This is a genomic window from Aeribacillus sp. FSL K6-1305, from assembly GCF_038050115.1.
Classification (GTDB): domain Bacteria; phylum Bacillota; class Bacilli; order Bacillales; family Aeribacillaceae; genus Aeribacillus; species Aeribacillus composti.
Genome location: NZ_JBBOQV010000002.1, coordinates 890172 through 947842 on the forward strand (window position 1 = coordinate 890172; position 57671 = coordinate 947842).

Here is a 57671-nt window from a genome sequence, read left to right on the forward strand (position 1 = left end):
GGGGTGGCCCAGGAGTTATTAAAAGCCAGTATTGCATATGCGAAAGAACTGGGAGCAAAAAGCTTGTACCTCCATTCAAGCGATAAAATGCATAAAGCGATCAGACTGTATGAATGGCTGGGTTTTAAACGTGATCAGACGAAGGAATTCCAAAAATCAGATTATTTAGTAAAGTGCTTCCGCTTAGATTTATAAGGGGTGTGATCGCATGAATGAGAAAGAATTAGAAACGCGCTTAATCGAGATTAGGCGCCATTTGCATCAGTATCCGGAATTATCAAAAGAAGAGTTCGAAACAACTAAAGCGATTCAAAATTGGCTTCTTGAAGAAGGCATTGAAATTCGCAAGACCAAACTCCCAACAGGTGTTTTTGCAGAAATTAAGGGGAAGAAAAGCGGACCGGTTGTAGCTATCCGGGCGGACATTGATGCTTTGCCGATTGAAGAACAAACAGGGCTTCCTTATGCATCCAAAATCAAAGGAGTAATGCATGCATGCGGCCATGATTTTCACACGGCAGCTGCGATTGGGGCAGCCTATTTGTTAAAGGAATCGGAATCAGAGCTTCATGGCGCAATAAGGTTGATTTTTCAGCCTGCAGAGGAAACAGGAGGCGGAGCTGTCAAGGTGATTAGGGACGGTCAGTTGGATGGGGTTGATGCGATTATAGGACTGCACAACAAGCCGGATCTTCCAGTAGGAACGGTCGGATTGAAAGAAGGGCCATTAATGGCAGCTGTAGATCGCCTGTATGTCACCATTCGCGGCAAAGGAGGCCACGGGGCTCTTCCTCATACAGGAAAGGATCCTGTCGTTGCTTCTGCACACCTAATCACTGCACTGCAGAGTATAGTTAGCCGGAATGTTTCACCATTGGAAAGTGCCGTTATAAGTGTGACAAAAATAGAAGCCGGTAAAACATGGAATGTGATTCCAGAAGAGGTCAAACTGGAGGGGACAGTGAGAACTTTCGATCCAATTATCCGCGAAGAGGTTAAACAAAGGATCGAAACTATAGTAAAGCATGTTGCAGCAGCCTTTTCCCAAGAATCAATTATTTCCTGGTATACAGGACCTCCCCCCCTTGCTAATGATAAAAGGATAACGGAGATCGTAAAACAAACGGCTGAACAGCTTCCGTTAAAGGTAATCGATCCTGAACCATCGATGGCTGGAGAGGATTTTTCAAGTTATTTGCAGCTTGTTCCTGGTACTTTTGCCTTTTTTGGAACAAGCGGTACTGAAGATTGGCATCATCCTGCCTTCACAGTCGATGAGAAAGCCCTTATAAAGGCGGCTTATTTTTTATCTGAAAGTGCGAGAAATTTATTGAATCATATCACTTTAGAAAAATTGCAAACAAGAACCTATTAATCATTCTTTTCTATTAATAGAATATTTTTTTGAATCAGTTAAAGTATTGCTATTTTACGGTTTAACATGATACTTTATTTTCAAACCTCATTATTCAAATCGGATAAATATAAATTTGTGAACAAAGATGGGAGGAAAAGAGCATGAGTAAGGTTGCAACAAACAAAATTAAGAAATCAATTATTGAGTTAGTGGGCAGAACGCCGCTATTGGAACTCGTGAATTATGAAAAGGAACATCAACTGAAGGCTGAAATTGTTGCAAAACTCGAGTACTTCAATCCGGCAAATAGTGTCAAAGATAGAATTGCAAAGGCAATGATTGAAGACGCTGAAAACCGGGGAGTACTAAAAGAAGGAGCTACGATTTTAGAGACGACTAGCGGGAATACAGGAATTGGATTGGCAGCGATTGCAGCTTCAAAGGGATACAAATTGAGAGTTTATATACAGGATGGGGTGAGTGAAGAAAGAACAAAAGTAATTAGGGCATTTGGAACGGAAGTCATACCATTTTCCGATGTTCCACAAATTGCAGAAACAATTGAAGAAACAGATGGGGACTTTGTAAAAGCGATTAATGTTTTCAGGAAGGAAGTCGTTGAAAAAGAAGAAAATGTTGTTTTTTTAGACCAGCTTTCTAACAAAGCAAACCCTAACATTCATAAAGAAACCACAGGTCCGGAAATTTGGGAAGATACAGATGGCAATATAGATATCTTTGTAGCTACTGTAGGTACAGGCGGAACTATCAGCGGTGCAGGAGCGTACTTAAAGTCGAAAAATCCAAATATAAAAGTGGTTGGAGTAGAACCAGGATGGGCATCTATTGCAACTCTAGAAAATCCTGATATTATCGAAATAACAGGTGTACACAGATTTTCAGATGTAGAAGAGGACAGAATTCCGGATAATGTGCATACGGATGTGATTGATGAAGTTATAGAAGTGGAAACAAGCCAAGCTTATGAAGCAGCAAGAGCCGTGGCCAAATCCGATGGTATTCTAGTCGGAACTTCCTCAGGTGCAGCCATATGGGCAGCAACGCAGTTAGCTAAACGTCAAGAAAACAAAGGGAAAAGAATTGTTACAATCCTGCCGGATACTGGATTGAGATATTTATCAACTGACCTTTTTGAATAAGGGAAGTAGGGGCAGTTGCTTACAAGAGGGGACTGTCCCCGCTTGCTTTAAAGGTTTTTGAACAACCCATTGTACAATTGGAGGAAGTTTTCTAATTCAATTCAGCCAGACAGTGATTATGTCCAAGCTGATTTCACTTAACTTACAAAGTTCTGATTCTTGCTCAATTTAACGAAGTGCAAGTGTCTCATGTTGACTTTTAACAATTGCATCTATTTTTTCGTATAACCATTAGCTACACTGTTTATTTTAATGAACTTTTATTGAAAAGCTTCCAGCTTGCACTGTATTTCTTTGCGGTTACGAATCGCGCCGACTATTTCTCCTAATCATTACCGTTTTTATATCATTTACCAGTTTGTTTAAACTTTGTAGTTCTTTAAGAATGAAATTTAGTTTTCTTCCTTATGTTTTCCTTTCTTTGCACCTCCTATCGTCTTTCCAAGATTTTTTTTCATTATATATTTATTAAATTGTTTCACCTTTCCTTTCGGGATCAGAATATTTAATTTGGATTTTTTATAAGGCCGGAATTTTACTCAACTTTCGCATCTTAAATTTGATAAGTATGTCTTGATATAGTTGGGTAAAGCCGCAGAGGAAAGGAGTCACTTATCAAAAGAAAAGAAAGCTATTTTATGAATTCAATCATTCATGATTTTCTTGAAAAAACTTGTTGCTTCATTTTTATAGAGTTAAAAGTTCAACAAATTTGTTAAAAGCTAATGTTTTGGCAAGTGACTTACGAGTGATAAACACAGTATCTACGTTTACGTAGTCCTTATCAATGGGATATGTGTATAGACTTTTTGTTAATTTTGACATAGACTCGGGAATCAAAGAAATTCCAACTCCTGCACGAACACAATTTAAAATAGCTTGTGCGGCGTCTACCTCTATGACATTTTGAATCGTTATATGATAGTCGTTCATGATTCTGGTAAACACTTCTCGATAGTAACACCCTTCTTTAAATACAACTAAAGTGCATTCCTTGTTTTTAAGAGGATTGTCAGGAGTATTGGTGATAAGTACCAGTCTTTCTTTAAAAATAACGTTTTCGATAAGATCCGGATGATTAACAGGTCCAGCAACAAATGCACCCTCTATATCATGATGTAAGACCTTATCTATTAATTCTTTTGTGGTACCGGTTTGCAATTTAATTTTTACATTAGGATAATTAGCTGAATATTGTTTTAATATGTGGGGAAGACGTACATAGGAGGTTGTTTCCATGGAGCCTATGTTTAATTCTCCATCGGGGATTGCCAGTTTATTCATTGCTTTTTCAGCTTCGCGACACAAATTTAAAATCAAATTAGCATAGTTAAGAAAGACTTTGCCGTTCGGTGTGAGAATAACCTCTTTTTTGGTTCTTATAAATAATGGAAAACCTAAACAGCTTTCTAATTTATTTAGTCTAGCCGTAACATTGGGCTGTACATATCCAAGCTCTTTTGCAGCCTTCGTAATCCCCTTATTTTTTGCTATTGTTGCAATGATTCTTAAATCTTGTAGCTCAAACATTATTTCTCCCCCATCACTCAAATTGATTCATAACAACAATTATCATTTTTTTCTATTTTACACCATCAAAATGGGGTCATAAACTATTTATAGAAGACAATTTGCGAAATATTAAAAAAATAAATTTTCATCTTTATACAAGTCAATTTCAGATGAATGTAGAAGCAGCTTGAATGAACAACATGATTTCAGTCCAATAATGTGAATTTTAGGATGGAAGGATGGGAACAAGAGAAATAAAAAAGCCGGACAACTGATGTTTCACTAAGTTTTGGGTGATCGTTTTTTCTGCTGCTGACCAAATCGTATGAATGGCATTATTAATTGAATGCCAACAGCTATGATGATTGTATTGTTAACCTATAGATTTGACGTATATAAGGCAAGGAGGAACATGGCATGTGGAATCATACAAAAATAACAGACAAACTATCAATTAAAATTCCGATTATACAAGCGGGAATGGCGGGAGGGATCACGACTCCCGAGCTTGTTGCTGCTGTATCCAATGCAGGTGGTCTAGGGATGATAGGGGCGGGTTATATGACGCCGGAAAAATTGGAGTCGGATATTCAAAAAATAAAGGAATTGACTTCAAAACCATTTGGTGTCAATCTGTTTGTTCCTGAACATCCGGCAGTCATTCAAGAAGAAATTGAAAGAGCGAATCAACTGCTGGAACCTATCCGCCAAATGTTAGGGATCGAAAAAAAGAATGATGTTCCGCAAATCAACACTTCTGTTTTTGATGAACAAATTCAAATCGTTTTAAAATATGAAGTACCCGTTTGCAGCTTCACATTTGGCATTCCTCAGAGAGAAATTATTCATCAATTAAAGAATAATGGTATTGTCACAATTGGAACAGCCACAACAGTAAAAGAAGCCATATTGAATGAAGAGGCTGGGATGGATATGATTGTCGTTCAAGGCAGTGACGCTGGGGGGCATAGGGGCAGTTTTGCAGGATCCTTTGATGATTCAATGATCGGAACAATGGCCCTTATTCCGCAAGTAGCGGATCATGTTTCAATTCCTATTATTGCAGCTGGCGGTATCATGGACGGCAGAGGAGTTTTAGCTTCTCTTGTATTGGGAGCGCAAGCGGTTCAAATGGGAACAGCCTTTCTTACCTGTATAGAAAGCGGAGCAAATGAACTCCATAAAGAAGCAATATTAAACGGTACCGAAGAACAGGCAGTAATCACTTCAGCATTCAGCGGCAAGCCAGCAAGGGGATTAAAAAATGAATTTATCATCAAAATGAAAGAGCATGAAGATGCTTTGCCAGCTTATCCGATTCAAAATATGCTCACCCAAGATATCCGGTCAGAAGCTGCAAAACAGAAAAATAAAGAGTGGATGTCGCTTTGGTGCGGGCAAAATCCTCGACTAAGCAAAAATTTGCATGCCGCCGAACTGATCGAAACAATCATCAATCAAATAGAAGAAATTATAAGTAACTTCCCATTAATAAAAGGATGACTATGAAACCGCGGCTTACTTTATGCGGCGGTATTATTGCATTGATTATTGTAATGGGGATCAGAAGATTTGCTTATACCCCTATCCTCCCCTACTTGAATATAACTAAATCGATGGCTGGAAATTTGGCTGGAACTTTATTTGTTAGCTTTTTTAATTTGAGAAGATATGAATCAATTTATTTAAAGATATTTTTAGCTTTGAACATTTTTACGACTCTGCTCATGGGAATGGTCAGTAAATAATATATTTTGGTACCTGTTCAGGTTTTTTTCAGGCCTTAGCAGCGGTGTAGTCTTTGTCTTAGTTTCTAGTATAGTGCTTCAAGTATTGAAAAAGCATAATATGCAAATATTTAACGGTTTGTTTTATAGTGGTGTAGGGATTGGGATTTTCTTGTGTAGTATTCTAGTTCCTTTCTTCATTAGTATAAACGGGTGGAAACCATAAACAGCTGTTAAATATCCAATTAATTTGCTGCTGTTGTTCGTTGACATATATTGTACTTTTGAAACAGCTAACGTTTGAACTTCCAGGCATGCGTGTTTAAGTGTTGTTTTAAGCGCTATTCTACCAAGAACTGGATTTCTTTTCCGAGGGCTATCATTTCGGACTATTCTGAATAATAAGATTTTCCGCTGCCGCTTGTACCATATTTCTTCCAGATACAAAATAATTTTTGTTCAAAAGAGGCTGTTTGGAAAGGACCATAAAAAAATTCTTTTTCAATTCAGTCTCTTTTTTCGTTGATAGGATATTGGCAGGGAGAAAAAAGATAGGGGGCTATACATCAGATCATCTTGCCGTACGGCAAGTTTAATAGAATTTCATTTTTCTTATTTTTTTGTAAATTCAAAAAATTCGTTGAAAAATCTTCATAAGAGTGTTTTAATAATTGTAAACATATAACATATCAAATATGTGTAATAAGAGAAGTGTTGCAGTCGATTGAAAGAAAATGATTTAAAACGCTTGTTCTTTTGCGCATTTATAGAAACGGTGTTTCTTATTACAAAACATAGGAGGTGCTTGATTTGCTCCAAGGAGAGTTGTACACAGAATTAAAAGATGTTTTCCCCGAAAGTCAAATGGAAGTAAAGGAAAATGAAGGTCATCCACTTGGAAATGGCGGAAAAGTCGCAGTCTATCCAAAAACTGAAAACGAAATTTCACACATCTTGCAATATGCAAACAAAAATGGGAAAACCGTTTCCATTGTGGGCGGAGGAACAAAGCGGGGGTTTGGCGGTCTAATTGATTCGGCTGATATTTTGCTTTCCTTAGCAAATCTAAAAGGAATCGTCGAGCATACAGTGGGAGATATGACATTAACAGTGAAAGCAGGTACACCATTTCAAGAATTGCAACAGTACTTAGAAGAACATAACCAAAAAATATCTCTAGATCCTGCTTGGCCGGATTATGCGACCATCGGAGGTATTATCGCTGCGAATGAAAGCGGTCCCAAACGTTTGGCATATGGATCCGCCAGAGATGCAGTCATCGGGCTTCGAGTTGTTTATCCAAATGGCAAGGTCATCCGAACAGGCGGAAAGGTCGTGAAAAATGTCGCCGGATATGATATGAACAAACTTTTTGTCGGTTCCATGGGCACTTTGGGGGTTTTGACGGAAATCACTTTAAAACTCCGTCCTTTGCCAAAATATGAAAGCAATGTTCTTTTATCATTTACAGAAGGAGATTTTGCTGAAATGCGATCATTTGCCGCGGCGTTTTTAGATTCGCAGATGGAACCTGTCTCACTGGAACTGATAAGTCCGTCTTTGGCTGAAAAGCTAACGGGTGAAAAATTTTATACATTGGCCATTAGTTTTGAAGATAATGAAAGTTCGGTTCATTACCAAGAATCTTTTCTAAAAAGCATTCAGCCTCCTAAAACGAAAATGACCATTCTTGCTCAAGAGAAAGCGCGCAAGTTTTGGCAATCTTTTTATACAATCAGCCCGAATGGCAGGGTGTCTAATCAGACAGGGGAGACTGAAGCAGTATTGAAAATCGGAGTTGTCAATTTAGATGTCCTAAAAGTTATTAGGGAAAGCCATTTATTACAGGATACGCACAATTTGCTTATCGAAGCCCACGGTGGATTAGGCCACGGATTGTGTCAAATCATTTTAAGAGGCGGCAGCGAAAACGTCATTTCAGCAATTCAGCATTTAAGGAATTTTGTCAAAGAGCTCAATGGGTATGCAGTCATTAAACATTTGCCGTTTATTTTACGCCAGAAAATAGAGGTTTGGGGGGAAAATCCGCCATATTTCTTTCTTTTCAAAGGAATCAAAACAAAGATTGATCCGAACAACATTCTCAATCCGAAGCGATTTGTGGGAGGGATTTAAATATGGGATTAAATGAAAGTGATCTTATCAAAGAACCAGCCTGTCAAACCAACAGCTTCAGCAATTACCTTTGGAGTGATCCGCCTGATGAAAACAAATGGGCGGATTGTGTCCATTGCGGTATGTGTTTAGAATCGTGCCCAACTTATGAGATCACGGGTCAGGAACAGCATTCTCCCCGCGGACGCGTCCATTTGATTAAATCAGTTGCAGAAGGAAAGCTTGAAGTGAACGAACATTTTATGGATCCTGTCTTTGCTTGTCTTGATTGCCGCGCTTGTACTACCGCTTGTCCTGCGGACGTCGATGTAGGGGGATTGATAGAAGAAGCGCGCGGTCAAATTCGCCAAGCCATGCCGTTAAAAGGCTGGAAAAAGGCGGTCAGCCATCTGTTTTTGCATAGTTTGTTTCCGCACCACAATCGCTTGTACACGTTAGGAAATGTGTTGAAATTGTATCAAAAAAGCGGCATGCAAACGTTTGTCCGTAAAACAGGGCTGATCAATATCATACCGCAGCACTTAGCCGAAATGGAAGCGATCATGCCGGAAGTGAAAAAGCCTGTGCGGAAAAAGTACAAACATGAAAAAGTCATTAAAGCAAAAGGAGAAACGAAGAGTACGGTTGCGTTTTTAACTGGCTGCGTAATGGATGTCATGTTCAGCGAAATTAATGAAGCAACAATTAACGTGTTAACTCGAAATGGAAATGACGTTATGATTCCGCAAAATCAAACTTGCTGCGGGGCTCTTCATGTTCATGCAGGCGACCGGGAAATGGGGAGAAAATTAGCGAAACAAAATATTGAAGCATTCCAACAAGCTGAAAAAGTAATTGTAAATTCTGCCGGTTGCGGATGTATGTTAAAAGAATATCCGGAGCTGTTCCGTGAAGACCCCGTTTGGCGCCAAAAAGCTGAAATATTTTCAAAAAAGGTGGAAGACATTTCAAAATACCTTTATGACACTGGTTATAAAAGGCCCATCGCCGAAATCAAGGCTCGTGTTGTCTATCATGATGCATGCCATTTAGCTCATGGACAGGGCATTCGTGACGAACCTCGCAGCCTTCTTCTTGATATACCTGGGGTCGAAATGGTTGAAATGGCGAATGCCGACCGATGCTGCGGCAGTGCTGGCATTTACAATATAACAAATCCGGAGATGGCTAAAGAAGTGCTTGATAGCAAAATGAAGAATGTTCCTAAAGAAGCAGAAATGATTGTAATGGGAAACCCCGGCTGTATGCTGCAGATGGCGATGGGTGTTCAAAGAAACGGAAGAAATCAAAAAATTGTTCATATCGTACAGCTGCTGGATTGGGCGTACCAAAAAGAAGATCGGCTAAAGGAGGGAGAGGAATGTCTCTAAAAGGGATAAGAACAAATGACAAACATATAAAAAACCTTGCAAACATTGTTGAAGGAAACCGTTCCATCTTGTATAAAAAAGAAGATTTATTAGCTTATGATTGCGATGGCTTTACCATTCATCGTCGTTTGCCGAGGGCAGTCGTTTTCCCGAATAATACAGAAGAAGTCGCAAAAATTGTGAAATATTGCCACGAACATGATTTGCCGTTCCTCGCCCGCGGCGCTGGAACTGGTCTCAGCGGCGGGGCGATCCCGTTGAATGGGGAAGTAATCATTAGTCTTGTAAAAATGAAACGCCTTATAAGTGTTGATTTTGAAAACAGGCGTGCAGTAGTGGAACCTGGATTTGTCAACTTAAAACTGACGAACTCCATTTCGGACAAAGGATATTATTATGCGCCTGATCCATCAAGCCAATATTGCTGCACCATCGGCGGAAATGTCGGTGAAAATGCGGGCGGTGCACACTGTCTAAAATATGGTGTGACGACAAATCACATTTTAGGGCTTGAAGTGGTATTGCCAAATGGCGAAGTCATTGAAATAGGCAAGGATGGAATACCTGATGCACCGGGCTATGATTTATTAGGACTTTTAACAGGATCAGAAGGAACTTTAGGAATTGTGACGAAAATAACGGTTCGTATTTTAAAAAACCCGGAAGCAAAGCAAACGGTGCTCGCTTATTTTGACAGCGTTGCGGATGGCAGTCAAGCCGTATCGGACATTATTTCTGCCGGAATTGTACCAGCAGCCCTTGAAATGATGGATCAAATAGCAATAGAAGCGGTTGAAGCGGCAGCGTTTCCTGTCGGCCATCCAAAAGACATTGAAGCGCTTTTGCTCATTGAAGTGGATGGAATATCCGCAGGTATAGACGAGCAAATCCATCAAATTTTAGAAGTTTGCAAGAGAAATCATGTTCGAGAAGTAAAAGTGGCACAAAGTGAAGAGGAAAGAGCTAGATGGTGGGCAAACCGCAAAACTGGATTTGGCGCAATGGGGGCGATCTCTCCTGATTATTTAGTTCAGGATGGTGTGATTCCCCGCAGCAAATTACCCGAAGTGTTAAACAGAATTCACGAAATCAGTCGAGAGTATGGTCTGCGCATCGCAAATATCTTTCATGCTGGCGATGGCAATCTGCACCCGCTTGTACTTTTTGATGCCAGAAAACCGGGCGAAACAGAAAAGGCTTTAAAAGCTGGCAGCGCCTGTTTGCAAGCATGTGCAGATGCCGGCGGATCGATTACAGGTGAACATGGAGTAGGGATCGAGAAAAGAGAAGAGATGCGCTTCATTTTTAGCGACGAAGAAATAGCGGCGCAAACGGATATTCGGGAAGTATTTAATCCGAAAAATTTATTAAATGCCGGGAAGCTCTTCCCAACTCCGGGACGTTGTTTGGAAGTGAAAAAAGAGGGGAAATCTGTTACAGCATCATAAAAAAGAATTTTAAGAAAATTATTGAAATGATTCCATCATCATGTTATCCTTTTTTAAACAATTACGAAACAGTGTTTCGTAATAACAAACAAAAATTATAACATTTAAAGGAGGAATTGTGCCCATGAAAACAAACTATGTAAAAGTCGGCAATTTGCAAGTAGCTGAAAATTTGTATGATTTTATCAACAATGAAGCATTGCCGGGAAGTGGTGTGGAAAAAGATGAATTCTGGCTTCAGTTTGAGAACCTTGTTTATGAACTGACACCTATTAATAAAAATTTGCTTAAGCGTCGTGATGAAATCCAGCAAAAAATCAACGAATGGCACAAAAAACATCGCAACAAATTCAACTTTGAAGCCTATAAATCATTTTTGCAGGAAATCGGCTATTTAGAACAAGAAGTGGAAGACTTTAAGATTACAACAGAAAATGTCGATGACGAAATTGCTCTACAAGCCGGGCCGCAGTTAGTAGTGCCGATTAATAACGCACGGTACGCTCTTAACGCCGCCAATGCCCGATGGGGAAGCCTTTATGACGCTCTTTATGGAACGGATGTCATCAGCGAAGAAGATAGGGCTGAACGAAAAGGAGAGTATAATCCGATTCGCGGGGAAAAAGTCATTGCTTTTTCGAAAAACTTCCTTGATGAAGTAGTGCCGTTGCAAGAACATTTCCACCGAGACGCTGTTCAATACGCAGTTGAAGACGGGAATTTGCTTGTCACTTTAATGAATGGCAAGACAACCGCTCTTAAAGAAAGAGAAAAGTTCGTAGGATACAGAGGAGAGTCGGATAAACCTTCTGCCATTTTATTGAAGAACAACGGTCTTCATATTGAAATCCAGATCGATCGAAGCCATCCAATTGGAAAACATGACGATGCGGGAATTAAAGATATTCTATTGGAAGCGGCTGTTACAACGATTATGGATTGCGAAGATTCTGTGGCGGCAGTGGATGCGGAAGACAAAGTGCTTGTTTATCGCAATTGGCTTGGCCTCATAAAAGGAGATTTGACAGCTACTTTTACAAAAAACGATAAAACGATTACACGTACGCTTAATGCTGACAGAACATACACATCCAAATCAGGAGAAAAGTTTACTCTCCCAGGTCGTTCACTTATGCTCATTCGTAACGTTGGGCATTTGATGACAAATAGTGCAGTGCTCATTGGAGAGGGAGAAGAGATCCCAGAAGGAATATTGGATACGGTTGTAACAAGTTTGATTGCTAAACATTCCCTTTTAGGAAATGGCAAATTTGAAAACTCCAGGAAAGGTTCGATCTACATTGTAAAACCTAAAATGCACGGGTCTGAGGAAGTGGCGTTTGCCAACCTGCTATTTAACTGCGTCGAAGATTTGCTGGGATTAAAACGGAATACGCTGAAAATTGGTGTGATGGATGAGGAACGGCGCACAACTTTGAATTTGAAAGCTTGTATTCGGGAAGTAAAAGATCGTGTTGTATTTATTAACACAGGGTTTTTGGACCGAACTGGCGATGAAATCCATACATCAATGGAAGCAGGTCCGATGATTCGGAAAAATGATATGAAAACATCTCAATGGCTGCAAGCCTATGAACGCTCAAACGTCTATATCGGTTTACAAAGCGGCTTCCAAGGCCGTGCGCAAATTGGAAAAGGCATGTGGGCAATGCCGGACATGATGGCGGAAATGCTCAAGCAAAAGATTGGCCATCTAAAAGCAGGCGGCAATACTGCGTGGGTGCCATCACCAACAGCGGCTACATTGCATGCTCTCCATTATCACCAAGTAAATGTAACAGATGTCCAAAACAAATTGGCTGAAACGATTGAAGATCTCCGTGATGAAATTTTACAAATTCCGGTTGCAGAAAACCCGAATTGGACCCCTGAAGAAATACAAGAAGAGTTAGATAATAATGCACAAGGAATTTTAGGATATGTTGTTCGTTGGGTGGAGTTAGGAATCGGCTGTTCAAAAGTTCCGGATATTAATAATATTGCTTTGATGGAAGACCGGGCAACGTTGCGGATTTCAAGCCAGCATATCGCAAACTGGCTGCATCACGGCATTGTTACGAAAGAACAAGTTCTTGAAACACTTAAGCGGATGGCGAAAATAGTCGACAAGCAAAATGAAAATGAACCTGGCTACCGCCCGATGTCAAAAGATTATGACCGCTCCGTTGCATTTCAAGCTGCGTGTGACCTCGTATTTAAAGGTTATGATCAACCTAACGGCTACACAGAACCGATTTTGCATCGCCGCCGTCTTGAAGCAAAAGCAAAATATGCTGTAAAACAATAACTTCTCATCATGAAGGCATCCTACCAAAGGGTGCCTTCTATTTAAAAGCTACATCTTCCATGCACAAAAACCGATCAAAATCTTTAGTTGCGCGGCTTTGGTTATGAATGAAAAGTTTTATTATGAAGGAGTTGAATGTATGAAAAACCTTCGGGAAAAGGCGCTGGAAGTTCATAAAAATCCGTTATTGGTCCTGAAGAACAGATTGTTATTCCAGAGGGAATAGATAGGGTAAAGTTTGAATCTGAGCTGGCAATGTAATCGGTAAACAAACGAAATTGGTGCCGGAATCAGAAGCATTGAATTATGTATTTGGGTACACGGTGGGCAACGACGTAACGGCGCCGCAGTTTTTCCATGAAGATGGCCATTGGACAATCGGTAAATCGTTTGACACATTTACCCCCCTTGGCCCTGTCATTGAAACAGAACTTGATACATTTCGCATTCATGTTGAAGCAAAGTTGAACGGTGTTAAAAAACAAGATAGTTCAACGGAATTGATGATTATTTCCATTCGGAAAATGATTTCCTATTTATCATCTGTCATGACACTTAAACCCGGTGATGTCCTTTTAACAGGAAGTCCGGTTGGAGCCGATTTTGTTCAAGCAGGAGATGTAATTGAATGCGAAATGAAAGGAATCGGCACATTAAAAAATACCGTTGTTGCTGCAAAAAAACGTGTTAACACGTTATGAAGGAAACAATCTTAGTATTCAAATGATAAAGTGAATAATGGAACAGAAAGAACTTGGCAGTTTTTGTTCTTCCTGTCATAATATAAGGGAATCAAGAAAATTTATATGGCGGAATTTGCACTCTAGCAAATTCCGCCAAGATTTTAGAAGGTGAACGGCTGTGGAAAGAGACAATATGGTCAAGTCTGTAAGCAGGGCGTTGGACATTATTCAACTTGTCAGCTTAAAAAAAGAAGGTTTAGGCGTCACAGAGATTGCCAATCAGATAGATATCAACAAAAGCTCCGTGTATCGAATCTTATCTACACTTGCCCGGTACGGCTATATTGAACAAGATTCCGAAACAGGACGATATAAACTGGGGTATAAATTTTTGGAAATCAGTTCGAAGCTATTAGAATCGATTGATCTTCGCAAAGAAGCAAAACCTTTCCTGCAAAAATTAGAAAATGAGACGAACGAAGTCATCCATCTGGTTGTTTATGACCAAGGGGAAGTCGTTTATATTGAAAAATTGGAAGGAAATGAAACGCTGCGCATGCATTCAAAAGTCGGAAAGCGTGCCCCAATGCATTGCACCTCTGTAGGAAAGGCCATTCTCGCCAATTTGCCGTCAAGTGTCGTTTTAGACATCCTTGACAGAAAAGGGTTGCCGATGCATACGAAAAATACGATTACGAATAAGGATGCATTTTTGAAAGAGCTCATTCGAGTAAAACAACAAGGATATGCACTAGATTTAGAAGAAAACGAATATGGGATTCGTTGTATTGCTGCCCCAATTTTTGATCATTTGGGGAAGGTCATTGCTGCCGTGAGCGTATCAGGACCAACCATTCGAATGACAGATGAGAGGCTCAAACAACTTCAGCCGCGGATGATTGAAATAGGAAAGCAAATTTCTGCTCGGCTTGGTTTTGTTGAATATGCTTGAGTAATACCTTCGCCTTATTTGAATTGGATTTCGCTCCAACTTTTCAAATAGGGCAAGGGTTTGATTATTACATAACAAAGGAATTAGTTAATGATAAAAAATTCAGAAAATATTGATAATTAAAAAAATAAAAGGTATAATGAGTGTACAATGATTTTCCATTCATGTGGGTGAATTACATTTTGAATAAGGGAGGGGAAAATCTCTTGTGAGTACTGGATTGTTGGCTTTTTTATCGCTTCTTCCAATTTTAATCGTCGGAATTTTCTTGGTTGGTTTTCGGTGGTCAGCTAGCAAAGCGATGCCGATTTCATATGTTGTGGCCGTCATACTTGCGCTCTTTGTTTGGAAAGTATCAGCAGCCAATGTAATAGCTGCCTCCATAAATGGTTTGGTTGTAGCTGCTACACTATTGTACATCATTTTTGGCGCCATTTTGCTTTTAAATACTTTGCAAGAAAGTGGGGGAATTAAAACAATCCGGCAAGGGTTCACCGATATTTCTCCAGACCGGCGCATTCAAGTAATTATTGTCGCATGGTTATTTGGTTCGTTTATTGAAGGATCCGCAGGCTTTGGTACGCCAGCTGCAGTTGCTGTTCCATTATTAGTAGGATTAGGATTCCCAGCGATGGCAGCCGTTGTGGCGGGCATGGTCATTCAAAGCACACCCGTTTCATTCGGTGCTGTCGGCACACCGATTCTTGTCGGCGTACAATCAGGATTATCCGCTGATGCAACGATTACTGATAACTTGCTGTCGTTGGTCACTTCGATTGGAGCGAAAGTTGCTATTCTTCATATGATAACGGGCACTCTTGTTCCATTATTTGTTGTAGCCCTAATGACCAAATTTTTTGGAAAAAACAAGTCGTTTTCTGAAGGAATTAAAGTTTGGAAATTTGCCTTGTTTGCGGCTTTTACAATGACGATACCATATCTCATCGTTGCCAATGTCCTTGGCCCTGAATTTCCTTCCATGGTTGGCGGCTTGGTCGGATTAGCAATCGTTATTGCCACTGCGAAAAAAGGTTTTTTAATGCCATCTCAAGAAGAAGTATGGGACTTTGAAGAAAAGTCTAAATGGGATCCGGATTGGATAGGAAAAATTGAGATTAAAGATATCGCACACAAGAACGGCAAGATGAGCATGATTCGCGCTTGGACTCCGTATATTTTAGTTGGCTTGTTTTTAGTGGCGACCAGGTTGAAATCGCTTCCAATCGGCGGGTGGCTGCAAGCGTGGACGATTGAGATTCGGAATATGTTTGGAACAAATATTACGGCTAGCTTTCAACCGCTTTATTCACCAGGAACAATTTTTATTGTTGTGTCACTGATTACCTTTTTTATTCACGGAATGAATGGAAGCGCATACAAACGTGCTTGGATGCATTCAGGGAAAACGATGATCTCAGCTTCAACCGCGCTAATTTTTACCGTTCCAATGGTTCAAGTGTTTTTAAATTCAGGCGGCGGTGCTGCAGGTTATGATCAAATGCCAATTGAATTGGCGAACGGAGTAGCAGCGCTGGCGGGCAATTATTGGCCCTTTTTCTCCACATTTATTGGTGGACTGGGCGCTTTTATAGCTGGCAGCAACACGGTCAGTAATATGATGTTTTCTTTATTTCAATATAATGTAGGTTCCCAAATTGGTGTTGATCCCACTTGGATTGTTGCCCTTCAGGCGGTAGGTGGTGCGGCTGGGAATATGATTTGTGTACACAATGTCGTCGCTGCTTCGGCAGTAGTCGGGTTGGTAGGAAAAGAAGGAGCAGTTATTAGAAAAACATTGCTCCCATTTACGTATTATGCTTTAATGGCCGGTTCGATTGGATACTCGATTGCATGGTACTCCGAAAAGGGAATATTTAATCTCGGTTCCTTGATTGCAGTCTTGATCGCAGTTGCCGCCGTTTACATCATTGCAACAAATAAAAAACGGGCAACATGGCCCGCTCATAATAAGTCATCATTTGGCGCAAAACAATAATCCTAACAAAAAGAATGGATATAATAATTTTTTAAGAAAAAGTAAAGGCTGTCTTAAAATATTTGCTCCCCTTCACTAGGGGAGTTTTTCTATGACAAAAAAACATACTAATCTTAGTATGTTTTGTGAAGAGTGATAATAGGACTTGTATACTTTACAAAGTTGCTCTCACAATATCGCCATATATTAAAATCCAGCTTTTTCTATGCAGATATAAGATGTGCTTGGTTGCACGTAAATATCAACGAAGTTTACATCAATAAGAAACCACTTGTAGCCTAAAGGGGTTTTTGTGACTATTATGTTAACTATGATTGAACAGCATATTTATATTTTGAAAAGGTGAAAAAATTTAAAGTGACATATCCCCCCTAGGGGGATATTATTATAATAAGGAGGAATGAAATATGTGTCAAAACCACCATCATCAAAATCATGAACATAAATATCGCAAGCAGGTCATTAATCGATTAGCACGAATTGAGGGACATGTTCGTTCCATTAAAGAAATGGCGATAGAAGGAAGAGACTGTCCTGAAATTCTTCTGCAAATTGCGGCTGTAAGGAAAGCGTTAGATAATGCAGCAAAAGTAATTTTTGTTGATCATATGGAGAATTGTCTAGTAAATGCTGTTCATCAAGGAAATGAGGAACAAGTATTAAACGATTTAAAAAAAGCATTAGAGAATTTCATTCGATAAGGGGATTAAATTTTTTGATGATTCCAGAGGGTATCAGTCAGGAGCGATCAACAAAACAAAAAATAAAGATCATCCTAGCATTAGCTGTTCCTGCCATGATCGAAAATATTTTGCAAACAGTGGTAGGATTTGTAGACACACTTTTTGTATCAAAATTAGGATTAAACGAAGTCACAGCAGTAGGCGTGGCAAATGCTGTTCTAGCCGTATATATCGCCATTTTCATGGCAGTTGGAGTAGGGGCTTCTTCTTTGATCGCACGTCATGTCGGTGCTGGTAATATTGGCCAAGCAAAAGCCGTTGCTAAGCAGTCAACCATTCTTTCTTTTTTTATAGGTTTATTTTTTGGTTTTATCACCTTATTTTTCACAGAACCTTTACTTCGTCTTATGGGAGCAGAACCAAGCGTTTTAGTAGACGCCTCTGTTTATTTTCGGATTGTAGCTGTCCCGTCTGTCTTTATTTCTTTAATGTTTATCTTTGGAAGTATTTTACGAGCTGCTGGCGATACAAAAACACCGATGAAAGTAAGCTGGTGGATTAATATCATCCATATCGGTTTGGACTACTTTTTCATTTTTGGTTTATTGGGATTTCACGGGTTGGGCTTAGCAGGAGCAGCCTGGGCGACAGTCATTGTAAGAGTGCTGGGAGCCATCGCTCTTTATTATTACATTCAAAAATCGTCTATATCATTTTCTTTATTTCAGAAATCTTCTTTGGATATAAAGAAATTCACATTGCCTATTTTGAGGCTGTCTGCTCCTGCAGCAATTGAACGCTTAATTATGCGTTTAGGGCAAGTGCTTTACTTTGGATTAATTGTTCGAATTGGAACGGAAACGTATGCAGCTCATACAATTGCCGGGAATATCGAAACATTTTCCTATATGCTAGGATATGGCTTAGCTGCGGCAGCATCAACACTTGTAGGGCAGCATATTGGGGCAAAGCTTGAAAAAGAGGCTTATACATATGGAATGCTGACGACTTATATCGCCATGTTATTTATGTCTATTATAGGTGTTCTGTTGTTTTTTCTTTCTCCTTGGCTTGCTACTTGGTTTACAACAGATAAACAGGCTATTGAGATGGTTACTACGGCATTAAGAATTGATGCTTTTGCCCAACCAGCATTAGCTATGGGATTGGTGTTGACTGGAGCTTTACAAGGAGCAGGAGATACAAAAAGCCCCATGTACAGTACAGCGGTCGGCATGTGGGTCATTCGTATTGTAGGTGTATATGTATTGGGCATCCAATTAAATTTAGGAATAGCAGGAGTATGGCTATCCATTGTAATCGATCAAGTCATTCGAGCCCTGTTTTTATGGTGGAGATTTAAAAAGCAAATCAAACATTGAACATACAATTATATGTATAGAAAACTATAATTCTCAAATACTTTAGTATGCTAATGAACTAAAAATATCCATTGACATTCATTTTTATGTTGTGTTATTTTTATTTTATGTTAATTTATTACTCTAATATATTATCGAATTAAAGTACACTCGCAGATATCTTCATAGATGCGTTTTTATAGCAATTATCGTTATGCTTTTTTGAGCTTATTTGATGCAAATGTTGTCCGAACTATTGCAGATGCATTTACGGATGGTTTAATTGTGAGTAGTAGCGGGGGACATTTAAATTTTTTGGACATGCAATAGGTTAAAAACAAAATGAAAATAAATTAAAGGTGGTTATCTACAGTATGAAACGATTAGCAATGTTTATTCTAACTATGGCAGCGTTATTCTCGCTCCTGATAGGATGCTCCAAATCGGAGGAAAAAGACAAAACGCTAGTAATTGGAATAGATGATAAATTTGCACCTATGGGGTTCCGGGATGAGAATAATGAAATTGTAGGGTTTGACATTGACTACGCCAAGGCAGCTGCCGAAAAAATGGGAACAAAGGTAAAATTTCAGCCGATCGATTGGAAAACAAAAGAATCTGAATTAAGCAGCGGACGGATCGATCTCATTTGGAACGGGTATACCATTACGGAGGAGCGCAAAAAGAAGGTTCTTTTTACAAAGCCTTATATGAAAAATGCACAAGTTGTGGTCACACTTGCTGATTCAAACATTTCTAAACTTGATGATCTAGAAGGCAAAGTGGTTGGTCTTCAATCTCTATCTTCTGCAGCCGATGCGTTGGATAAAAATCCGATTAAATCGAAAATCAAGACGGTTACGGAGTATGCCGACAATGTTCTGGCATTGAAGGATCTAAAGCTAAAACGTGTTGATGCAGTAGTGATTGATGAAGTTGTCATTAAATATTACATGTCGAAAGAAAAAGATACTTATAAACTGCTCGATGAATCCCTTGCACAAGAAGAATATGGAATTGGTGTTAAAAAGGGTAATGAGGAACTGCTGAATAAACTGCAAAAAGCTCTCGATGAGCTGAATGAGGACGGCACTGCCGCCGAAATCTCGCAAAAGTGGTTTGGCGAAAATAAGGTATTAAAGTAAAATAGACCGAACTTGGATTTCCTTGAGAAACCCTGTTTTGCTTTTGGAGGAATTCTTTCATGTCCGTAGATTATTTCAACTCAATCATTAAGCCGATGCTGCTAGGGGCACAGATGACGGTTCTCTTGTTTTTGATCGTCATTGTGTTGTCAATTCCGCTCGGCTTCATACTAACACTTGCTGTAAGAAGCAGGTTCAAGCCTTTATCGTGGCTTACACAGATTTATATATATGTGATGCGGGGCACTCCATTGCTGCTTCAGCTGCTTTTTATATGTTTTGGACTGCCGATGATCCCTGTGATCGGAGATTATTTGGTATTAGACCGCTTTGTCGCAGCTTGTTTGGGTTTTATATTGAACTATGCTGCATATTTTGCCGAGATTTTCCGCGGCGGTTTGCTGGCTATTGATAAAGGTCAGTATGAGGCATCACAAGTCCTAGGCTTGAATAAATGGCAGACGATGACGAGAATCATACTTCCACAAATGTTCCGCATCGCACTTCCTGCCGTCGCTAACGAATCGGTTACACTAGTTAAGGATACCGCACTGCTCTATGCTGTTGCCGTACCAGAATTATTACACTATGCACAGACTGCTGTGAACCGTGATTTTACAATCGTGCCTTTCTTCATCGCAGGCATTATTTATCTGATCATGACGCTCTTATTAACTGTTCTCTTTAAGTGGCTCGAACGACGGTTCAAATTTGATTAAAAAGGAGTAGTGAGTGTGGTTCTCATTGAAGTATCCAACCTCAAAAAATCATATGGCAAGTTGGATGTATTAAAACAGATAACATTTGATGTTAACAAGAACGACGTAATTGCTGTGATCGGACCATCTGGCTCTGGTAAAAGTACAATGCTCCGTAGCCTGGTCCATCTTGAGGAAATTGACGGAGGCAGCATTTGTATATCCGGGGATTATTTGGTGAAGGACGGGATTTACTCAAAACCGCAGGAGATTAAGCGGATCACCTCTAAGATGGGAATGGTTTTCCAACATTTCAATCTCTTTCCTCACCTCACGGTTAAAGAAAATTTGGAACTTGCTCCTAAGCTAGTAAAGAAGGAGTTAAATGCGGAAATTGAACGACGCAGCACAGAACTTCTGAAGAAAATCGGGCTCTCCGATCGGGCATCAGCTTATCCTGCAAAACTTTCGGGCGGTCAAAAACAAAGAGTCGCCATTGCTCGTGCGCTTATGATGAACCCTGAAATTCTGCTGTTTGATGAACCTACTTCCGCCTTGGATCCGGAGTTAACCGGCGAAGTACTGCAAGTAATGAAGCAGCTGGCTGAAGAGCACATGACGATGATTGTGGTGACACATGAGATGGGGTTCGCCAAGGAGGTTGCAAACCGAGTCATTTTCATGGACAACGGGGAAATCATCGAATCCGGTCTTCCGACTGAGATTTTTACAAACCCGAAGTTTGAACGAACGAAAGCTTTCTTGAACCGCAGTTTGAAATAATCCGGGACGCTGTCTATTAGTAGATTACTTGACACTTGCTACTTAAAATAAATAGTAACTGATCAACAAATAAAACGTACTTTTAGCACATCCCAAATCCGTTTTAAATAAAACATATTAAGATTAGCAGCATAGACTACGGCCAAGTCTGTGCTGCTATTTTTGTACGCCCGTCAGAGTGTAATAATCTCTAGGGTGAAAGCCCCGAGCCGTGAAGGCAGAAGTAACGGTACGTACGGTGGTGTGAGAGGGCGGGGGTTAGTCACCCCCTCCTACTCGATTAGTAGAAGCGGTGAAAAGGTCATGAGCCCCGGAACCATAAGTTTGTTGTACAAATTCATTCGATGGGGTATGGAGCAGGATCATTTAGAAAGAGCCTTGCCTTTTTAGCATCGTTCCTAAGTGCTTTTTCTCAGTTTATTGATGAATTGCTCAGACAAAATGTTGAAGGAAAGAATATGGTCCATATACACTTCACCGATTTGTTGTATCTCTTCATTTTCATGCTGTAAAGAATATGGGAGAGTTTTTTCTATTAATGGTATATGTTTTTCTGGTTCTTGAACAATGGTGTTCCATGCACGTATGATCAGCTCTAAGTCTTCACTGAACAGTGCGCTTTCCAATTCTTCCGTCGGTAACGGCTCTGATAATAGGGGCATTTCATCCACGAACTGTTTTGAATAAAGTCCTTCTAAAAATTTTTCAAAGTTTTCAGCTAGCTCCTCTGTATTTGCACCAAGATAAAATATTTTCTGAGTTTCAAGGTGAAGGACAATATTTCCATTGGTACAAACTGCAATCGGGATGACGCTGCCTTCTAATTTCAATTCCTCAAGAGATAAAAAGCGGTCGATTTCTATAGCTTCCTTTTCCGTTAAAAAATACATTTTCTCCGCTTCTCCTTCGTGTAAAGCAGTCACGAAAGATGCATACTGATCCGGCAGTTTGTAAGGAAGACTATGTCTCTCTTTTTTTGCTTTATGGCGGCTATGATTTTCCTTCTCAAATTCCTGATCGTGGTGAAAAATTTGTGTTTTATAAAAATGGGTAATGGAAAATTGTTTTGCAGCTACCTTCCATTCCGTCATCGGATTGTCAAATAAAACACTTAAGATGAAGCTTTTGTTATTAAGATCCCCTTCTTCATAAAGCCAAAACATACCTGGTGTTAAAGGTATTTCGGATTGTTCCTCCTTGATTCCAGTAATCTCAATAACGATGGCATCCCCCTTGCTGAAACTGCCTTCCCCATTTAACGTTAATCTGAGTGCATCGTAATCGCGATGGATATATTGTAATTCTGCGTCATGTAATCCATCTTCCAAAATGCTGATCAGCTCTTCCGGCAGATTTTCGCGAATATGTTCAAAATGATTATTCGCTTCATCTAACACTTTTTCGCATTCCTCAATTTTAGCCTTCAACCAAATGATGAGTTCGTCCCGCACTTCCTTTGGCAGTGTCGGCTGATTAATGGTGCCGTCCAGAATATAGGGATGAAATGTTTCCGGCAATGTTTGCAATAATTCGTCTTTAATAGATTCAAGATCTTGCCGCAAATAGTCGTAAACATCCTCGCCGTCTTCTTCAAAACTTTTGATAAAATCCATCCATTCTTCATCAGACTCGGGAATTGTAAGCAGGTGCGCCTTCTGCATTTTGTCATACCATTCTTTTGTAAAAAATTTCATTATATCTCTCCTTATATGCTATCTGCCATTTTTTCTCATATAATGAATTCACTTCTTATAAGCGTTTCACCTGCTAAAAAGGAGAAATTTAACAAAATAGGTGATGGGGGTGTCTAATAATTCGTTTTTACGGCTTATTGACGCCCCCATTAATGTTTTAGAAACGTTGATATATCGGTGTTTATGATTTTTTGTTTTCAATGGGGATCTGACTTTCTGGACAGCCCCATGATTGTACAGAAAAATATCCGGTTTTAACGGGCAGGATATAAAAAAGAATTACTATCATGCATCTGAACTTAAAAGTAATTACTGTACAGAAATAGTTAAACTAATAGTTGAATAAATTCAAGTTCTATACTTACTAGACAACATCTTTCAAGCCTAACTGATCTGACGCGAAGAGAAATAGTTCGTCTACTGCCTCTCATGACCGAACAGTATGGGAATTGGCGGAACCTTTTTGATATGTCTTTAGCAGCTTTGCTAAGCATATCAAAACATTAGAACGGTCAGCCCTGCTTGAAAGGACTGTGCAAGGACGAACGCATATTTGTCGTCTTACCTCCAAATCGTTTTCTACTGCTACAGATGGCTTCGATTTTATGAACGTTTTTGGAACAGACAGTTTGACGTTCTTGAACATGAGCTGAATAAAGCAAAAAAGGAGAAAAAAATAAAGTATTTGCAACAAATTCATTATTTTGTAAAGGGTGATGAGAATGGTTAGTACATCTACAATAACCTTAACGATGAAACGTTCTTTTGATGCCTCTGCAGATAGAGTATTTGACGCTCCACTTTGCATTACCCCTGTTAATCCGAAATAAGAACGGGCTGGTCGTTGAGATAACGGATGGCACGGCAGAATACAACGAGAAAAACTACCGTTTATCACTGTTCTACGATCTTGCCAAGATGTCTGTCATTCGTATGGCAAAGTCTTTAGTCCATAAGCTTTTACCATATCAATGCACCGCCGTAGCAGACTCCGGGTTGGATGCGTTCTGAAATTATGCTTGATCACTATGGTATGACAGAAGAAAACTGGCGTGATGCCTTGTAAAGGAACCCCAATTCATCATCTCGGAAACGCCGCGTTTTGTCGGCCGCTTTAGCCGGTGATCCGAAGGTTGCTCGCTGGAACGGTCAATCTGTGTCAAGCGGTCAGCTCGCGCAAGTGTATGGTTTTTATGATCTTGATGGCTCACAGCCAGATGCCTGGCGATATATCGGAGAAGTGCAGGATGCTGGAAAGCCAGCGAATGCTTCCGAGTACCGCTAACGGGAAGCGATAGCTCGATATGCACCGCAGTGCGGATCTTTATTTTCATGTTTAAAAAAGTGTCCAAGAAGTCGAACTTGATCACCAGGCGCATGTTCGGCTTCTTCTTTTGTGGAAAATTGATGATATCTTCTATTCTCTCGAAGCCTTGTAGCTGTATGGGAGTCGAAGGGTGAGGGGGGAGAAGGTGGATAGATAAGAGGAAGAAAGAATGATGAAAACCTGTGATAAAATATGCGTAGAAGGAAATTCTTTTTCATTTAATGGGAAGCAGTATAAAGGATTTGACAAAGATGGAGAGAAAAAATGACTTATTCGTTTATTTTTAAAGATTCATTTATGGATTTAACGAAAACTCGTATCCGTGAAATACAGACTGATGAAGAAGTGTTGCTTCATCCTAAATGGAGTTTTCCAATTGGAAAGTATTCGTTTTTTTCTGGAAAAGAAGAATATAAGGCAATATCTACAAAAGAACATTTCATACATAACGCCTTTGTTGTGCTTCAACCAGACGGAAAAGAAATTGTACGAATTAAAAATTTGTCACTTCATAAGAAAAAATCTATTTTTAAAGAGCTTCGAATGGTTTATAGCCAGAACAGCTTTCATATAAACTCTACTCTTGCATTTAAAACGATAACGATTAGTAATGGAAAAGAGGTCATTCTGACAGCGAACAAAATTTCTTCGATATTTAAAAATCTTTTAGAAATGTATGATTACGAAGTTCAAGTTCATCAAACGATGGACTTACCATTTATAGTGTGGGTGGCCATTTTCAAGGGGATCCATTTATTGATTAGACGTTAGATCCATTGTAAAAATCTCCTTGGACCTTTCTGGAATTCCTTTTTTTCTAACTCTTCTCCACGTAATGTTGCGGACATGATTTTTCCTAGTATTTTGTACTAGTTGCTGGTGAAAAGACGAGAGTCTGCGTGCATGACTGTGAGTAAGCGATGGATTGGATTTTATCAGGTCAGTCAAAACGTATTTTTCAAAGACTATCAAATTGTTATATCAAAAAGGACAAAAGTGCGAAGGACCGTTAAGTTTTAGGAGGATTCACATGAAGGAATATGTAATTTTGGCAGTAGCCATCATAAGTGAAGTATTTGCAAGTTCAATGCTGAAAGTATCAAATGGATTTAAAAAGTTGTTTCCTTCCATCGGAGTCGTAATGGGGTATGGCGCAGCTTTTTATCTCTTATCTTTATCTCTAAAAGCAATACCGCTTGGTACGGCTTATGCGATATGGTCAGGCTTCGGTACGGCTTTAACTGCATTAGTCGGTGTTATCTTTTATAAAGAAAGTATTGATCTTAAAAAATGTTTAGGCTTAGTTCTAATCATTTGTGGAGTGGTTGTTTTGAAACTCAGCAGTTCTCATTAACGATGAGAGAGGAGGCAATTGTATGAAAGGTTTTATCGCATTAGGAATTTCTATTATCAGCGAAGTACTTGGTACGACAATGCTTAAATTGTCAGATGGATTTACAAGTTTTTTCCCTTCCATTGGTGTTATAGTTGGTTATGGATTATCTTTTTATTGTTTGTCGTTATGTCTTAAGACAGTTCCGTTAAGCTTGGCCTACGCGATTTGGTCGGGGCTGGGGACAGCTTTTACAGCGTTAATTGGTGTTCTAGTATGGCGGGACCCATTTAATATTATTACATTAGTTGGTCTAGTATTGATCATTGGCGGGGTGATTTTATTAAATGCTCCAAAAAGTCCAGATAAAGTTTTATAAAACTGACCCCCTGTCTGAAGGGCGCAAGGAGTCAGCTATAGGTCTAAACGTTTGTATTTCGTTTATAGGCTGACTGCCGGTTCGAATTCTTTAATTCGCTGACGGACGAAATCAGGAATCGCTCTCGATTTTCCAGCGGCGGCATCATAATTGACATAGATCACTTCAGCCTGAACCAGCGGGTCTTTTTCTCCCGCTTTTGTGATGATAAACTCCATTGTCAGGCTAGAGCCGCCAATTCGTGATGTTCGGCACCAGATCTCAAGCATATCTTTAAAACGGGCTGGCTTTTTATATTCCAGCGTTGATTTGACCATTGCAATATCAAATATATTTTCTTGGGCAAGCTCCTCGAGATCCCGCCCAAACACTTCCTCAAAATAGTCAATAACCGCAACGTCAATATATGTCAAGTAATGGGCGTTAAAGACAATTTTTTGTCCGTCAATTTCTGAGTAGCGCACCCGCAGGCGGTGTGAAAAACGGAATCCTTCCATTATGTACCCTCCTGAAAAAATGTTATTTTCATTATATAATGAAAATTCTATCAATTAAAGCGGGAAATAAGACTTTGTAAAGAAGTTCGAAATAAGCTGAGCGTCTGTCAAAAATTCAAACATTGATGCTAAAGTTGCGTTCACCTCTTTGATTAGGACAGATGTAGGAAATAACATAAAGAACAAAAATAAAAAAATATATTCAATAATAAACAAAAGTATTATATAACTGTAGATGAGCAATTTTCATAACAATAATTACCATACCAAAAGAGACAAACAGGGTACCCCTTATGCCACATGGAGCTGTTTTTTGACAACATCAATGGGAATATCTTGCTTCGCTGCATGGTAAATGAACTCGACGAGACTATGCCCTTTCTTCGTTCGGAGAAGATCAAGCCCAGTAGAGAAATCCCGGTTGGACTCGACCATACTGTACACATAAGCGAGTTGCACCAAGATCCAATACCGTTTCACCGCCCGACGTTGACGAACGCGGTACCCATCGAGCTTCAGCTGGTCTTTCGCTTGTCGAAAAAAGCATTCGATCGACCAACGCTGGGCATAGTAGCGCAAGATCTCTTCATCGCTTAGCTCCCGGTCGGTGCTCAAGACGCAGTGAAGATGTTCGGGTGTCATCGGCTGATCGGCTTTCCAAGCCAACAACACAACGGCATCATCGAGACCTTTCAGCGATCCCTCGTAGCGATACACGCGATAACGCTCTTCTCCCACCGTGACGAGATGGGTGTCGTTCGGTTCGATATAGCGGGCAAACTGTTTGGCTTGGATGGCGATGCCTTTCGGATAGAGAATCCGGTTCGTTTTGAGCATCGCGATGACGTGAAATCCTTTTTTCAGACAGGCTTCCACGAGCGCTTGCGATGGATACCACGAATCCATCAGCACATAAACGGGACGGCGTACATCCAAAGAAGAAAGCATCTCGATCGCGAGTTCCCCCTTGCTTTTCCCAGCCGCCTTGTCGTAGAGGCGGAACGCAAAGGGAAAAGCCTGGGTCATCGTATGAACCATGAGCCAAACAAGAGAATGTCCCCAGATCGACTTTTTCTCTGTGTGAGAATAGTGCCAATCACACCCTTGAATGGCGTGCGTTGCCCGTGACGAAGGCTTGATTTTTTGGCAAATCGTATCATCGATCGAAACAAAAAGGGGTTGATTTTTCTGTTTGGCGATCCGTTCGACACGATGAAGCATCCATTGCTGGAGTTTGCCAAGCAGCGTCTCTTCATCCCAAGGGCTTTTCGTGAAAAAATGGCTGAGTGTCGTTCGATGATTGGGGTGAAAGCTCCAATGATGAAGATCGGTCAACGTTCCAGAAAAGCCTTTCGTGATCATCGCATCCACGATATGAACGAGATGCTTCATGACAGGTTTTGAAAAATAAAGTGCCAACCCCAACATCGTGAAAAACTTGTGGATTCCTTGATGATGTGCTAATCTATTCATGAGACATGAACCTCCTTGTGTGAATGGTTTGTTGGCACATCTATTCTAACCAAGGAATCGGGTTCATGTCTCCTTTTTTGTTTCGATGTAAATTTATGTTAGTGATTTTGCTCATCTACTGTATATAATTGAAATTACAGTAAAAACCAACTAGTATGTTTGGAATATTTTTATATTTATGCAAAAAGCGAAAATAAAAGATGTCATGAACTCTTCCCCCTTTCCTTGGCGCCGACGCTGGCATTTATCAAGCTAAAGAATTTAATTTGTCCAAAGGTGAAGGAATGTACGACAGTTAGTGAAGAAAATTGAAACCGTTTACTTTAAAATTTCTAAATTTTCATAACAGTTCATAAAAACATCATAAGGTACATTCATAATGTATTAGAAAAAAGTACTAGTTTACTAAAGGAGATGGATAATTTATGGTTATAAAAGAATCTTTTGAGCTAGCAAGGCAAGTCTATGAAAAATGGGGAATAAATATTGAAGAAGTATTAGAAAACTTGCAGCAAGCGTCAATCTCTATCCATTGCTGGCAAGGTGATGACGTAAAAGGATTTGAAGCAGATGCAAGCGAGCTTTCAGGGGGGATTGATGTAACAGGAAATTATCCGGGAAAGGCAAGAAATGCTGAAGAATTAAGGCAGGATTTAGAGAAAGCGCTGTCATTAATTCCAGGAAAACATCGTGTCAACCTACACGCCATTTATGCAGAAACAAATGGTGAAAAAGTGGAAAGAGATCAGTTAGAACCGAAACATTTTGAAAACTGGGTTAATTGGGCGAAAAAAATTGGTATAGGGCTGGATTTTAATCCTACCTTATTTTCGCATGAAAAAGCAGCAGATGGACTGACGTTGTCTCATCCTGATCCGGGAATTAGAGAATTTTGGATCAACCACTGTATTAGGAGCCGAAAAATCGGTGAGTACTTTGGCAAGGAGCTTGGAACACCATGCTTAACAAATATATGGATTCCGGACGGCTATAAGGACATTCCAAGCGACCGATTGACTCCAAGGAAGCGATTAAAAGAATCATTGGATAAAATTTTTAGTGTAGAGATCAATGAGAAATATAATTTGGATGCAGTCGAAAGCAAATTGTTTGGAATAGGATCTGAGTCTTTTGTTGTCGGCTCGCATGAATTTTATCTAGGGTACGCCTTACAAAATAATAAAATATATTTATTAGATACAGGTCATTTTCATCCTACTGAAACAGTCTCAAATAAAATTTCATCGATTTTGCTTTATAGCGACAGGCTTGCTTTACACGTATCGAGACCGGTTCGGTGGGACAGCGACCATGTCGTGATTTTGGATGATGAATTGCGTGAAATAGCGCTTGAAATCGTGCGCAATGATGCGCTGCATAAGGTTTTAATCGGACTTGATTTCTTTGATGCCAGCATCAATCGTCTTGCTGCATGGGTCATTGGAACGCGTAATATGATTAAAGCTTTATTATATGCAATGCTTATGCCGCATGAGTATTTAAAGCAATTGCAAGAAAAGGGAAACTTTACGGAAAGATTGGCGGTTATGGAGGAATTTAAAACTTATCCTTTCGGTGCAATTTGGGATTATTATTGTGAGAAAATGAATGTTCCTGTAAGAGAAGAATGGTTAAAAGAAATTCAAAAATATGAGGAGAAAGTATTAACTAAGAGACAGTAGTCGTAAATATGGCAAGAGTATGAATTCTCTTGCTGCTCAAATTAGCCGATCAGTGAATTAAAAGAGCTGAAAAATTATAAAGACTTCGTGGATTAAGGAAAGCTTCACTCCTAATGGAGAAAATAAAGTAAATATAGGAAGTGCTCGATTCGGCAATTTCACTTAATAGCTTTAGCATCCGAAGCATCAGTAGATAATAGAAAGAGAAAAAAATGTGTGGCAGAGGTTGATGAAATGAACAAATCACAGCCAATTTTTATAGGAATTGATATTGGAACACAGGGCATTCGCACAATTGCAATCGGTTATAACGGAACTATTTATGCAGCCAGTACTGTAACTTTTAACTTGGCGAAAGGAAACGAGTTAAGAATGGAGCAATCGCCGTTTATGTGGTGGCAGCATACCGCTGAATCTATTCGACAAGTAGCAAATAGTTTGAAGGAGCAAAAAATTCTTAATCAAGTTGTTTCCTTGTCTGTCACTTCCACATCAGGTACTGTAATTCCCCTTGATAAACAATATGAACCGCTATACAATGCCTTAATGTACAGCGACAGCAGGTCAGCATCTGAGGCAGCGCTTTGCAGAGAGGCTGCCTTTGCAGCAGGGCATTATACGGCATTTTCCAGCTCGTATGGTTTGCCGAAAATTGTTTGGTTCCATAAACATTTTCCGCAAATAGCAAAGGATGTATGTTTATGGGCGCATCCTACTGACTATATTATCGGGAAATTAACGGGAAAATGGGGAATAACCGATTATACGAGTGCATTTAAAAGCGGCTATGATTTAAATAATGAAAAATGGCCGGAATATATTGAAAAAACTTTAAAAATACCTGTTAAATCACTTCCAATCGTATTGCCTTCAGGGACTTTTGCCGGGAATGTGTCAAAGGAATGTATGGAGGAAACAGGGTTGCCGGAAAATGTAAGCGTTACACTCGGACTGACTGACGGTTGTGCGTCGCAGTTCGCATCCGGTTCATTATCACCTGGAAACTGGAACACGACAATTGGCACAACTTTAGTAATAAAAGGGATTACATACGAGCCAATAATAGATGAGAAGGGAATACTTTATAACCATCGCCATCCAGATGGATATTGGATGCCGGGCGGTGCGAGCAACACAGGGGGAGATTGGATTTCAATTGATTATTCAAAAGATGAATTAGCTTATTTAAATAGTAAAGCATATGAATATTTCCCAAGCCGGTGGATTTCGTATCCGCTCCGGCAAAAGGGAGAGCGTTTTCCTTTTGCATTTCCTGACATACAAGGCTTTGACGAACCAGGTTTGACAAAAGAACAGCTCTTTATTTCCCGTTTAGAAGGTGTTGCCTATCTTGAAAGAATGGCTTACGAGATGATTGAAAAGCTGTCAAGCGAGAAAGTGAGGGCTGTCTTTACAGCAGGCGGAGGAAGCAGCAGTGATGTATGGCTGACTATACGGAGCAATGTCTTAAAGAAGCCTATTATTAAAATGAAGCATAGCGACGGTGCTATTGGGGCTGCGATTGTTGCGGCAGCTTCATATTTTGGAAGTATTCAAGAAGCCGGGGAGAACATGCTGAAAAGAGAAAAAGAGGTGATGTTTGAAGAACATATAAGTGAACAATATGAAGAAGGATATGAACGCTTTATTCAAGCACTTAAAAAGAGAGGAGTTGTGCTGTGACAAGATTTTTCCTTTTACGCCATGGAGAAACGGAATGGAATCGGGATGGCAACAAATATTGCGGAAGGACGGATGTTTCACTGTCAGAGCAAGGGATTAAGCAGGCGGAAGCAGCAGCTAAAGCGCTGAAGCACGTAAAGTTTCACGCGGTCTTTTCTTCAACTCTAGTAAGAGCATCGGCAACAGCTGCAATTATAAGCAAAGAGTTTGGTTTGCCAGTTATTGAAGATCAGCGTCTTGTAGAAATTGACTTCGGGAAATGGGAAGGAAAAACGGTACAAATGATTGAGAGAGAACATAAGGATTCATGGACAGATTGGTTAACGAATCCAGCAGAGTGTTTTGCCGGGGAAACGGGAGAATCTGCAAGTCAAGTTTATAATCGGATCCAATCTTTTTTTGAAGAGGTATCGAAAACATATCCAGATAAAAATGCGCTTGTTGTAGCTCATAACACAGTAAACCGTATTGCTGCAACGCAATGGTTTGGATTACCTTTTTCGCATTACCGCAAAATAAAAATGGACAATACAGGGGTTTCTATTATTGAATATCACGGTAAAGGAAAGGCATCCATTATTCAATGGAACAGTATTTTGCATCTTCTTTGAAGCAGGAAGTTTCCGATAAGCATCAAATCGATCTTAAAAAATTTCCTTTTCGGAAAGGTATGGAGAAAATTGAACAAAACGTTTAAGTTTTTCGCCCTTGCTTTTTTCCTGTTCCTTTTGGCATCCTGCTCTTTATCAAAAGAATATGAGGTTATTTATGTAGATAAACCAACTGAACAAATGAATCATGAAAGCAACAGGAATCATGAACATGAGATTGTCATTGGACTTGTTCCTAAAATCGCTAATATTCCTTATTTTTTAGCAGCAAAGGAAGGAGCCTTAGAAGCAGCGAAGGATTTGAATGTTACAGTCATCTATAAAGGGCCTTCTGCGGCAACCGCAGAGGAACAAATTGCCGTTATTCATGAGCTGATAGAGCAGAAAGTAGATGTGATTGCTGTTTCAGCAAATGACCCGAAAAAATTGGGTACGGTTCTGCAGCAGGCCCGTGAAAAAGGGATAAAAGTCATCACTTGGGATGCAGACACAGACGCAAAATATCGTGACTTCTTTGTCAATATGGTCGATGCCGAGCAAATGGGAAGACATATTATGGATCTTTTAGCATTAGAAATGGGAGAAAGGGGGAAATACGTTATTTTGACCGGCTCGCCGACTGCTGCGAATTTAAACAATTGGATTAGGTGGTTAAAGGTGCAGCAAGAAGAATATTATCCAGAATTAGAGCTGCTCGATGTGGAGTATGCGAATGAAGATATTCACAAAGCTTACAATTTAACAGTTAACCTATTAAAAAAATACGATGATCTAAAAGGGATCATTGGTATATCGACAGTGAACCCGCCTGCTATTGCGCAGGCGTTAAAGGATTACGGAAAATCTGGAGACATTAAAGTTGTTGGAACATCGACTCCGAACATGACAAGACCATATTTGAAAGAGGATGTGCTGCAAACCATCACATTATGGAGTCCGCAAAAGCTCGGTTATTTAACCATTGCGTTAGCCAAAAACTTAGTGTTGGAGGATTTGCCGTATGATGGACAGTTTGTGGAGAATATAGGGAATATTAGTTTTGACGGCGACATGGTGATTATGGGACAGCCAATCGATTTTACAAAAGAGAATGTGGATCAATATGATTTTTAAGAGAAGAAACGATTCAAGCCGAAAATCTTTGTCTTTAACACATAAACTAATTATTTCCTATGTTCTGCTGACTGTTATTCCAATGGCTTTGCTTGGTCTTTTAGCGTATTCGCAGTATACATCCTCGATCGAGAAAGAAGTCGGAAAATACACTCCGCGATTATTAAAGCAAGTGAATAATAATATCGAAAATGAAATCAGGAAATTGGAAGCGCTTCCAAACCTAGTGTATAATTCGAGCGATGTGATGACAATATTACGGGAATCGGAAGAAACTACTCAATCTAAAAGACTCCGAGATAAGTATATTGTTGAAAGCTATTTAACAAGAACATACTTGCGAAACCACACAGACAATATTTTAGGAGTGTTCCTTATATCGAAGAACCGTGTTTTTTCAAGCACTACTTTACCTTATGAGAATTTTGGCTTTCATGACGGTTCGTTGCCATATTTGAATTCTTTAAGCAAAGTTGGAAGTATGGAAGTAGTGTTATCAAGTCAAATTAACTTGACTTTTGAAGGGTCTCCTTCCTATTTTATGCTAATAAAAGAAATCACCGACTTCGATAATAGAAAAAAGCTGGGAACAATATATATTGTGGTAGATGTAACATTCATAGAGCAGTTCGCTAAGGATTTGCTGCATGAAAAAGATGCGGAAGTATGGATGATGACGAAGGACGGAATGATTATATATCATTCAGATCGCTCCAAAATCGGCACAGTCGATAGGAGAATTGACAAATATCCAATTTTAAACGGCAGCTTTACTATAAAAAAGAACGGCGAGCGCCTGCTGGTTAGCTTAAATGAGTCGAGTGTATTGCCGTGGGTGATGGCTCATAGCATGCCAATAAAAAATTTAACAGAAACAACGGATTTAGTAAGAAACGTGACAATCCTCATTTTCATAGCGTTTGCCTTAATAACGACCGCCATTTCCATATTCTTTGCAATGAATGTAACCCGTCCTTTAAATAATTTAAGCAAAATGATGAAGGAAGTTGAAAAAGGAGATTTAAGCATTAATATACCTGTTCATTCAAATGATGAAGTCGGGCAGCTGGCTAAAAGCTTTAATTCAATGCTGATGGAAATTCGAGAGCTGATTAAGCAGAAATATAATGTAGAGCTTAAACAAAAAACAGCTGAATTATATGCATTGCAATCTCAAATTAATCCTCATTTTATGTATAACACATTAGAAACAATCAGCATGTCGGTCGAAGAAGAAAAAACAGAAGATGTTGTAACAATGCTGACTTTGCTTGGAAGAATGCTTCGGTATTCTTTAAATAACAAAGATAAATTAGTCACGATACGGAATGAACTGCAGCATATTGAAGATTATTTACGCATACAGAAGTTCCGGTTTGAAGAACGACTGCACTTTGAAATTGAAAAAGAAGAGAAATTACTAGAATACTATATTCCTAAATTTGTGCTGCAGCCAATCATTGAAAACTCAATCAAATACGGACTTGAAAAACAGAGAGAGCTAAAAGTGAATATTTCAGTTTGTGAAGAGCATCCGGACCTCATTTTAACTGTTTTGGACAGCGGTCCTGGAATTGCCAAGGAAAAGCTGGAAGAGTTAAATGAAAGATTGATGGCTGATCCAATGTTAGGAAGGGATTCCGGCATAGGAATTATCAATGTAAATGCCAGAATTACAATGATTTTTGGGGATCATTACAGATTATCGATTACTAGTCATGTAAATAAAGGTACTATGATTAAAATTCGAATACCAAAAATAAACGCCTATCAAGCAAACCAGCTTCTTTTGAAAGGGAGGAGGTGATTAATGATCACGGATCAGATAAAGGTTGTAATTGTCGATGACGAGCCGCGGATTAGACAGGGGCTTGAAAGACTAATTAAAAAGTTTAGGCCAAACTGGCACATTTGCGGGGTATTCTCAGACGGAGATGAAGCTTTTAGAGAAATTCATGAAAAAATTGGCGCCTTCGATCTTATATTTACCGATGTGCAAATGCCGGTTATAAACGGATTGGAATTAATTAGTCTACTGAAAGAAAAAGGGTATAACTTTTATTCCATTATTGTCAGCGGGTATGATGATTTTAAATATGTCCAGACAGCGCTGCGGGAAGGGGCAATTGATTACATTTTAAAACCGATAGATCGAGAGAATTTTGAATCCCACTTACAAAAAGTAGAGGAGCTTATAGTAACTGACAAGAAAAACAAAAGACTAATCGAAGAGGCTGAAGAAATTCAAACAAAATTGACGTATGAAAAGCAAATCCAATTATTAAGCGATACAACGGCAGTTGAAAATATGGATGTGTCGTATTTGGACTGGACACGTGATTTTCCAGATGGAAAGTATAACTTGCTTTATATCGGTATAGATAATGCGTTTTCTAGAAACGGCTTCGAAAATAAGGATGAATGGAAGAAATGGGATGTCACCATCAAAGAATCGATTCGAAAATCGTTTATGCAGGAACGCAATTGGATTTGGAAAAACAACCAATATTCGTATTGGGTGCTTATTTATAACGGGGAAGAAGCGAAAATTGAACAAAGCTGTTTGTCGCTCAAAACAACCATTCAGAGGACAACGCCTTTTACGGCATCGATTGCTTTAGGACAGCCATTTGTGGATTTATCAATGTTAGTGGATGTGAAGAACGAGCTGCGAGAGGCAATGAAATATAGGATGATTCAAGGAGGGAATAAGCTTTTTAAAACGGAATCTTTAAAGCACCTTACCTATAATAAGATTACGGATGTTCCGCCGGCAGTGTACAAATGGGCTGAACAAACGGTTGAAGCAATGAAATATGAAGAGCAAAATGCTTTAACAGCAATCAACTCATTTTTTGACGAGCTTAAAAAAATGACCTCACCTTTTTTGCTTCAAGAATCAGTTCGTTATTTGTGCATCCGGGTCATAAACCAATGGATACAGGATGATGGGATTAGCGAGCTTCCTACACTGCTTAGCGAGGCGTTTTCGATTACGGATGAACCGGCTTCCTTTTCTGTTTTGAGACAGGAAATGATTAACTGGATCATGAAAATTAGAAAAATGAGAGAATATTATCGGAAAAATACAAGTGACCCAATTGTTAAAGCAAAAGAATGGATTCATTCTAATCTTGGCGAAAATATTACCATTAAACGTATTGCGGAACATGTTCATTTAAACCCAACCTACTTTTGCGAATACTTTAAAAATCAGACAGGAGAAACAGTTCTGGATTATGTAACGAATGCGAGAATTCAAAAGGCGAAACAATTATTGGCTGCTACGGAAATGAAAATTTATGATATAGCTGTTCATGTCGGATATCAAGATGCAAAATATTTCAGCAGATTATTCAAACAATGGACCGGCTTATTACCGTCGCAATACAGGGAAAAACGGGGGAGCTTTTAAAAGGACGCACTGAAGGCGTTGAAAACTGATCGTTGAAATACAAAGATACTTGAAACCTTTTTAAAAGAACGTACTGAAGACGGTTGGCACATACCGAACTTTGTATCGGCAGCTGTGCTGAATTTGTTTCCAGTACGTTTTTTATTTTTTTAAAATTTACTGAATATTGTCACACCAATCCGAATTTTACCCCCTATCCATAAGTAAGCGATTTCATTAATATGTTTATAAAAAGATAACACTTGAATTTATCTGTGAAAACGGGGGAATTTTCAGTGACGATGATAGGACCGTCGCTAATGTGTGCAGACATGGGAAATTTAAAAAGGGATGTGCAAGAACTTGATCAGGCCGGGGTCGATTTTTTTCACATTGACATTATGGACGGTTCGTTTGTTCCGAATTTTACGATGGGGCCGGATATGGTCAACGTCATCCGTGCGGCAACGGATAAGCCGTTAGATATTCATCTCATGATTATGAGGCCGGAGGAGCATATAAATTTATTCGCTGATGCCGGTGCGGATATGATTTCGGTTCATATTGAATCAACTATTCACTTGCAGCGCGTTTTGCAAACGATCAAATCTAAAGGCATAAAAGCGGGAGTGGCCTTAAACCCCTCCACTCCAATTGAATCGATTGAATATGTGAAGGATGTGATTGATTATGTCACATTGATGACAGTGAACCCCGGTTTTGCCGGTCAAAAATTCATACCGACGATGTATAACAAAATCAAGAAACTTCATCAATTGATTGAAAAAGAAAGCTACAATATATTGATTCAAGTTGACGGCAATATAGGTTATGAAACGATCCCAAAGGTTTTGGAAAATGGAGCAAAAATGCTCGTTTGCGGCACATCCAGCTTGTTTAAATCCAAAGGGTCTCTTCATGATGCTGTTATTCATCTTCGTCAATTTATTGAAGGAACAGCCAAGGTAAAAACGGGGGATTAATATGTCTTCAATTACAGTAGTTGGCAGCATTAATATGGACATTGTTGCGATGACAGACAAATATCCGAGCCATGGTGAGACAGTTTTCGGGAACAGCATGGTTTTGTTTAGTGGAGGAAAAGGCGCCAACCAAGCAACAGCTTGTGCAAAGCTTGGAAAAAAAGTTTATTTGATTGGTGCGATCGGAGAAGATGCTTTTGCCGCCGAACTAACAAAAAGACTAGTGCAAAACCGTGTCGACACGACATTAATCAAAATTGTGCCGAACGTTCCTACAGGCAGCGCCTTAATTACAGTTGATTCATCAGCTGAAAACACAATGCTCGTGATAAAAGGCGCAAATGATTCATTAACCGCTGAAGATATATTGGAAAGGATCCATACAATTGAGGACAGCAAGGTGCTTCTCATTCAAATGGAAATACCTGTTGAAGCCGTTATCCAGGCGATGAAAGCAGCAAAACGAAAAGGGATGTTTGTTATATTAGATCCGGCTCCTGCAGAAGGCATAGTACTCGAGGCTCTCCAGTATGCCGACATTATAACGCCGAATTTACAGGAAACCTATACATTGACAGGCATTAAAGCTGATTCAGAAGAAAGCGCAATCAAAGCAGCAGAGCATTTCCACCTTCATTTTGGAATGAAAAAGAGCATTATTAAAATGGGCGGAAGCGGTCTTTTGCTTTATGATGAAGGCAAGACTTTATTCATACCGCCGTTAAAGGTAAAAGCTATTGATACGGTTGGAGCTGGAGATTCCTTTGCCGGGGCTCTTGCATGCGCAATTGCTGATGGAAAAACATTAGAGGAAGCTGCCAAATTTGCTGTTATTGTTTCCGGCATCAAAGTAACTAGAAAGGGTGCGCAAGACGGCATTCCGACACTTGAGGAAGTAAAGCAATATTGTAAAGAAAATGGAATAACAACTGGTTAGAAATAAGGTGATAGCATGAGTGAATACTTGCTTCAAATGTTAAATATCAGCAAAACATTTCCTGGTGTAAAAGCATTAGATGACGTGAAGCTTGAAGTAAAGAAAGGGGAAGTTCATGCCCTTATTGGAGAAAACGGCGCCGGTAAATCCACACTCATAAAAATACTAGCTGGAGTTTATCAGCCTGATCCAGGAGCCCAGTTTTTCTTTGAAGGAAAGGAAGCAAAAATACGAAGACCAATTGATGCCACTATGCGCGGCATATCAATTATTTACCAGGACTTAAGCTTATTTCCGAATTTATCGGTAGCAGAAAACATTTATATAGGAAGAGACAGCGATAAGCATTCTTGGAAAAAAGTTGATTGGGCTCTTATGGAAAAAACGGCCAAAAAGGCTTTAAAAGAGCTTGATTTTGAGATTGATGTTTCAACACCGGTAGAAAAACTGAGCATAGCCCAGCAGCAGATGGTCGAAATAGCGAGGGCGCTTGCGTTTGATGCGAAATTAATCGTCATGGATGAGCCGACATCATCACTTTCCGCCGGTGAAGTAGAGAAGCTGTACGAAGTTATATTTTCTTTGAAAAAAAGAGGGATTTCAATTATTTTTGTAAGCCATAAATTAAAAGAACTTTTTACAGTTTCTGATCGATTCACCGTTCTAAGAGATGGCAAATATGTCGGTACGTATCATGCAAATGAATTAACAGAAGAAAAACTAATTACGTTAATGGTTGGCCGGAAAATTTTATATGAAAAAAATAAAGAAAAGGCAGCCTCAGGCAAAACATTGCTTGAAGTAAGAAACCTTGCGAAAGAAGGAAATTTCAAAGATATTTCATTTGAACTGAGGGAAGGAGAGGTTCTTGGAATTACAGGGCTTGTAGGCTCTGGTCGCACCGAGCTGGCGCAAGCTATTTTTGGCATTAATCGTCCTTACAAAGGGGACATCATCATTAACGGTCAAAAGACTGTGATCAAGTCTTCAGAAGAGGCAGTAAAAAAAGGAATTGCTTATATTCCTGAAAGCCGGAAGACGCAAGGGCTTATTTTAAGACAATCAATCATTAATAATATTTCGCTTCCTGTGTTGAAAAAATTAAAAAATAAATTTTTGCTGATTAATCGAAGAAAAGAAATAGAATTAGCTGAGCATTATATACAATCATTAGATGTCAGACCGCCGCTGCCATACAGGGCTGCCGGCGATTTGTCAGGCGGAAATCAACAAAAGGTAGTCATAGGAAAGTGGCTGTCAACAAATCCTAAAATTTTGATTATCGATGAGCCGACTAACGGAATTGACATCGGTGCCAAGTCAGAAATCCATAAGCTTTTAAGAGGATTAGCGGCAAATGGAATGGGAATCATTGTGATTTCTTCTGAACTTCCTGAGGTGCTTGCTGTTAGCGATCGCATTATCGTTATGCGCCATGGACGAATTGCAGGCGAACTCGGGATTCATGAAGCGACACAGGAAAGCATCATGAACCTTGCATTGCTTGGGCAAAAGGGTAAGGTCCGCGAGGAGGCACAATTATGAAAGCGTTTTTAAAATCAAAAGAAATGAGCGTTGCTGTCATTATTTTACTTCTATGCATCATATTGGCCTTCATTAGCCCGGTATTTTTAACAGCAGATAATTTGTTGGATGTTGTGAAAGGAAATGCAGTATTAGGCATTTTGGCTATTGGAATGACGCTTGTCATCATTACAGGGGGGATTGATGTATCTGTTGCAGCAGTGACAAGCGCGGTATGTGTCGTTTTGGGCAAGACGATGATGTTTTTGCCTGATAGCCCACTGACCATTGTGTTAATTTTTGTCATTGCTCCGCTTTTCGGAGTGCTGTTAGGCTCCATCAATGGAATTTTAGTTGCAAAAATTCAAATTCCGGCGATTGTCGTTACTTTAGGGATGATGAGTATTATTAACGGACTTGTTCTGTATATTACAAACGGCCAATACTTGAACAGCAGCAACTTCCCAACTGTTTTCTTGAAATTTTCGAATTTCTCTGTTTTTGGAATATCCATTATTATTTGGCTTTTTATCATTACAGCAGCTTTGACATGGTACATTCTTAAATACACATTAATCGGCCGCGAAGTAATGGCTATTGGCGGAAACAAAGAATCGGCTGTCCGAGTCGGAATTAACTACAGCAAAGTTCAAATATTTGTTTTTTCTTATATGGGCTTTTTAGCAGGGATTGCTGCGATTGCTCAAACTTCTTATACAAAAGCGGTAGATCCGAACGGAATGCTTGGCTTGGAATTAATGGTTATTGCTGCAGTGGTGCTGGGAGGAGCCAATATAATGGGAGGACGCGGAACAATATTTGGAACGATATTAGGTGTTCTTCTGCTAGGAATTATACAAAATGGATTAATATTAGCGAAAATTGATACTTTCTGGCAAAAGGTTTTTACAGGGGCAATTATATTAATCGCTGTATCATATGACCATATTCAATATAAACGCTCGCAAAAGCAGCTTTCAAAAATTGAAGTGGAAGCATAAGGGGGGAGAGGATGAAACAGGTTACGCTTTCAAAAGAAAATATACTCGGACTCATTGCCATCGGTCTATTTGTTTTGATGAGCATAAGTGTTCCGGGATTTTTATCAAGCAATAACTTGACAAATATGATGTTTCAGCTGCCTGAGTTCGGTTTGTTTGCTTTAGCCATGATGGTGGTGATCGTAACAGGCGGAATCGATTTGTCGATCACGTATACGGCAGCGCTGGCAGGGGTAGCAATTGCGATATTATCAAGCAATGGATATCCGATGATCATTGCGATTTTAGGAGGCATTGCAGTTGGACTTCTTTGCGGTTTTATGAATGGATTTATTATAGCCAAGATCGGAGTATCACCGATTCTTGTAACACTTGGGACAATGGTATTGTTTGAAGGGCTTATTCTCAGCATTACAAAAGGAAATTCAATATCCGGATTCAGCCCTGAGTACACGCTGATTGGAAATGGTTATTATCTGGGGCTCATTCCGCTTTCGATTATAATCTTTCTCTTTGTCGCTATTTTGACTTCCGTACTGCTGAATAAAACAGTATGGGGAAGATCAGTTTATATGGTTGGAAGCAATCCGGTTGCATCCTTGTTTTCAGGGGTTAATAACAGCAAGGTTTTAATGAAGGTGTATTTATATAGTGCTTTGTTAGCAGCAATTGCTTCTATCATCATGACATCAAGATATAACACAGTAAAAGTTGATCTTGGATCATCCTATTTATTGCAAAGCGTTGCAGCAGCCGTTCTTGGCGGTACTGAAATCCAAGGAGGCTATGGGAAAGTGATCGGCACGTTATATGCAGTTATGATTTTTCAAATGATATCCAGCGGCTTAATTCTAATGGGAGTGCCGAGACCGATTGTGACAGTGATTATGGGGGTTATTTTAATCGCGGTGTTAATTATTAACTTTATTAAAGTAAAGGCTGATGAAAACAAGCAAAAAAAGCTTGCAGAAACAGCATAATGACTTTTCTTTAATTGGTTAAAAGATTTATAAACTATAAATTTACAAGGAGGAAAAGTATGAAAAAAATTGCAGGTTTATTTGTCGCTTTATTGCTTGTATTTGGTCTTCTTGCAGGATGTGTTTCTCAGCAGGGTGCAGGGGGGAATTCAAATTCATCTAAAGATGGAAAAGATGAGGCTGGCGGGGGCGATGGAAAAATCAAAATTGCTGTTGTTCCTAAACTAATTGGCATTCCTTATTTCAATGCATCTGAAAAAGGAGCAATTCAAGCGGGAAAAGATCTTGGAGTCGAAGTGATTTATACAGGTCCGACAGAGGCAGATGCTGCCCAGCAGGTTAAGGTGATTGAAGATTTAATTAGTCAAGATGTGGATGTAATTGCTGTTGCACCGAATGATGCAGCTGCATTATCGCCTGTATTACAAAAAGCGAAGGATAAAGGAATTATCGTGATGGACTGGGATACACCAGCAGATCAATCTTTAGTTGAACTTTCTGTCCACCAAATTGATGACGAAGCTTATGGCCGTCATATCGCAAAATCATTAGTTGAACAAATGGGGACTGAAGAAGGGGAAATTGCCATTCTCACAGGTGGTCTTGCGGCAGCAAACTTAAATTCATGGATCGATGCAGCGAAGAAGGAACTTGAAGAAAATTATCCAGGAATAAAGCTAGTAACAGATAAAATTGCGACTGATGAAAAGCAGCAAGTGGCATACCAAAAAACGCTGGATTTAATTAAATCATATCCGAACCTTAAAGGGATTATGGCATTTTCAACTCCTGCTCCTCTTGGCGCAGCTCAAGCTATTCAAGAGAAAGGTCTTCAAGACAAAATCGCTGTTGTCGGAACAGCACTTCCGAAGGATTCAGCTCCATTTTTAGAGGATGGCTCATTAGATGTAGCAATCCTTTGGGAGCCTGACAAATTAGGATATTTGACAGTCGCTTTAGCTAAAGATCTTGTTGATGGCAAAAAGCCTGAAAACGGCCAAAATATAGATGGTGTAGGAGAAGTGGAAGTTTGGGAGGATGGTAAAACGGTCATTATGGGACCGCCTACAGACTTCACAAAGGATAATGCTAAAGACTATGACTTTTAATTTTCGTTAAAGAGATTACCCCTCTCACATTTTTGCAATTGGAGAGGGGTTTCGTTATTTTAGAAAGTATTGCTATTTTTGCGGGCCCGGTAAGTTCTTTGCCTTGCAATAAAAAAGTGAAGGCTAAAATATCAATATTTTTATTGGCAGGAAACGTAAAGAGATTTTTCTTGCTTTGTGGAAAGGGAAAACTTTTTTAATGGTTACTGCCAATGAATTTTTTGAAGAATGGAAGAAAAGTTGTTTGCAAATGTTTACTCAGATTTTGACCTGCTGCATGAGCAGCAAGAAAATGTCTAGTTATGGAACGCTATCCTAATTTTTAAGCGAAACATTTAGCAGCTTCATAGATTGTGTGAATTTTAGGAGGGATAAAATGACACATATCGCAGTTGACATCGGTGCATCAAGCGGACGGCTTGTCATAGGGGATATAAAAAATGGGAAATTGACAATTGAAGAAATACACCGATTTGCCAATGGTTTTACGGAACGAAATGGAACGTATTATTGGGATATTGATCATTTGCTGACGGAAATTGTAAAGGGATTGGCATATGCCAAAACATTGGGAGTGAAAAGGTGTACACTTGGAATCGATACTTGGGCTACAGATTATGTGCTGGTCGATCAAGAAGGAAAAAGGGTGCAAGAGGTCATAGCATACAGAGATAAAAGAACAGAACGGACGATTGAGAAGATTACGAAGCATATTTCCAAAAAAGATATATATGAAAAAACAGGCATTCAGTTTTTATCCTTCAACACCTTATACCAGTTATATGAAGAAAAAAAAGAAAATCTTGAAAAAACGAAAATGATTATGACAGTTCCTGATTACTTAGGATACAAACTGACTGGATGTGCAGTGACGGAAGTGACAAGCGCATCTTGTACTCAGCTTTTAAACGTGAAAGAAAAAGATTTTGATCAAGATTTGCTTCAGCTGCTGTCAATTGAGCGTGAGCAGTTTCCGCCGTTTTCTTACCCCGGGGACATGCTCGGATATGTCAGAAACGAATATTTTCCTGATTACGATCTGCCCGAAACAAAAGTGATTATAGTTGGTTCTCATGATACAGCTTCCGCAGTTGCAGGAGTACCTGCTGCTGAAAAAAATTGGGCGTATTTAAGCAGCGGAACTTGGTCTTTGATTGGGATTGAATCGGATGCGCCAATCATTACGGAAAAATCATTATTTTACAATTATACAAATGAGTGGGGAGTGTTTGGGACATACCGTTTTTTAAAAAATATTATGGGCATGTGGATTATTCAAGAAGTGAGAAGACATTTAACGAAAGATTACAATTTTGTCCAAATGGTTGATGAGGCAAGAAAGGCGCCTCCATGCAAACAATTTATCAATTTTAACGATCAGCGATTTTTTAATCCGGACAATATGGTAGAAGAAATTCAGAAATATTGCAGGGAAACGCTTCAGCCTGTGCCGCAATCAGCAGGAGAAATTGCGAGATGTGTATTTACAAATCTGGCTATACTATATTCCTTGTCAATGGATGAAATTGAAAGTATATCGGGCAGAACAATCGATTCATTATATATTGTCGGAGGCGGCTCGCAAAATGATTTCATAAACGAAATGACCGCTGCTGTAAGCGGAAAAACGGTTTTTGCCGGTCCCTCTGAAGCAACGGCTGTAGGAAATATTTTAATTCAGCTAATAGCGGAGAAAAAGCTTGCAAATTTACAGGAAGGACGGAATCTAGTCTTGAACTCTTTTTCTATTAAGCGTTTTGATCCAAGAGAAAGCGGAAACGATGCATTAAAAGAACAATTTAAACAAGCTGTTTTCTCCTGGATATGTACAGAGTACCGGCTCCATAAGAAAAATTGATCATAACACAATAACTCATAGTGCCTATGTTACATCAGGAATGAGCGGCGCTCCAATTTGTGTTCACCAGCAATTGGAATGCATTATCATTAAAAAGTACATCGAGTTGGGGAATAGCATTTCCAACAGCCTCAAAAAATTTCATTTAAACTTAGGGGCGCAAAATGAAACAGAATATGGAAAGGTTCCTTTTGATGGTCTTAATAGATTAGCTGCCGTTTTATCGGATCATGTACAATAAAAGAGATTTTAGAATAAAGACACTATTCCAAAAGGCAAATAAATGAACTTCAAAAGGAACCAAAAAAATTTTTCTCTCAATTTATTGCTCCAAGAAAAATGTTAACGGAATGTTGAACATAAATTTTAATAGAGAAATATTTAAAAAGGTAAACCGATTCTTTTTACAGTGAAAAAGTCAAGAAAAAAGCGGTAAGACTTTACTTTAGCTGTTTAATTTTTTTCATCATTTTGTGAAAACCTTCCTCTCCCATTGTTAATAATTCTTTCTTCATTTGTTGATTGACTAGGCAAAAAGCAGGGATTCCTTGAATACCAAAAGATTGTGCGATTGCATAGTTTTGATCTAAAACTACAGGAATTGTAATCTTTTTTTCCTCTACTCGTGTTTTCACAAGCTCCAACGCTTTCTCTTCAGCTGTATAAGGTACATGAACGGCAATGACATGAAAGGTTTCAAGATTAACTGTTTCTTCTAATAACTGATCCGTTAATTCACTGCAATACGGGCAGCTAATTGACCAAAAATAAAACAAAAGCCGATTGGATGATGGGAAATCATGGCCGTTTTTTGGAACGTTCAGCCACGGCAAGTCTTTTGTCATTGTTTGTATTAAATCCATGTGCTGTTCCTCCTCATTGATCCTTTAGTTGCATAGCGATAATTTTACCAATTGCTTCCTCCGCGGCAAAAGGACTGACCATTCCGGACGGCTTATCCAGTTCTTCTTTTAGACACTTCAACATAAGAGGTTCAATTTTAGACGGATCGATCAAGGAGATTGCCCATGATGCCCAAAAACGCGGTTTTCCTTCTGTATTTCGTGCAACTTCAACGAGGGCGTTCAGACTGTGATGTCCGATTCTCATTAAGGATAAAGCAGCTGACATTCTTATATCTTCGTCGTCATCTTTTAAAAGCGAAGCGAGTTCGGGAACTGCTTCCTTTGCATCTGCACCAAATTCCCCCAGCACAACGGATGAAATCATTCGGAGGGATTTCTCATCTTTTAAGGCTTTTATGAGTATTGGGACAGCGGCTTTTCCCGTTTTTTTTAGCTCTTTCACTCCTTGAAATACCGTTGCTTCATCGCTGCTTTTTAGTTTCGTTAAGGCTTGAGAGATTATTTCATTTGAACTCATGAAAATTCATCTCCTTAAGAAAAAGTATTAAATCCCTTCTGATTCAACGTTCATATTGATAGAAAGATAAGAATAAAATCGTGCTTAACACGATCATGAAAAGAGGCAGCCAATAGAAAAGAAGGTTTTTGAAAAGAAAAAACAAAAGGATGTAACAAAGGGTGCTCCCCATACAAATGAAAGCAAAATTTTTATAGTATGAAATCAGGCTGAGAGAGGGGTCTTTTTTATATGTTCTAACAAATGCCGCCCAGCGGATGGAAAGCATGAGCATGTATCCTCCAAGCCCGTACAAACTAAATGAAAGGAAATCTGTAAAAGCAGTGTTGAAATGGAAATGCCACATACCCACGCAATAAAGATAAAATAGAAAGATCCAAGCGGTATTCGATCCTTCCAGCAGCAATGCTTTTTTCCATAGTTTTCCCGGCAGCAAAAAAAGATCTCCAGACTTTGCATGTCTAATTAATCCTGAATAGTAGGAACTGCTGAAAAAAGCTCCGATTGTAAAAACGACCAAAATATAAAACCAATAAATGTTTTTTGCAATGAAAACGGGAACTAAGATGAGAAGAACAAACAAATGAGTAGCATGAAAAAAAATGTATTTCTTGGCAAGCAATATTTCGAGCCAAAGGAAAGAAAAAATACCGTTTAATCCTTTCAGCCCCCACCATGTGTGCATCTCTTTCAGGCTGTTTTTAAAAAAATCGGTTTGATGATCTTGAAACTCCGCCCAAAAATCAGCTTCTTTTACCAATTTTTCTTTGCATTCCGATTTTTTCGTTGTTATTCGAATAATCATGAACGAAAGGGCGATCATGATTAGAAAGGCAAGAAACCCTTGCAGCAAAAAGCTGTTTGTAAATAAATAGCCGATAAAGCCGATATGGTAGCTAATATACTTCTGCCAAATCAATTCATTGGCTTGAAAAAAAGAACCATAGAGAGCAATACCATATATAACGGTGAGAATGAAGGCAACAAAGGAGAAAGCAATTTTTGTTCCTTTTACAGTTCTGGCACAGGACATAGCCATTATCCATGATTCTAATAAAACAATGAGACAAAGTAATCGGATTGATTGTGCTGTTAACCGGCCAAATGGATTTCCTGCCAAAAAATAAACGGCATCAGCTGTGATTCCTGAGAGAAGACAGAGCAGCCCTTTCCAAGACAATCGCCATAATAATATGGAATAAGCGATTTTAGTGAAAGAATAAGGGGCGGTATAAAGCCATATGACGTCTTGCATGAGCCCAGGTATGCGGTTGGAAAGCAGCCCAAAAATGGTCATGACAATAAAAATTCCTGAGCAAATCCATCCTGTATAGGCAATGTCCCAACTTCTGGAATTAGCCCCCCATTCAAGTTGAAACAGAAAAAACCATATAAATAAAACAAAAATGAACAGAAAGAATTTTATCCCGTGTTTTTGGCTATCGATTTCTCTTTTCGCTTGAAGGAACAAAAATGACCAAATATTAATCATTTGACCAATCCCCTAAACTGCGTATGACTTCTTGCTTCCAGGCTGGATATTCTTCGTTGTTTTTTGGTACGGCCATTTCTTTTACAATACGGCCTTCTCGAATTAATAACACTCTGTTAGCTGTTTCCAATACAAATTCGAGGCTGTGGGTGGATATGAGAATGGCGCTATGATGTTTTGATTTACGGACAAGCCAGTTGGCAAGCCATTGTTTGGAAGAAATATCCAAACCGATTGTTGGTTCATCCAATATATATATAGAAGCGTTTTGTATAATGGCGCCAGCCAAAATAACCCTTTGCTTTTGTCCCCTTGACAATTGCCCGCTTAATCGATCCGCCAACGATTCAATATTTACCTCTTTTAAAGCTTCATAAACTTTTTTTTGAAGGTCTTTTTTTTCAACTTTGAAGGCTCTGGCGCGAAATTGCAAATGTTCCGCTACGGTTAAGGTAGGGTACAAATATGGGTGATCCGGAATTAGCGAAGCGGATTGCTGCGCTTCAACCGTACCAGGGGTATGCCCCGCAATTTTGATCGTCCCATCATCAGGGGTGTATAATCCAGCGAGACACCTAATGGTTGTTGTTTTACCTGCCCCGTTTGGCCCTAATAAGGCTACGATTTCTCCTGAATGAACGGAAAAAGTTATATCTTCTACACCATCGCCGTTACGATATTTTTTCTTCAAATTGGTTACTTGGATGATCTTCATGCCTCTCCTCCATTGTTATACTGAGGGTTGTTTGAAGGTTTCACTGGCCTTCAATTTTTTCTGGAAAGTGTAATCCCAAAGCGGCTTCATGACAAGAATAAAATTATAAATAAAATGAATGGTTAAGGAGGACAGAAAACCGAACTGGATGAAAAAGAATCCCAGTATAATGCCAAAGATTACTAATTGGATCCATCTGATCCATCTGGGATGAAATCCTGTTCCTTGGTGCATAATGGCCCATAGAATGGAGGAAATGATGATCGCCAAAGCCCAATTGCCGCTCAACCACCATATCGTCGGAATGATCAACAAACGGTAGACTGTTTCCTCTGCAATGGAGCTTTGCAGGCCGATGCTTAATCCTTGTTTAAATGTAAAGCCTGACAAGTAAATGGTACGATTGGACAACTCGGGAGAAATTCGCAGCCAATTTTTCTCTTCCAGCCATGAAAAAATTGCTGAAAAAAAACCTAAGCAGCCGATGCCGACACTTAAGCCGACGAAAAACTGCCATACAGCATTATCAAAAAAAGCTATTTGGAGAACATTACTCAAAGAGTGCCCTGCCAATGAACATATATATACGACGAAACCTGTGGCCAATCCTGCTAAAATTGCCGATAAGATTCCAAGAGCATAAACCGTTTTTATGCTGAGGCGGGAATCATAAGTATTGACGATGCTCAGTTGAATGTCTTCTTTTATTGTTATGATGTTACAAAAGAATAGAACCGCCCCCAGCAAGATGCTTGCAGTGATGCCGGCATTTTGGCGAAGGTTGATAAGGATGATGATCGCTGCAATAACGGCCAGGCATGACGCTAATACTCCCGTCATATTTAAGGTAGATTCCATTTGCTCTTTCTTAACCGCTGTTTCGATGTCTTCTGTCAATATCTCTTGTTCTGAACCGATATAGAATATTTGCCCGTTATGGATTTCAACCGTTATTTTCATTCTTACTGGTTGAGATTCGGCAATATACCAGTACGTTTCAATATTTTCCAAGTCTTCTTCTTTTCTGCCTGCACCTGTGAATTGAGATGCAGCCCATAATCCATTATCTGAGACGGCAAGCTCTTTTTTTAATTGTTCCGGAGAGGAAAAAGCGCCTTTATGTTTCGCCATTTCTTTCTTTGACAGGTTCGCGGTGTAAAACGTAATTTCTCCATTTGAATTGATGCCAATGATGACTGATCGGTTTTCTCGAACGAATCTAATTCTCCATGATTCGACTAAACCCCAATGATATAAAATATGGCGAACTTTGTTTAACAATCCTAGGTGATGCAGCATATTGACGGTATTTCGGTCGTACCAATACATCGCATAAAAATCCCAATCTGATACATCAATGCCGGAATACCGTTTAATGAATTGCACTGCCAATTCCCGAGCTTCTTTTTTATGTAATAATAGCGATTCGTACGTTTTTGGTTTGAATTTGTAAAACAGAAAGGTTCCTGCAATAGGAAGGATGATCCATAATAAATGGATGATGGTCGTCATCATGGTTTAACCTCAGCTTCTTTTTGAATGGTAAAAGGCAAATCGGCTTCAGGTAATTCTATCTTTCCTATACATCTACATTGTTTAGCAAGTCGCTTCGCTTGCATTAGCCTTTCCGGTGAACCGATCTCCTGCATGCTGTTTTTTAAGACGTTTCCAAGGGATGTATCTTCAATTTGACAAGGTGTAACTTGTCCATCCGCACGAATATACCATGACAAAAATCCCGGCGTGCAGAAATCTGTAAGACTATCATTTTGATGGTGGTCTTCCCAATCCATAATAATGATTTGATCACTCCATCTTTTTTTGGCGTCTGCCAACTGCTGCTTTACTTTCTCCTTCATTTCGCTTGTCATGTCTTGATATTCAGATGCTCTGCCTACGGGAATAGTTTGACCCGCACGAAATACAACTGCGCCAACTTCCACCGATTTTTCGATTACTTCATAAACTTCTTTGTAGTTGAGTTGGTTAACAGTCATAGCAATGAGGACGGGAACCGATGATTGAGCAAAACGTTCGGCATTTTTCAAGCTTTCGGAAAATCCTCCTTCTCTCCCTCTTAACTTGTCATGGGTGCTGCTGTTTCCATCTATACTTATTTGGACACTGACATTTCCCAAGTGGCTGATCAGTTCAATCTCATCGTCGCGCCAATTTAGGCCATTGCTAAAAAGGTTGACGTTCGTAAATAAAGAACTGGCTGTGGCAATGATTTTCAAGAAATTTTTTGTTAGCTTTGCTTCTCCGCCTGTAATGGTGATGTCAGCTACACCGTGAGATGCGAGTTTTTGCAACACTTTTATCCATTGGGAAGATGATAGTTCATCTGGATACGGTTTTCCTGAGCTTGCATAACAGAAAGGACACTTCAAATTGCACATATTTGTTAATTGAAGGGTGCAGCTGATTGGCAAATAGTACTCTGTAGATCCGGTGATCATCAAAGGGTGATTTAGCAGGCCTTTTTTCCACGCTGATGTAAATGGATGTGAATCTAGCTCGTTATTTAATTCTTCCTCACTTACCTTTTCTTTTGAAAGAATCTCCCAAATTCTTGCCGTTTTTTGAACACTGTTATTTTTGGCAAGCATTAAGGCTAATTCTGTTCCCCTGCCGCTAAGTCTAAAATAGAACATGCTTTTTCTGTCAAGCAAAATGGCCCCATGAGGTTGGAAGTGGATCGCAAATTCTGGTGAAGTGTTAGTTGCCGTTTCTAACAATTTTGACATAAAATCCTCCCTCTATAAATGTTGATATATCAATGGTTGTAGCCGTTTTAAGGGGTGTCAAAAAATTTTTTTCGACACGTTTTCTAACTTTGTTTCTCAAATCTGTATATATATGACATTGAATGGGTGCGCTTCACTGCCACTACTCCTTTATTTTAGGGAGCAGTTAAAAAACTGCTCCATTGCAATCCTTTTGAATATAATGGTTATAGCAGGCGCATTGCCGGATGTGGGAGCCAGCAGACTCTAGTCATCGAGATACTTTTTGAGGCCCAGCAGCTCATACATCCAGCCGCTTTCACAATCGAGGTGCCTGCTGGCTTTTTCAGTTCCTTGATAGCTGTTGGCTCCCACTGTTTTTTTTGCTTCTCCATAATCCCATCTCCTTCCAATTAAAAATGGTCATTATTGGAATAAAATATAACTGCCTGAATCCGTGACAAAACATCTTTACAATGGTCGCAAACCGTTGATACGATAAGGGAAAACGACGTTGACGATTCTTCATCAAGTAGGTGATGTGATGAAAGATTTCCCGATTCGGTTTGTATTGACAGATGAAGCGATTACCCCAAGTGCTGGGCTTGCTCTCGTTGGCTACTTACTCCATCGAACGAAACTGGATAAACGGGTAAACGCACTTCGGCTTCCAACGGTTCGTCGAGAAGTGCACATTTCCCATAGCGATGTCATTCGCTCGATGATTGGCTTGCTTGCCACAGGAAAAACGGATTTCGATCATATCGAAGCGTATCGTCAGGACGATATCTTTTCGGCATCGATGGGGATTCAGCACGTGCCTTCCTCTCCAACCTTGCGACAACGACTCGATCAGCTCGCTTGTCTTCCGATGACCGAAACGATTCTTTGGGAGGAGTCCATACGTCTGTTGATTCAACGACATGCCACTTTGTCCCCTTGTTGGACCAAAGGAAAGACGACATGGCTTCCCCTTGATATAGATGGTTCCCCATTTGACAACTCCGATACGAAAAAAGAAGGAGTCAGTCGAACGTATAAAGGATTTGACGGTTTTACACCGTTGTTTGCGTATGCAGGGAAGGAAGGGTATCTCGTTCATGCCGAGTTGCGTCCAGGGAAACAACATGTGCAAGACAACATGCCCTCGTTTTTAGTCACCGCTATCCGTCGAGCTCGTCAACTGACTTCATCTCGTCTGCTTGTTCGCATGGATGCAGGAAACGATGCAGAAGCGAATGTGCACGTATGCCTAAAGGAAGACGTGGACTTTGTCATCAAGCGAAACTTACGCCGAGAATCGAAAGCGCTTTGGTTCCAGATCGCTTCGCAAAAGGGCAAACGTGTCGATGATGGACAAAGCGAAGGAGTACAAACCTATGAGCTATGCCTTCCACAGAAGGCAGCGATCGATGGAAACACGTATACGTACGTTCAAGTCACCCAAGTGACGGAACGGACGATGGAACGCAATGGACAGCTGATGCTCGTTCCTGATTATGAAGTGGAAAGCTATTGGGTGCGGCTCAAAGGATACGAGCATGTTCGAATGAGCGATGTGCTCGCGTTGTATCATGACCATGCGACATGCGAACAGTTTCATAGCGAACTGAAGAGCGACTTAGATTTAGAGCGGCTTCCATCTGGGAAGATGAAAACGAATGCGCTCGTGTTGGTCATGGGAGCCTTCGTTTACAATCTTCTTCGTCTGATTGGACAAGATCTATTAAGCGATCCGAGACATCCGTTGCACCACAAAGTGAAACGCCGCCGCATCAAGACGATTATTCAGACGGTGATCACGATGGCAGGGCGACTCGTCCGTCGATCACGACAGATCTGGATGAAACTGACGCGAAGGAGTGGCTATAGCGAGCCCCTACTGAACGTCTATCAGAAATGGAGAGAGGCAAGATAACGAACGAATGTTCGGGCACTGATGTCCAACGTCACTCCCTGTGCTTTTTTGTCTATTTTTTTGGTTCGTATACCTAAAAAAGAGATTTGTTCCATTTTCGGAAATAGAGATGACATAGGTCATAAGCATAAAAGGGGTTTTATGGATTATCAATCCATCAAAATTACAACAAAATCAAAGTCGATTTCAATTCATCACGGATTCAGGTAACTGTTTAAAATTTAGCATAGCGATAATGTCGAAGTAAGAAATAAATTGTCATTTTGTTATAATTTTTTGAAAATTTAATATAAAGATTTCATAACAGCTTGTATTGGTGCAAGAGCTGTTTATTATTGATACAAGTTTCACGCTTATTAGCCTTTTGATACAGGATGTCCGTAAGGCTAGCCACCCAATCTTTTTCCCAGTATATACTTATTTTCCAATCATATCCTTTTAAAACGATCATGTTAAAATGGTAGAATAATAGTCAATTTTTATAAATTTTTATAGTACCAATTTGCAATAGGAGGGCAAGCATGCTTTGGCTATCGATTGATCGGACGCTGGACGTCCCTTTAATACGGCAAGTTTACGAGCAAATTCGAACAAAAATATTGAACGGCGAGCTTGCGGCTGGAGAGTGTCTTCCGCCTACTCGTGAATTAGCTTCCAATTTAGGGGTTTCAAGAAATGTCATTTTAGAAGCTTATGAGCAATTGCTGGCAGAAGGATATATCGAAACACGGCCAGGTTCCGGAACATTTGTAGCTGAAGGAGCATACTTGCATCAGCAGGAAAAAACGGATAGTCAATCGTTTTTAGAAAGGCAGCAAATAAAAGAAGAAATTAACGATATCATAGATTTTCGTTCAGGCATCCCAGCTTTAAATATGTTTCCAAGACAAAAATGGGGGCAAATGGCTAAACAAGTTTGTGCAGAAACTGCCCATTCTATTTTGGGTTATGATAATCCCGAAGGCAGAATCGAGCTTCGTTATGTTTTGTCTCAATATTTAAAGAGAACGAGAGGAGTGGAATGTCACCCAGATCAACTAGTGATAACTTCTGGAGCAACACAAGCCTTTTCTCTTCTAGCAAAATTGCTTCTTTCACCGGGAGATGAAGTAATTGTTGAAGATCCTATTACAAAAGAAATTCAAACCATTTTTTCTTTATCCGGTGCAGTCATTTGTCCTGTTCCTGTTGACGAACAGGGGATGAAAATGGATTTGCTTCCTTCGGATAGAAAACCGAGCTTTATATTTGTTACACCGTCCCACCAATTTCCACTTGGAGGAACACTGCCAATACAGCGGCGAATCCAGTTAATTCAATTTGCTAGAAAAGTTGATTGCTATATTGTTGAGGATGATTATGACAGCGAATTTCGTCATCAAGGGGCGCCGATTCATTCCCTTCAAGGACTTGACCCAAACAGAGTGATATACATCGGAACCTTCAGCAAAATATTATCGCCTGCTTTAAGGCTGGGATATTTAATACTTCCGCCGGCATTAATTAAACGCTGTCAGGACTTAAAATGGTTTACAGATCTCCATACCCCGTCATTGGAGCAGCTGACGCTTGCCCGTTTCATTGATGAAAGGCATTTAGAGCGCCGCATCAGGAAAATGAAAAAAATATATAAAGCGCGGCGTGACTATGTAAAAAAATGTTTGACTGAACAATTTGGCGACACAGTTAAAATTTTTGGCGATTCCACCGGTTTGCATTTAGTCGCAGAATTTCAAAACATCGTGTTTTTAATCAAGTAGTAAATGAAATAATGAAGAAGCATAAAGTGAAAATTTATCCTGTAGAAGTTCATGCTATTCAAAAAGGAATCCATCAAAACAAAATTATTTTAGGATATGGAAATTTAACAAAAGAAGAAATTGCGGAAGGCATTTTTAGATTAAGGCAGGGAGGTGTTCATCGTGGGGCATCTAAACGTTTGATGAAGATGAAAACATGTAGGATATTCATTTTAAGTGTCGATAATAAAATTGTCCAAACATGCCCATGAAACGATAATATTGACCAAATACAAAATTTGATGAGAGCGCTGTTTATGGAGGTAAGTTTGCTGGGACTTTAAGTCATGCAGGGTTTTAATCAAACGTTTGTTTAAGGGGTTAAACTCTCTCACAACTTTGAGGGGGTTTTTTTATGTGCTAAAAATTCGTTTCAAATGAATCAATTTCAGAGGATACTATTTCATCAAATGAATTATCATAGACAGCCCCCGAACAAAACGGGGAAAAAGTTGGTATCATGCAAAACCACATGTATTTTGCCCTTTTGAGTTTTCGCTGGATCTTCAAATTCTAAGCGAATACATTTTACTTCAAGTAGAATGAAAGACAGCGGATCTTAAAGCATGCCGGATAGTGCGTCTGCTAAGTTTAAATGCCTGTATTGATTATAATATACGTTAGTTTTTATGTCGATGGCACATCATTTTGCTTTCATTCGTACCGCCTATGCCGAGTTTCTTTTTCAACGCTCGGATTTTTTCCTCAGGCTCTCGGTCGGGATTTCTGTTTTTTCCCTTTTCAGCATTATGTTGCCTGCATTGAATTTAAATTTTTATTTGATTTGTTTGATGTTATAAGATATTATAAATCTGTAAAAAAGCGGAAGGATGATGGTTTGGATATGACTAACTAATTCTATCTTTAAGCTGCATTTTTAAGGAAGCGAATATATTTTCTGGATAGGATTAGTATGTGTTTGAAAATGCTAAATACAAATCACCGCAGTATGCCTGTAGAATAAACCTGCTGTCCAGAAAACAGAATAGCAGGTTTTCTATGTGCTTGAAATAGACCGGAAGAAAGCGTAGGTACTCACTATGTCAATGTCTCAGTGGAGAAAAATGATTATTTTAATGATTAACATGTTTATAACTATTGGAAGCTTCGGCATTATTATCCCCATATTGCCTGCTTATTTGGAGTCCATTGGTCAAGGCGGTACGGCAGCTGGTTTAATGGTCGCAATATTTGCAGGAGCCCAGCTTGTGTTTTCTCCAATTGCAGGGAAATGGACAGATCAGTATGGCCGGAAAAAAATGATTGTTTTAGGATTAATCGGTTTAACTGTTTCTATGTTTATCTTTTACGCATTTGATTCCATTTGGTGGCTGTACGCTTCGCGTGTAGTCGGAGGGATAGGCTCCGCGCTTCTGGTACCCGCTATTTTTGCTTATATTGCCGATATTACGACAATTGAGCAGCGGGCTAAAGGCAATAGTTTCATATCAGCAGCCATGTCGCTTGGGATTGTAATAGGACCAGGGGTTGGCGGTTTCTTTGCTGATTTTGGGTTGAAAATGCCTTTTCTTGTTGCAACGATCGTCTCTTTAGCTGCTGTTATTTTTTCATTAACAGTTTTAAAAGAAAGTGTTGAACAACAACATACCCCGGAACAAAAAACGCAAATCAATGATGAGCCGATGTTAAAAAAATTGGTTTCGTCCGCTCATAAGCCGTATTTTATGCTGTTGATTATTACTCTTGTTATGAGCTTTGGTTTAATGGCTTATGAATCTGTCATCGGGTTATATATGGATGATCAGTTTGGGGCAACACCGCAAGAAATTGCTTGGATGGTTACATTAACTGGACTGATAAGTGTGATTGTGCAGTTGTTTGTGGTCGATAAGCTTGTCGGCCGCTTTGGGGAAGGAGCCGTTTTAAATTTCTTTTTAGGCGTAGTTGCAATTGGATTTTTCCTTTCATTGTTTGCCGACAGCTATTCTCTGTTTTTTGTCATCACCCTCTTGATTTTTCTTGCAACATCCATCTTACGTCCTGTTTTGAACACTCTTATTTCAAAGATGGCTGGAAATGAACAAGGCTTTGCCATGGGGTTAAACAACGCCTATATGAGTATAGGAAATATATTGGGGCCGATGTTGGCGGGAATATTATATGATATTCAAATTTTGTATCCTTTCATTTTAGGATGCATTTTATTAGTGTTTACACTTTTTATTACTGTCTTTTGGCAAAACAAGTCATTGAAAAATACGAAACTGGCCAAATCCAAGTCGTCTAGTTAACGCTAAGAACTGTTGTTATTTCTCACCTTTTTTAGACCGAAGTGACAAGATGAATAGGCTTGTAAAAATCTATTCTCGTTGGGAAAATTGATTCCAACCCGTAACTTTTTTAAACAGTGCGGGAATGGATCATTTGCTGGCGCCGAAGTTCAATTGAAGCAGTCGTACAAGGAAAATAAAGCGCGATCGCTTGGGCGTTTACGGATTTTTGGACAGCCTCTTTAATCAAAGGCTGTCCTTTTTTTGTATTTTGGCATGCCATTCGCATGAAACGTATTCGACCAGCTTGAAATAATTGGTATTAGAAATTAGTTAGATAGCTTAAACTGTTGAACGAACCCGTTGAGCTCTTCTGACAGATTTGCCAACTTCATGGAATTTACTGAAATATCCTCCATCGAGCTGTTCGTCTGTTCGGATGCGGCAGATGTTTGTTCAATTCCTGCTGCAGACTGTTCAGCTAAAGAAATCCGCACAACATTTTTGCTT

At 39.5% G+C, this 57671-nt stretch carries 46 protein-coding genes and 4 pseudogenes (2 of these 50 cut by a window edge); 37 read left to right on the plus strand and 13 right to left on the minus strand.

From position 1 onward, the window contains the following. The 3 genes from NST97_RS14170 to NST97_RS14180 all read left to right on the plus strand — a co-directional run. Nucleotides 1-195, plus strand: partial view of a GNAT family N-acetyltransferase gene (locus NST97_RS14170; protein ID WP_327856034.1) — the 3' portion only. It extends 330 nt beyond the left edge of the window; the window shows 195 of its 525 coding nt (coding positions 331-525); its start codon lies beyond the left edge, outside the window; the stop codon is at nt 193-195. A 13-nt stretch (nt 196-208) separates the two neighbouring features. Then, on the plus strand, nt 209-1375 hold the full coding sequence (locus tag NST97_RS14175) for an amidohydrolase (protein WP_327856035.1): 1167 nt from the start codon (nt 209-211) through the stop codon (nt 1373-1375). Nucleotides 1376-1518: 143 nt separating this feature from the next. Then, on the plus strand, nt 1519-2517 hold the full coding sequence (locus NST97_RS14180; protein ID WP_341343367.1) for a PLP-dependent cysteine synthase family protein: 999 nt from the start codon (nt 1519-1521) through the stop codon (nt 2515-2517). Between the two features lie 687 nt (nt 2518-3204). Here NST97_RS14180 and NST97_RS14185 read toward each other — a convergent pair. Further along, nucleotides 3205-4047: a LysR family transcriptional regulator gene (locus NST97_RS14185; protein WP_340732459.1), complete on the minus strand. Its 843-nt coding sequence runs from the start codon at nt 4045-4047 to the stop codon at nt 3205-3207. 399 nt (nt 4048-4446) lie between these two features. On the opposite strand from NST97_RS14185, the gene NST97_RS14190 reads away from it, so the two are divergent. The 14 genes and pseudogenes from NST97_RS14190 to NST97_RS14250 all read left to right on the plus strand — a co-directional run bounded on the left by NST97_RS14190 (nt 4447) and on the right by NST97_RS14250 (nt 21319). After that, nucleotides 4447-5532, plus strand: a complete 1086-nt coding sequence (locus NST97_RS14190; RefSeq protein ID WP_063386490.1) for an NAD(P)H-dependent flavin oxidoreductase — start codon at nt 4447-4449, stop codon at nt 5530-5532. A gap of 225 nt (nt 5533-5757) precedes the next feature. After that, nucleotides 5758-5982 (plus strand): annotated as a pseudogene (locus NST97_RS19320) (YbfB/YjiJ family MFS transporter); the annotation flags it as partial. A 638-nt stretch (nt 5983-6620) separates the two neighbouring features. Further along, nucleotides 6621-7892 carry an FAD-binding oxidoreductase gene (locus tag NST97_RS14195; RefSeq protein ID WP_130157041.1) on the plus strand — a complete coding sequence of 424 codons (1272 nt, stop codon included), beginning with the start codon at nt 6621-6623 and terminating at the stop codon, nt 7890-7892. 2 nt (nt 7893-7894) lie between these two features. After that, entirely contained in the window at nt 7895-9262 is a 1368-nt protein-coding gene (locus NST97_RS14200) for a (Fe-S)-binding protein (RefSeq protein ID WP_341343368.1), read from the plus strand. Then, nucleotides 9253-10710: an FAD-binding oxidoreductase gene (locus tag NST97_RS14205; RefSeq protein WP_094244931.1), complete on the plus strand. Its 1458-nt coding sequence runs from the start codon at nt 9253-9255 to the stop codon at nt 10708-10710. The genes NST97_RS14200 and NST97_RS14205 overlap by 10 nt, the downstream gene beginning before the upstream one ends. Before the next feature lie 124 nt (nt 10711-10834). Then, on the plus strand, nt 10835-13018 hold the full coding sequence (locus tag NST97_RS14210) for a malate synthase G (RefSeq protein ID WP_341343369.1): 2184 nt from the start codon (nt 10835-10837) through the stop codon (nt 13016-13018). Nucleotides 13019-13198: 180 nt separating this feature from the next. Further along, a pseudogene (locus NST97_RS14215) lies at nt 13199-13719 on the plus strand (fumarylacetoacetate hydrolase family protein); the annotation flags it as partial. Nucleotides 13720-13879: 160 nt separating this feature from the next. Continuing rightward, on the plus strand, nt 13880-14653 hold the full coding sequence (locus NST97_RS14220) for an IclR family transcriptional regulator (protein ID WP_063386495.1): 774 nt from the start codon (nt 13880-13882) through the stop codon (nt 14651-14653). A 208-nt stretch (nt 14654-14861) separates the two neighbouring features. Continuing rightward, the gene (locus tag NST97_RS14225) at nt 14862-16649 is read left to right on the plus strand and encodes an L-lactate permease (protein ID WP_339229952.1); all 1788 of its coding nucleotides are present in this window, start codon (nt 14862-14864) and stop codon (nt 16647-16649) included. Nucleotides 16650-17056: 407 nt separating this feature from the next. Next, nucleotides 17057-17350: a metal-sensing transcriptional repressor gene (locus tag NST97_RS14230; RefSeq protein WP_063386497.1), complete on the plus strand. Its 294-nt coding sequence runs from the start codon at nt 17057-17059 to the stop codon at nt 17348-17350. Between the two features lie 17 nt (nt 17351-17367). Beyond that, nucleotides 17368-18714, plus strand: a complete 1347-nt coding sequence (locus tag NST97_RS14235) for an MATE family efflux transporter (protein WP_339199940.1) — start codon at nt 17368-17370, stop codon at nt 18712-18714. A gap of 353 nt (nt 18715-19067) precedes the next feature. Then, nucleotides 19068-19838, plus strand: coding sequence for an amino acid ABC transporter substrate-binding protein (locus NST97_RS14240; RefSeq protein ID WP_063386498.1), 771 nt, complete (start codon nt 19068-19070; stop codon nt 19836-19838). Nucleotides 19839-19897: 59 nt separating this feature from the next. Beyond that, nucleotides 19898-20557 (plus strand): amino acid ABC transporter permease, encoded by a 660-nt coding sequence (locus NST97_RS14245; RefSeq protein ID WP_063386499.1) that lies wholly within the window; start codon nt 19898-19900, stop codon nt 20555-20557. A 15-nt stretch (nt 20558-20572) separates the two neighbouring features. Further along, nucleotides 20573-21319 carry an amino acid ABC transporter ATP-binding protein gene (locus NST97_RS14250; RefSeq protein WP_063386500.1) on the plus strand — a complete coding sequence of 249 codons (747 nt, stop codon included), beginning with the start codon at nt 20573-20575 and terminating at the stop codon, nt 21317-21319. Nucleotides 21320-21717: 398 nt separating this feature from the next. On the opposite strand, the gene NST97_RS14255 is transcribed toward NST97_RS14250, so the two are convergent. Then, nucleotides 21718-23013: a DUF4085 family protein gene (locus NST97_RS14255; protein ID WP_341343370.1), complete on the minus strand. Its 1296-nt coding sequence runs from the start codon at nt 23011-23013 to the stop codon at nt 21718-21720. Between the two features lie 792 nt (nt 23014-23805). On the opposite strand from NST97_RS14255, the pseudogene NST97_RS14260 reads away from it, so the two are divergent. The 4 genes and pseudogenes from NST97_RS14260 to NST97_RS14275 all read left to right on the plus strand — a co-directional run. Continuing rightward, a pseudogene (locus NST97_RS14260) lies at nt 23806-24298 on the plus strand (short-chain dehydrogenase); the annotation flags it as partial. Nucleotides 24299-24604: 306 nt separating this feature from the next. Next, nucleotides 24605-25111: a hypothetical protein gene (locus NST97_RS14265; protein ID WP_341343371.1), complete on the plus strand. Its 507-nt coding sequence runs from the start codon at nt 24605-24607 to the stop codon at nt 25109-25111. Between the two features lie 259 nt (nt 25112-25370). Further along, the gene (locus tag NST97_RS14270) at nt 25371-25694 is read left to right on the plus strand and encodes a DMT family transporter (RefSeq protein WP_130158505.1); all 324 of its coding nucleotides are present in this window, start codon (nt 25371-25373) and stop codon (nt 25692-25694) included. A gap of 22 nt (nt 25695-25716) precedes the next feature. Further along, nucleotides 25717-26052: a DMT family transporter gene (locus NST97_RS14275; protein ID WP_130158503.1), complete on the plus strand. Its 336-nt coding sequence runs from the start codon at nt 25717-25719 to the stop codon at nt 26050-26052. 62 nt (nt 26053-26114) lie between these two features. Here the strand turns inward: NST97_RS14275 and NST97_RS14280 are convergent, their stop codons facing one another. Further along, complete coding sequence (locus tag NST97_RS14280; RefSeq protein ID WP_341343372.1) at nt 26115-26549, minus strand: acyl-CoA thioesterase; 435 nt, start codon at nt 26547-26549, stop codon at nt 26115-26117. A gap of 291 nt (nt 26550-26840) precedes the next feature. Beyond that, nucleotides 26841-28022: an IS701 family transposase gene (locus NST97_RS14285; RefSeq protein ID WP_339192808.1), complete on the minus strand. Its 1182-nt coding sequence runs from the start codon at nt 28020-28022 to the stop codon at nt 26841-26843. Between the two features lie 425 nt (nt 28023-28447). On the opposite strand from NST97_RS14285, the gene rhaA reads away from it, so the two are divergent. The 13 genes from rhaA (at nt 28448) to rhaB (ending at nt 44897) form a co-directional block, all read left to right on the plus strand. Next, nucleotides 28448-29704 carry an L-rhamnose isomerase gene (gene rhaA / locus NST97_RS14290; RefSeq protein WP_341343373.1) on the plus strand — a complete coding sequence of 419 codons (1257 nt, stop codon included), beginning with the start codon at nt 28448-28450 and terminating at the stop codon, nt 29702-29704. A gap of 216 nt (nt 29705-29920) precedes the next feature. Beyond that, a complete protein-coding gene (locus NST97_RS14295; protein ID WP_327863021.1) occupies nt 29921-31387 on the plus strand; it encodes an FGGY-family carbohydrate kinase in 1467 nt (488 codons plus the stop codon). Continuing rightward, entirely contained in the window at nt 31384-31998 is a 615-nt protein-coding gene (locus NST97_RS14300; RefSeq protein WP_066250433.1) for a histidine phosphatase family protein, read from the plus strand. Before NST97_RS14295 ends, NST97_RS14300 begins: the two co-directional genes overlap by 4 nt. Before the next feature lie 69 nt (nt 31999-32067). Further along, a complete protein-coding gene (locus tag NST97_RS14305) occupies nt 32068-33111 on the plus strand; it encodes an autoinducer 2 ABC transporter substrate-binding protein (protein ID WP_063386509.1) in 1044 nt (347 codons plus the stop codon). Next, nucleotides 33101-34918 carry a sensor histidine kinase gene (locus NST97_RS14310; protein ID WP_341343374.1) on the plus strand — a complete coding sequence of 606 codons (1818 nt, stop codon included), beginning with the start codon at nt 33101-33103 and terminating at the stop codon, nt 34916-34918. Before NST97_RS14305 ends, NST97_RS14310 begins: the two co-directional genes overlap by 11 nt. Before the next feature lie 3 nt (nt 34919-34921). Further along, nucleotides 34922-36526 carry a response regulator transcription factor gene (locus tag NST97_RS14315; RefSeq protein WP_130158497.1) on the plus strand — a complete coding sequence of 535 codons (1605 nt, stop codon included), beginning with the start codon at nt 34922-34924 and terminating at the stop codon, nt 36524-36526. 281 nt (nt 36527-36807) lie between these two features. Further along, a complete protein-coding gene (gene rpe / locus NST97_RS14320) occupies nt 36808-37488 on the plus strand; it encodes a ribulose-phosphate 3-epimerase (RefSeq protein WP_341343561.1) in 681 nt (226 codons plus the stop codon). Between the two features lies 1 nt (nt 37489). Further along, nucleotides 37490-38425, plus strand: a complete 936-nt coding sequence (rbsK, locus tag NST97_RS14325) for a ribokinase (protein WP_341343375.1) — start codon at nt 37490-37492, stop codon at nt 38423-38425. A 15-nt stretch (nt 38426-38440) separates the two neighbouring features. Next, nucleotides 38441-39970, plus strand: coding sequence for a sugar ABC transporter ATP-binding protein (locus NST97_RS14330; RefSeq protein WP_063386513.1), 1530 nt, complete (start codon nt 38441-38443; stop codon nt 39968-39970). Further along, nucleotides 39967-40950, plus strand: a complete 984-nt coding sequence (locus tag NST97_RS14335) for an ABC transporter permease (protein ID WP_063386514.1) — start codon at nt 39967-39969, stop codon at nt 40948-40950. The genes NST97_RS14330 and NST97_RS14335 overlap by 4 nt, the downstream gene beginning before the upstream one ends. Nucleotides 40951-40961: 11 nt before the next feature. Beyond that, a complete protein-coding gene (locus NST97_RS14340) occupies nt 40962-41930 on the plus strand; it encodes an ABC transporter permease (RefSeq protein WP_341343376.1) in 969 nt (322 codons plus the stop codon). Nucleotides 41931-41989: 59 nt separating this feature from the next. After that, complete coding sequence (locus tag NST97_RS14345) at nt 41990-43039, plus strand: autoinducer 2 ABC transporter substrate-binding protein (RefSeq protein WP_144596905.1); 1050 nt, start codon at nt 41990-41992, stop codon at nt 43037-43039. Between the two features lie 376 nt (nt 43040-43415). Beyond that, entirely contained in the window at nt 43416-44897 is a 1482-nt protein-coding gene (rhaB, locus tag NST97_RS14350; protein WP_339212175.1) for a rhamnulokinase, read from the plus strand. A 440-nt stretch (nt 44898-45337) separates the two neighbouring features. Here rhaB and NST97_RS14355 read toward each other — a convergent pair whose 3' ends face one another. The 7 genes from NST97_RS14355 to skfA form a co-directional block, all read right to left on the minus strand. After that, nucleotides 45338-45760, minus strand: coding sequence for a TlpA disulfide reductase family protein (locus NST97_RS14355; protein WP_094244947.1), 423 nt, complete (start codon nt 45758-45760; stop codon nt 45338-45340). 13 nt (nt 45761-45773) lie between these two features. Further along, nucleotides 45774-46280, minus strand: coding sequence for a HEAT repeat domain-containing protein (locus NST97_RS14360; protein ID WP_063386519.1), 507 nt, complete (start codon nt 46278-46280; stop codon nt 45774-45776). Between the two features lie 43 nt (nt 46281-46323). Then, complete coding sequence (gene skfF / locus NST97_RS14365; protein WP_066250457.1) at nt 46324-47772, minus strand: sporulation killing factor system integral membrane protein; 1449 nt, start codon at nt 47770-47772, stop codon at nt 46324-46326. Beyond that, complete coding sequence (locus tag NST97_RS14370; protein ID WP_066250460.1) at nt 47765-48487, minus strand: ABC transporter ATP-binding protein; 723 nt, start codon at nt 48485-48487, stop codon at nt 47765-47767. The genes skfF and NST97_RS14370 overlap by 8 nt, the downstream gene beginning before the upstream one ends. Nucleotides 48488-48502: 15 nt before the next feature. Beyond that, nucleotides 48503-49999: a CPBP family intramembrane glutamic endopeptidase gene (locus NST97_RS14375; RefSeq protein WP_066250462.1), complete on the minus strand. Its 1497-nt coding sequence runs from the start codon at nt 49997-49999 to the stop codon at nt 48503-48505. Next, complete coding sequence (gene skfB, locus NST97_RS14380; RefSeq protein ID WP_117017014.1) at nt 49999-51234, minus strand: sporulation killing factor system radical SAM maturase; 1236 nt, start codon at nt 51232-51234, stop codon at nt 49999-50001. The genes NST97_RS14375 and skfB overlap by 1 nt, the downstream gene beginning before the upstream one ends. Nucleotides 51235-51440: 206 nt before the next feature. Beyond that, nucleotides 51441-51608: a sporulation killing factor gene (gene skfA / locus NST97_RS14385; RefSeq protein ID WP_063386524.1), complete on the minus strand. Its 168-nt coding sequence runs from the start codon at nt 51606-51608 to the stop codon at nt 51441-51443. A gap of 149 nt (nt 51609-51757) precedes the next feature. On the opposite strand from skfA, the gene NST97_RS14390 reads away from it, so the two are divergent. From NST97_RS14390 to NST97_RS14400, 3 genes and pseudogenes are all read left to right on the plus strand, one after another. After that, nucleotides 51758-53131, plus strand: a complete 1374-nt coding sequence (locus tag NST97_RS14390) for an IS1380-like element ISGsp2 family transposase (protein WP_044899598.1) — start codon at nt 51758-51760, stop codon at nt 53129-53131. A gap of 521 nt (nt 53132-53652) precedes the next feature. Then, nucleotides 53653-55040, plus strand: a pseudogene (pdxR, locus tag NST97_RS14395) (MocR-like pyridoxine biosynthesis transcription factor PdxR); the annotation flags it as partial. 930 nt (nt 55041-55970) lie between these two features. Next, nucleotides 55971-57182, plus strand: coding sequence for an MFS transporter (locus tag NST97_RS14400; RefSeq protein WP_066250471.1), 1212 nt, complete (start codon nt 55971-55973; stop codon nt 57180-57182). 109 nt (nt 57183-57291) lie between these two features. On the opposite strand, the gene NST97_RS14405 is transcribed toward NST97_RS14400, so the two are convergent. Continuing rightward, entirely contained in the window at nt 57292-57450 is a 159-nt protein-coding gene (locus tag NST97_RS14405; RefSeq protein WP_201108560.1) for a hypothetical protein, read from the minus strand. Nucleotides 57451-57490: 40 nt separating this feature from the next. After that, a protein-coding gene (locus NST97_RS14410; RefSeq protein ID WP_341343377.1) for a hypothetical protein crosses the window boundary here: on the minus strand, nt 57491-57671 show its 3' portion. 95 nt of this gene lie beyond the right edge of the window; 181 of the gene's 276 nt are visible here — the last part of the coding sequence; its start codon lies beyond the right edge, outside the window; its stop codon occupies nt 57491-57493.

Coding starts and splice junctions, on each gene's coding strand:
- NST97_RS14175 (WP_327856035.1), top strand. CDS start 209: ATGAATGAGAAAGAATTAGAAACGCGCTTAATCGAGATTAGGCGCCAT.
- NST97_RS14180 (WP_341343367.1), top strand. CDS start 1,519: ATGAGTAAGGTTGCAACAAACAAAATTAAGAAATCAATTATTGAGTTA.
- NST97_RS14185 (WP_340732459.1), bottom strand. CDS start 4,047: ATGTTTGAGCTACAAGATTTAAGAATCATTGCAACAATAGCAAAAAAT.
- NST97_RS14190 (WP_063386490.1), top strand. CDS start 4,447: ATGTGGAATCATACAAAAATAACAGACAAACTATCAATTAAAATTCCG.
- NST97_RS14195 (WP_130157041.1), top strand. CDS start 6,621: ATGGAAGTAAAGGAAAATGAAGGTCATCCACTTGGAAATGGCGGAAAA.
- NST97_RS14200 (WP_341343368.1), top strand. CDS start 7,895: ATGGGATTAAATGAAAGTGATCTTATCAAAGAACCAGCCTGTCAAACC.
- NST97_RS14205 (WP_094244931.1), top strand. CDS start 9,253: ATGTCTCTAAAAGGGATAAGAACAAATGACAAACATATAAAAAACCTT.
- NST97_RS14210 (WP_341343369.1), top strand. CDS start 10,835: ATGAAAACAAACTATGTAAAAGTCGGCAATTTGCAAGTAGCTGAAAAT.
- NST97_RS14230 (WP_063386497.1), top strand. CDS start 17,057: ATGTGTCAAAACCACCATCATCAAAATCATGAACATAAATATCGCAAG.
- NST97_RS14235 (WP_339199940.1), top strand. CDS start 17,368: ATGATTCCAGAGGGTATCAGTCAGGAGCGATCAACAAAACAAAAAATA.
- NST97_RS14240 (WP_063386498.1), top strand. CDS start 19,068: ATGAAACGATTAGCAATGTTTATTCTAACTATGGCAGCGTTATTCTCG.
- NST97_RS14245 (WP_063386499.1), top strand. CDS start 19,898: ATGTCCGTAGATTATTTCAACTCAATCATTAAGCCGATGCTGCTAGGG.
- NST97_RS14255 (WP_341343370.1), bottom strand. CDS start 23,013: ATGAAATTTTTTACAAAAGAATGGTATGACAAAATGCAGAAGGCGCAC.
- NST97_RS14265 (WP_341343371.1), top strand. CDS start 24,605: ATGACTTATTCGTTTATTTTTAAAGATTCATTTATGGATTTAACGAAA.
- NST97_RS14270 (WP_130158505.1), top strand. CDS start 25,371: ATGAAGGAATATGTAATTTTGGCAGTAGCCATCATAAGTGAAGTATTT.
- NST97_RS14275 (WP_130158503.1), top strand. CDS start 25,717: ATGAAAGGTTTTATCGCATTAGGAATTTCTATTATCAGCGAAGTACTT.
- NST97_RS14280 (WP_341343372.1), bottom strand. CDS start 26,549: ATGGAAGGATTCCGTTTTTCACACCGCCTGCGGGTGCGCTACTCAGAA.
- NST97_RS14285 (WP_339192808.1), bottom strand. CDS start 28,022: ATGAATAGATTAGCACATCATCAAGGAATCCACAAGTTTTTCACGATG.
- rhaA (WP_341343373.1), top strand. CDS start 28,448: ATGGTTATAAAAGAATCTTTTGAGCTAGCAAGGCAAGTCTATGAAAAA.
- NST97_RS14310 (WP_341343374.1), top strand. CDS start 33,101: ATGATTTTTAAGAGAAGAAACGATTCAAGCCGAAAATCTTTGTCTTTA.
- NST97_RS14315 (WP_130158497.1), top strand. CDS start 34,922: ATGATCACGGATCAGATAAAGGTTGTAATTGTCGATGACGAGCCGCGG.
- rpe (WP_341343561.1), top strand. CDS start 36,808: ATGATAGGACCGTCGCTAATGTGTGCAGACATGGGAAATTTAAAAAGG.
- rbsK (WP_341343375.1), top strand. CDS start 37,490: ATGTCTTCAATTACAGTAGTTGGCAGCATTAATATGGACATTGTTGCG.
- NST97_RS14330 (WP_063386513.1), top strand. CDS start 38,441: ATGAGTGAATACTTGCTTCAAATGTTAAATATCAGCAAAACATTTCCT.
- NST97_RS14335 (WP_063386514.1), top strand. CDS start 39,967: ATGAAAGCGTTTTTAAAATCAAAAGAAATGAGCGTTGCTGTCATTATT.
- NST97_RS14340 (WP_341343376.1), top strand. CDS start 40,962: ATGAAACAGGTTACGCTTTCAAAAGAAAATATACTCGGACTCATTGCC.
- NST97_RS14345 (WP_144596905.1), top strand. CDS start 41,990: ATGAAAAAAATTGCAGGTTTATTTGTCGCTTTATTGCTTGTATTTGGT.
- rhaB (WP_339212175.1), top strand. CDS start 43,416: ATGACACATATCGCAGTTGACATCGGTGCATCAAGCGGACGGCTTGTC.
- NST97_RS14355 (WP_094244947.1), bottom strand. CDS start 45,760: ATGGATTTAATACAAACAATGACAAAAGACTTGCCGTGGCTGAACGTT.
- NST97_RS14360 (WP_063386519.1), bottom strand. CDS start 46,280: ATGAGTTCAAATGAAATAATCTCTCAAGCCTTAACGAAACTAAAAAGC.
- skfF (WP_066250457.1), bottom strand. CDS start 47,772: ATGATTAATATTTGGTCATTTTTGTTCCTTCAAGCGAAAAGAGAAATC.
- NST97_RS14370 (WP_066250460.1), bottom strand. CDS start 48,487: ATGAAGATCATCCAAGTAACCAATTTGAAGAAAAAATATCGTAACGGC.
- NST97_RS14375 (WP_066250462.1), bottom strand. CDS start 49,999: ATGACGACCATCATCCATTTATTATGGATCATCCTTCCTATTGCAGGA.
- skfB (WP_117017014.1), bottom strand. CDS start 51,234: ATGTCAAAATTGTTAGAAACGGCAACTAACACTTCACCAGAATTTGCG.
- skfA (WP_063386524.1), bottom strand. CDS start 51,608: ATGGAGAAGCAAAAAAAACAGTGGGAGCCAACAGCTATCAAGGAACTG.
- NST97_RS14390 (WP_044899598.1), top strand. CDS start 51,758: ATGAAAGATTTCCCGATTCGGTTTGTATTGACAGATGAAGCGATTACC.
- NST97_RS14400 (WP_066250471.1), top strand. CDS start 55,971: ATGTCAATGTCTCAGTGGAGAAAAATGATTATTTTAATGATTAACATG.
- NST97_RS14405 (WP_201108560.1), bottom strand. CDS start 57,450: ATGCGAATGGCATGCCAAAATACAAAAAAAGGACAGCCTTTGATTAAA.